This is a genomic window from Leifsonia sp. NPDC014704 (assembly GCF_043083605.1).
In the GTDB taxonomy this organism is placed as follows: domain Bacteria; phylum Actinomycetota; class Actinomycetes; order Actinomycetales; family Microbacteriaceae; genus Leifsonia.
Genome location: NZ_JBIBYW010000002.1, coordinates 504,653 through 562,323 on the forward strand (window position 1 = coordinate 504,653; position 57,671 = coordinate 562,323).

The 57,671-nt window shown below is 71.4% G+C and carries 51 protein-coding genes (2 of these 51 running past the window's edge); 29 read left to right on the forward strand and 22 right to left on the reverse strand.

From position 1 onward, the window contains the following. The 6 genes in view from ACF1AJ_RS13960 to ACF1AJ_RS13985 are tightly spaced (at most 21 nt apart) and all read left to right on the forward strand, a layout consistent with a single transcriptional unit that may run on beyond the window. Positions 1–48, forward strand: the 3' end of a protein-coding gene (locus ACF1AJ_RS13960; RefSeq protein WP_391507872.1) for an MFS transporter. 1,527 nt of this gene lie to the left of the window's left edge; the window shows 48 of its 1,575 coding nt (coding positions 1,528–1,575); its start codon lies beyond the left edge, outside the window; its stop codon occupies positions 46–48. A gap of 2 nt (positions 49–50) precedes the next feature. Further along, a complete protein-coding gene (locus tag ACF1AJ_RS13965; protein ID WP_391507873.1) occupies positions 51–1,064 on the forward strand; it encodes a sensor histidine kinase in 1,014 nt (337 codons plus the stop codon). Then, a complete protein-coding gene (locus ACF1AJ_RS13970) occupies positions 995–1,240 on the forward strand; it encodes a sensor histidine kinase (RefSeq protein ID WP_391507874.1) in 246 nt (81 codons plus the stop codon). The genes ACF1AJ_RS13965 and ACF1AJ_RS13970 overlap by 70 nt, the downstream gene beginning before the upstream one ends. Continuing rightward, positions 1,237–1,860: a response regulator gene (locus ACF1AJ_RS13975; RefSeq protein WP_391507875.1), complete on the forward strand. Its 624-nt coding sequence runs from the start codon at positions 1,237–1,239 to the stop codon at positions 1,858–1,860. Before ACF1AJ_RS13970 ends, ACF1AJ_RS13975 begins: the two co-directional genes overlap by 4 nt. Before the next feature lie 21 nt (positions 1,861–1,881). Continuing rightward, positions 1,882–2,511 (forward strand): TMEM175 family protein, encoded by a 630-nt coding sequence (locus ACF1AJ_RS13980; RefSeq protein WP_391507876.1) that lies wholly within the window; start codon positions 1,882–1,884, stop codon positions 2,509–2,511. 16 nt (positions 2,512–2,527) lie between these two features. Further along, positions 2,528–2,716, forward strand: a complete 189-nt coding sequence (locus ACF1AJ_RS13985) for a hypothetical protein (RefSeq protein ID WP_309855312.1) — start codon at positions 2,528–2,530, stop codon at positions 2,714–2,716. A 55-nt stretch (positions 2,717–2,771) separates the two neighbouring features. On the opposite strand, the gene ACF1AJ_RS13990 is transcribed toward ACF1AJ_RS13985, so the two are convergent. Next, positions 2,772–2,999 carry a hypothetical protein gene (locus ACF1AJ_RS13990; RefSeq protein ID WP_391507877.1) on the reverse strand — a complete coding sequence of 76 codons (228 nt, stop codon included), beginning with the start codon at positions 2,997–2,999 and terminating at the stop codon, positions 2,772–2,774. Between the two features lie 120 nt (positions 3,000–3,119). On the opposite strand from ACF1AJ_RS13990, the gene ACF1AJ_RS13995 reads away from it, so the two are divergent. The 3 genes from ACF1AJ_RS13995 to ACF1AJ_RS14005 all read left to right on the forward strand — a co-directional run bounded on the left by ACF1AJ_RS13995 (position 3,120) and on the right by ACF1AJ_RS14005 (position 6,759). After that, the gene (locus tag ACF1AJ_RS13995; protein ID WP_391507878.1) at positions 3,120–6,002 is read left to right on the forward strand and encodes a hypothetical protein; all 2,883 of its coding nucleotides are present in this window, start codon (positions 3,120–3,122) and stop codon (positions 6,000–6,002) included. 147 nt (positions 6,003–6,149) lie between these two features. After that, positions 6,150–6,362 carry a hypothetical protein gene (locus ACF1AJ_RS14000; protein WP_391507879.1) on the forward strand — a complete coding sequence of 71 codons (213 nt, stop codon included), beginning with the start codon at positions 6,150–6,152 and terminating at the stop codon, positions 6,360–6,362. Between the two features lie 22 nt (positions 6,363–6,384). After that, a complete protein-coding gene (locus ACF1AJ_RS14005) occupies positions 6,385–6,759 on the forward strand; it encodes a hypothetical protein (RefSeq protein WP_391507880.1) in 375 nt (124 codons plus the stop codon). A gap of 114 nt (positions 6,760–6,873) precedes the next feature. Here ACF1AJ_RS14005 and ACF1AJ_RS14010 read toward each other — a convergent pair whose 3' ends face one another. The 4 genes from ACF1AJ_RS14010 to ACF1AJ_RS14025 all read right to left on the reverse strand — a co-directional run bounded on the left by ACF1AJ_RS14010 (position 6,874) and on the right by ACF1AJ_RS14025 (position 8,527). Continuing rightward, a complete protein-coding gene (locus ACF1AJ_RS14010; protein ID WP_391507881.1) occupies positions 6,874–7,068 on the reverse strand; it encodes a hypothetical protein in 195 nt (64 codons plus the stop codon). A 27-nt stretch (positions 7,069–7,095) separates the two neighbouring features. Next, complete coding sequence (locus tag ACF1AJ_RS14015; protein WP_391507882.1) at positions 7,096–7,443, reverse strand: hypothetical protein; 348 nt, start codon at positions 7,441–7,443, stop codon at positions 7,096–7,098. Next, on the reverse strand, positions 7,440–7,739 hold the full coding sequence (locus ACF1AJ_RS14020) for a hypothetical protein (protein WP_089879216.1): 300 nt from the start codon (positions 7,737–7,739) through the stop codon (positions 7,440–7,442). The genes ACF1AJ_RS14015 and ACF1AJ_RS14020 overlap by 4 nt, the downstream gene beginning before the upstream one ends. Before the next feature lie 119 nt (positions 7,740–7,858). Then, positions 7,859–8,527 carry an HAD family hydrolase gene (locus tag ACF1AJ_RS14025; protein ID WP_391507883.1) on the reverse strand — a complete coding sequence of 223 codons (669 nt, stop codon included), beginning with the start codon at positions 8,525–8,527 and terminating at the stop codon, positions 7,859–7,861. A 56-nt stretch (positions 8,528–8,583) separates the two neighbouring features. On the opposite strand from ACF1AJ_RS14025, the gene ACF1AJ_RS14030 reads away from it, so the two are divergent. The 6 genes from ACF1AJ_RS14030 to ACF1AJ_RS14055 all read left to right on the forward strand — a co-directional run bounded on the left by ACF1AJ_RS14030 (position 8,584) and on the right by ACF1AJ_RS14055 (position 20,276). Further along, positions 8,584–9,402, forward strand: a complete 819-nt coding sequence (locus ACF1AJ_RS14030; RefSeq protein WP_391507884.1) for an SDR family oxidoreductase — start codon at positions 8,584–8,586, stop codon at positions 9,400–9,402. A 365-nt stretch (positions 9,403–9,767) separates the two neighbouring features. Further along, entirely contained in the window at positions 9,768–16,895 is a 7,128-nt protein-coding gene (locus tag ACF1AJ_RS14035) for a beta strand repeat-containing protein (protein WP_391507885.1), read from the forward strand. 40 nt (positions 16,896–16,935) lie between these two features. After that, positions 16,936–17,868 (forward strand): L,D-transpeptidase, encoded by a 933-nt coding sequence (locus ACF1AJ_RS14040; RefSeq protein ID WP_391507886.1) that lies wholly within the window; start codon positions 16,936–16,938, stop codon positions 17,866–17,868. A gap of 102 nt (positions 17,869–17,970) precedes the next feature. After that, positions 17,971–18,411 (forward strand): hypothetical protein, encoded by a 441-nt coding sequence (locus tag ACF1AJ_RS14045; protein ID WP_391507887.1) that lies wholly within the window; start codon positions 17,971–17,973, stop codon positions 18,409–18,411. Positions 18,412–18,579: 168 nt separating this feature from the next. Continuing rightward, a complete protein-coding gene (gene lepB / locus ACF1AJ_RS14050) occupies positions 18,580–19,944 on the forward strand; it encodes a signal peptidase I (protein ID WP_391507888.1) in 1,365 nt (454 codons plus the stop codon). A 2-nt stretch (positions 19,945–19,946) separates the two neighbouring features. After that, positions 19,947–20,276 (forward strand): hypothetical protein, encoded by a 330-nt coding sequence (locus tag ACF1AJ_RS14055; RefSeq protein ID WP_391508769.1) that lies wholly within the window; start codon positions 19,947–19,949, stop codon positions 20,274–20,276. A gap of 53 nt (positions 20,277–20,329) precedes the next feature. On the opposite strand, the gene ACF1AJ_RS14060 is transcribed toward ACF1AJ_RS14055, so the two are convergent. From ACF1AJ_RS14060 to ACF1AJ_RS14080, 5 genes are all read right to left on the reverse strand, one after another. Then, entirely contained in the window at positions 20,330–21,370 is a 1,041-nt protein-coding gene (locus tag ACF1AJ_RS14060; protein WP_391507889.1) for a hypothetical protein, read from the reverse strand. A 100-nt stretch (positions 21,371–21,470) separates the two neighbouring features. Continuing rightward, on the reverse strand, positions 21,471–22,166 hold the full coding sequence (locus tag ACF1AJ_RS14065) for a hypothetical protein (protein ID WP_391507890.1): 696 nt from the start codon (positions 22,164–22,166) through the stop codon (positions 21,471–21,473). 102 nt (positions 22,167–22,268) lie between these two features. Then, on the reverse strand, positions 22,269–22,517 hold the full coding sequence (locus ACF1AJ_RS14070; protein WP_020076270.1) for a hypothetical protein: 249 nt from the start codon (positions 22,515–22,517) through the stop codon (positions 22,269–22,271). A 71-nt stretch (positions 22,518–22,588) separates the two neighbouring features. Beyond that, positions 22,589–23,629: a Gfo/Idh/MocA family protein gene (locus tag ACF1AJ_RS14075; protein WP_391507891.1), complete on the reverse strand. Its 1,041-nt coding sequence runs from the start codon at positions 23,627–23,629 to the stop codon at positions 22,589–22,591. A gap of 79 nt (positions 23,630–23,708) precedes the next feature. Beyond that, entirely contained in the window at positions 23,709–24,719 is a 1,011-nt protein-coding gene (locus ACF1AJ_RS14080) for a Gfo/Idh/MocA family protein (protein WP_391507892.1), read from the reverse strand. 129 nt (positions 24,720–24,848) lie between these two features. Here ACF1AJ_RS14080 and ACF1AJ_RS14085 point away from each other — a divergent pair, with 129 nt between their 5' ends. Both ACF1AJ_RS14085 and ACF1AJ_RS14090 read left to right on the forward strand, forming a co-directional pair. Then, positions 24,849–27,467, forward strand: coding sequence for a glycoside hydrolase family 2 protein (locus ACF1AJ_RS14085; protein WP_391507893.1), 2,619 nt, complete (start codon positions 24,849–24,851; stop codon positions 27,465–27,467). A 67-nt stretch (positions 27,468–27,534) separates the two neighbouring features. Beyond that, the gene (locus ACF1AJ_RS14090) at positions 27,535–28,458 is read left to right on the forward strand and encodes a phosphodiesterase (protein WP_391507894.1); all 924 of its coding nucleotides are present in this window, start codon (positions 27,535–27,537) and stop codon (positions 28,456–28,458) included. A gap of 49 nt (positions 28,459–28,507) precedes the next feature. Here ACF1AJ_RS14090 and ACF1AJ_RS14095 read toward each other — a convergent pair whose 3' ends face one another. From ACF1AJ_RS14095 to ACF1AJ_RS14125, 7 genes are all read right to left on the reverse strand, one after another. Next, entirely contained in the window at positions 28,508–30,100 is a 1,593-nt protein-coding gene (locus ACF1AJ_RS14095; protein WP_391507895.1) for a stealth family protein, read from the reverse strand. Positions 30,101–30,225: 125 nt separating this feature from the next. Next, positions 30,226–32,103 carry a protein O-GlcNAcase gene (locus tag ACF1AJ_RS14100; RefSeq protein WP_391507896.1) on the reverse strand — a complete coding sequence of 626 codons (1,878 nt, stop codon included), beginning with the start codon at positions 32,101–32,103 and terminating at the stop codon, positions 30,226–30,228. Continuing rightward, positions 32,082–33,824 (reverse strand): ABC transporter ATP-binding protein, encoded by a 1,743-nt coding sequence (locus ACF1AJ_RS14105; protein WP_391507897.1) that lies wholly within the window; start codon positions 33,822–33,824, stop codon positions 32,082–32,084. Before ACF1AJ_RS14105 ends, ACF1AJ_RS14100 begins: the two co-directional genes overlap by 22 nt. Continuing rightward, complete coding sequence (locus ACF1AJ_RS14110) at positions 33,805–35,814, reverse strand: ABC transporter transmembrane domain-containing protein (protein ID WP_391507898.1); 2,010 nt, start codon at positions 35,812–35,814, stop codon at positions 33,805–33,807. The genes ACF1AJ_RS14105 and ACF1AJ_RS14110 overlap by 20 nt, the downstream gene beginning before the upstream one ends. A gap of 67 nt (positions 35,815–35,881) precedes the next feature. After that, complete coding sequence (locus ACF1AJ_RS14115; protein ID WP_391507899.1) at positions 35,882–36,547, reverse strand: class II aldolase/adducin family protein; 666 nt, start codon at positions 36,545–36,547, stop codon at positions 35,882–35,884. Further along, the gene (locus ACF1AJ_RS14120) at positions 36,544–37,905 is read right to left on the reverse strand and encodes a four-carbon acid sugar kinase family protein (RefSeq protein ID WP_391507900.1); all 1,362 of its coding nucleotides are present in this window, start codon (positions 37,903–37,905) and stop codon (positions 36,544–36,546) included. The genes ACF1AJ_RS14115 and ACF1AJ_RS14120 overlap by 4 nt, the downstream gene beginning before the upstream one ends. Then, the gene (locus tag ACF1AJ_RS14125; RefSeq protein ID WP_391507901.1) at positions 37,905–38,744 is read right to left on the reverse strand and encodes a DeoR/GlpR family DNA-binding transcription regulator; all 840 of its coding nucleotides are present in this window, start codon (positions 38,742–38,744) and stop codon (positions 37,905–37,907) included. The genes ACF1AJ_RS14120 and ACF1AJ_RS14125 overlap by 1 nt, the downstream gene beginning before the upstream one ends. An 86-nt stretch (positions 38,745–38,830) precedes the next feature. On the opposite strand from ACF1AJ_RS14125, the gene ACF1AJ_RS14130 reads away from it, so the two are divergent. Genes ACF1AJ_RS14130 through ACF1AJ_RS14160 form a run of 7 tightly spaced genes read left to right on the forward strand, consistent with a single transcriptional unit; the run spans position 38,831 to position 48,122 of the window. Beyond that, complete coding sequence (locus ACF1AJ_RS14130; protein ID WP_391507902.1) at positions 38,831–40,312, forward strand: L-fuculokinase; 1,482 nt, start codon at positions 38,831–38,833, stop codon at positions 40,310–40,312. Further along, positions 40,309–41,208, forward strand: a complete 900-nt coding sequence (locus ACF1AJ_RS14135; RefSeq protein ID WP_391507903.1) for a hypothetical protein — start codon at positions 40,309–40,311, stop codon at positions 41,206–41,208. Before ACF1AJ_RS14130 ends, ACF1AJ_RS14135 begins: the two co-directional genes overlap by 4 nt. Next, the gene (locus ACF1AJ_RS14140; protein WP_391507904.1) at positions 41,193–42,062 is read left to right on the forward strand and encodes a hypothetical protein; all 870 of its coding nucleotides are present in this window, start codon (positions 41,193–41,195) and stop codon (positions 42,060–42,062) included. The genes ACF1AJ_RS14135 and ACF1AJ_RS14140 overlap by 16 nt, the downstream gene beginning before the upstream one ends. Further along, positions 42,059–43,531 carry a sucrose phosphorylase gene (gene gtfA, locus ACF1AJ_RS14145; protein WP_391507905.1) on the forward strand — a complete coding sequence of 491 codons (1,473 nt, stop codon included), beginning with the start codon at positions 42,059–42,061 and terminating at the stop codon, positions 43,529–43,531. The genes ACF1AJ_RS14140 and gtfA overlap by 4 nt, the downstream gene beginning before the upstream one ends. A gap of 23 nt (positions 43,532–43,554) precedes the next feature. Next, a complete protein-coding gene (locus ACF1AJ_RS14150; protein ID WP_391507906.1) occupies positions 43,555–45,456 on the forward strand; it encodes a hypothetical protein in 1,902 nt (633 codons plus the stop codon). Continuing rightward, entirely contained in the window at positions 45,453–47,351 is a 1,899-nt protein-coding gene (locus ACF1AJ_RS14155) for an MBL fold metallo-hydrolase (protein ID WP_391507907.1), read from the forward strand. Before ACF1AJ_RS14150 ends, ACF1AJ_RS14155 begins: the two co-directional genes overlap by 4 nt. A 9-nt stretch (positions 47,352–47,360) precedes the next feature. Beyond that, a complete protein-coding gene (locus ACF1AJ_RS14160) occupies positions 47,361–48,122 on the forward strand; it encodes an alpha/beta fold hydrolase (protein ID WP_391507908.1) in 762 nt (253 codons plus the stop codon). 117 nt (positions 48,123–48,239) lie between these two features. Here the strand turns inward: ACF1AJ_RS14160 and ACF1AJ_RS14165 are convergent, their stop codons facing one another. Both ACF1AJ_RS14165 and ACF1AJ_RS14170 read right to left on the reverse strand, forming a co-directional pair. Next, complete coding sequence (locus ACF1AJ_RS14165; RefSeq protein WP_391507909.1) at positions 48,240–48,734, reverse strand: SRPBCC domain-containing protein; 495 nt, start codon at positions 48,732–48,734, stop codon at positions 48,240–48,242. Then, positions 48,731–49,108 (reverse strand): ArsR/SmtB family transcription factor, encoded by a 378-nt coding sequence (locus ACF1AJ_RS14170; protein ID WP_391507910.1) that lies wholly within the window; start codon positions 49,106–49,108, stop codon positions 48,731–48,733. Before ACF1AJ_RS14170 ends, ACF1AJ_RS14165 begins: the two co-directional genes overlap by 4 nt. Before the next feature lie 199 nt (positions 49,109–49,307). On the opposite strand from ACF1AJ_RS14170, the gene ACF1AJ_RS14175 reads away from it, so the two are divergent. The 4 genes from ACF1AJ_RS14175 to ACF1AJ_RS14190 are packed head-to-tail and all read left to right on the forward strand — an operon-like array spanning position 49,308 to position 55,483. Then, positions 49,308–50,309 (forward strand): ROK family protein, encoded by a 1,002-nt coding sequence (locus ACF1AJ_RS14175; RefSeq protein ID WP_391507911.1) that lies wholly within the window; start codon positions 49,308–49,310, stop codon positions 50,307–50,309. After that, positions 50,302–50,886 (forward strand): SIS domain-containing protein, encoded by a 585-nt coding sequence (locus ACF1AJ_RS14180; RefSeq protein WP_391507912.1) that lies wholly within the window; start codon positions 50,302–50,304, stop codon positions 50,884–50,886. The genes ACF1AJ_RS14175 and ACF1AJ_RS14180 overlap by 8 nt, the downstream gene beginning before the upstream one ends. Continuing rightward, complete coding sequence (locus tag ACF1AJ_RS14185) at positions 50,883–53,633, forward strand: alpha-mannosidase (RefSeq protein ID WP_391507913.1); 2,751 nt, start codon at positions 50,883–50,885, stop codon at positions 53,631–53,633. The genes ACF1AJ_RS14180 and ACF1AJ_RS14185 overlap by 4 nt, the downstream gene beginning before the upstream one ends. Then, positions 53,630–55,483 (forward strand): hypothetical protein, encoded by a 1,854-nt coding sequence (locus ACF1AJ_RS14190; protein WP_391507914.1) that lies wholly within the window; start codon positions 53,630–53,632, stop codon positions 55,481–55,483. Before ACF1AJ_RS14185 ends, ACF1AJ_RS14190 begins: the two co-directional genes overlap by 4 nt. 68 nt (positions 55,484–55,551) lie before the next feature. Here ACF1AJ_RS14190 and ACF1AJ_RS14195 read toward each other — a convergent pair whose 3' ends face one another. Continuing rightward, positions 55,552–55,737, reverse strand: a complete 186-nt coding sequence (locus ACF1AJ_RS14195; RefSeq protein WP_391507915.1) for a hypothetical protein — start codon at positions 55,735–55,737, stop codon at positions 55,552–55,554. An 89-nt stretch (positions 55,738–55,826) separates the two neighbouring features. Between ACF1AJ_RS14195 and ACF1AJ_RS14200 the strand changes: the two genes are divergently transcribed. After that, positions 55,827–56,414: a CGNR zinc finger domain-containing protein gene (locus ACF1AJ_RS14200; protein WP_391507916.1), complete on the forward strand. Its 588-nt coding sequence runs from the start codon at positions 55,827–55,829 to the stop codon at positions 56,412–56,414. A 9-nt stretch (positions 56,415–56,423) separates the two neighbouring features. On the opposite strand, the gene ACF1AJ_RS14205 is transcribed toward ACF1AJ_RS14200, so the two are convergent. Both ACF1AJ_RS14205 and ACF1AJ_RS14210 read right to left on the reverse strand, forming a co-directional pair. Further along, positions 56,424–56,999 carry a DUF2087 domain-containing protein gene (locus ACF1AJ_RS14205; protein ID WP_391507917.1) on the reverse strand — a complete coding sequence of 192 codons (576 nt, stop codon included), beginning with the start codon at positions 56,997–56,999 and terminating at the stop codon, positions 56,424–56,426. 35 nt (positions 57,000–57,034) lie between these two features. Further along, positions 57,035–57,671, reverse strand: partial view of a transporter gene (locus ACF1AJ_RS14210; RefSeq protein WP_391507918.1) — the 3' portion only. The gene runs 935 nt beyond the window's last position; the window shows 637 of its 1,572 coding nt (coding positions 936–1,572); the start codon falls outside the window, past its right edge; its stop codon occupies positions 57,035–57,037.

Sequence of the window (57,671 nt, forward strand, 5' to 3'; positions counted from 1 at the left end):
GAGTCGGACGCCCCGTCCGAGCCGGCCCAGCGAGCGGCTACAGTCTGATCGTGGCAGAGCGCGCGGACGACCGCTGGTTCGGGGACTGGATCGGGTATTCCGCCGCCGCCACGCTGGCGTCGGTGCTGCTGATCCTGGCGAATCCGATCACCGGCTGGCCGCGGACGATCACCTCGGCCGTCCTCGTCCTCGTGCTCTTCCCGGTCTACTGGTTCCTCGCGCGGCCGAGTCGCGCCGGAGTGCGCAGCGACAGCTGGCGAGCGTGGCTGTACGTCGGGCTCGCGATCGCGGTCTACTTCGTCGCCTACGGCCTCAACAACTGGGCCAACATCGCGCTGTTCATCGTCTCGCCGCAGTTCTTCCTCGTGCTCTCCGCCGTGCCAGCGGCCGTCGCCATCGTCGTCATCAACCTCGGCGGCGTGCTCGTCCGCTGGCTGGTGGGCGACCTGGAGCCGGGGGATGTGGCGGGCACGCTCGGCCTGACCGTGCTGGTGATCGCGGTGTCCGTGTACTTCAGCAACCGCATCACCGCCGTGACGAAGGAGAGCCGCGAACGCGGGCTCCTCATCCAGCGGCTGCGCGAGCAGCAGCGCGAGATCGCCGAGCTGTCGGAGCAGCAGGGAGCGGCGGCCGAGCGTGAGCGCATCGCCCGCGAGATGCACGACACGCTCGCGCAGGGCTTCACCAGCATCGTCACCCTGGGCCATGCGGTGCAGGGCGAGCTCGACTCCGACCCGGCGACCGCTCGGCGGCACATCGAGCTGATGACCGACACGGCGCAGGAGAACCTGCAGGAGTCGCGGCGCATCATCGCGGCTCTGACCCCGGGCCGGCTGGCCGAGTCGACGCTGGAGCAGGCGCTGGGGCGGGTGGCCGGCCGGTTCGAGGAGGAGGCCGGCGTTCCTGTCGCCTTCGGCGTGACCGGCGAACCCGGCTGGCCCCGCCCGCCGTCGAGGTCGTCGCGCTGCGCGTGTTTCAGGAGGCGCTGGCTAACGTGCGCAAGCACGCCGGCGCCCGCTCGGTGGATGCGTCCCTCGCCTATGAGCCCGACGCGCTCGTGCTGACCGTGCATGACGACGGGCGCGGGTTCGACGCGGCTGCTCCGCGCGACGGCTACGGCATCGACGGGATGCGGGCGCGCGTCCGAGAGGCCGGCGGCGCGTTCGCCTTGACGACGGCTCCCGGCGATGGGACGCTGCTCACCGTCCGGCTTCCCGCCCCGATCGAGGAGGTGCCGTGATCCGCATCCTGCTGGCCGACGACCACCCCGTGGTGCGCGAAGGCATCCGGGGGATGCTGCAGAGCTACGACGACATCGAGGTGGTCGGCCAGGCCGGGAGCGGCCCCGAGGCCGTCGACCTCGTGGCCGCCCTGAACCCGGACCTGGTGCTGATGGACCTGCGCATGCCCGGCGGCGATGGCGTCGCGGCGACGCGCGCGATCGCGTCCGCGCATCCCGCGACCCGGGTCGTCGTGCTGACGACCTACGAGACGGACCAGGACATCCTGCGCGCCATCGAGGCCGGCGCGAGCGGATACCTGCTGAAGGACATCGCCCCGGCGGAGCTGGCCCGCTCCGTGCGTTCCGCCGCGGCGGGCGAGACGGTGCTCGCGACCTCGGCCGCCACGGCGCTGCTGGGACGGGTGCAGGGCCGGCGGGCCGATCCGGCTCTGTCCGCCCAGGAGGTGAAGGTGCTGCGGTTCGCCGCCGACGGCCTCACCAACGCGGCGATCGGCGCGCAGCTCTTCATCGGCGAGGCGACCGTCAAGACCTACCTCAGCCGCGCGTACGAGAAGCTGGGCGTCTCCGACCGCACATCGGCCGTGCGCCGCGCCATCGAACTGGGCCTCCTCGACTGACCGCTGCGGCAGAATGTCCGCATGGCGGTGATCAGGACGGAGCGCGGGCTCGACCGGCTCGTGAACTTCTCCGACGCGACGGTCGCGATCGCGATCACGCTGCTGATCCTGCCGCTCGTCGATGAGGCGTCGCAACTGGGCGGCAAGTCGTTCGGCGAGTTCCTCTCCACGAACGGCTGGGAGATCTTCGCGTTCGTCATCTCGTTCGTCGTCATCGCGCGCTTCTGGGTGATCCATCACCGCATCTTCGAGAGCGTGCGCGACTACAACTCCTGGGTCGTCTGGTTCAACTTCCTCTGGCTGCTCGCCATCGTGGCGATTCCATTCAGCGCCAACGTGCTCGCAGAGTCCGAGGGTCAGCGCGCGGAGGTCTACGCGCTCTACATCGGCGACATGCTCGTCGCGACGGTGGCGAGCCGGCTGATCGCCGAGGCGCTCTACCGCAGCCCGGAGCTGCTCGTCGAGGAGGCGCGGAAGAACATCGACCGCACCAACGGCATCGCTGAGGCCAGCATCATGGCGCTCGCGCTGGTGCTCGCCGTGCTGTTTCCGAGCATCAACCTACTGTGGCTGTTCCTACTCTTCCTGTCGGGCCCCGTGCACGCCCTTCTCCACAGGCTGGTGTACGGCCCTTCCCAGACGACAGCCTGAGGGCTAGCGTCGGGACATGCGCCTGAAGACCCTTCTCATCCTCGTCGTCGTGGCCGTCGCCTACCTGCTCGGAGCCCGTGCCGGTCGCGAACGCTACGAGCAGATCACCGAGGCCGTCACGTCGTTCTGGAACGCGCCCGATGTGAAGAAGGCGCGCAAGAAGGCCGTGGCGCAGGCTCAGAAGACGCGCAAGCGCCTGTCCTGACCGCTCGAGTATTCGGCGGGTGAAGCCCGACCGGAGTCGGCGGGTTCAGCGCGGCTCAGGGCTCGTCGTAGTCCCCGCCGGTGTACTCGCCTTCGGGGGCGTCGGCAGGCTCGTCCGCGTCCGTGTACGTCCCCTCGACCGAGGGATCGGGGCCGGGGTTCTCCTCGGTCTCGGTGTACTGACCGTGGACGCTGCGCTCGTGCGGCGCCTCGCCGTCGACCTCGGTGTAGCTGCCCTCGAGGTTCTCGCGTGCGTCGCCGGTCGGCTGCTCTGGGTTGCTCATAGCAGGGACACTACGCCGTGCCGCCGCGCTCGGCTACAGGTGCGGGGTGCGACATCGCTGTAGCCGTCCGGGCGCGGCCGGGAGTAGTCTGCGCGCGTCACCCGGACGATCGGCGGAGGGATGAGCGACGAGGCGCGACCCCACGACTGGCCCCACCATGTGCTCGAGCTGCGCATCCACGGCATCAAGAACACCCCGCCGACGGAGATGCTGGGGCGCGAGCAGAGCGAGCTGCGGCAGACGCAGGGCGATGAGAACGGCGGATTCTGGTGGGCGCCGAAGCAGGATGAGCCCGACCGCGACCCGGACGACGCCCCCGGCACGATCGACCCGGCCGTTCCGCCGGACGGCGTGCGCACCGAGGCCTACTCGTGGGGGCGGCTGGCGCGGTACGGTGCGGGGCCCTTCCTGTTCATCGGGCAGCTGTTCGTCCAGCTCGCCTGGCTGCTGCTGGCCCCGTTCGGCCTGGCGAACGCGGCGTACTGGACCCGGCGCATCCCGACTCAGCGGCCGGGCGGCGAGTGGGATGCCGGGGTCGGCGGCGCGTCTCTCCGCATCTTCGCGCTCGGACTGACCCTGCTCTACGTCTGCGCCCTCGGGTCGGTGAGCCTCGATCTGGGCGTGCAGTGCGTCACGGGCACAGCGTGCACGGCGCTGCCGGAGGCGGTCACCGGCTTCTTCGCGAACGCGCCGCTGAGCTGGCGCGGGCCGCAGCTGTCGCTGCTCTCGCTCGTGCCGATCGCGGGCGTCCTGCTCTTGTTCCTGGTGTCGCGCCGGGCCCGGGCACGCTACGAGGCGGCGATCTTCGACGCCGCCGACCGGATGGGCGGGCGCGGTGTCCGCCGCAGCGGCCGGCTGCGTCCGCTCGCGTCGGAGGGCTTCTGGCGCACGGCGCGCGTCGGCTCCCCGACCGAGCGGCTTCACCTCGCCGCCGCCTTCCTGCTGGTCGCCCTCCTCCTCGCCTGGGACCGCATGTTCGCCGGCGCCGCAGCGTGTGTCAAACTCCAGACCTTCGTGTCCGGGGAGTGCCTCGGCGCGGCGTTCGGATCGCGTGACCTCCTCGCCCTCAGCGGCGGGCTCATCGCGGCGCTCGGCTTGACCATCGTGATCGTCCTGGTCGGGGTGTTCGCCGAGACGACCAACACCGGGGGCGCCGCCGACGCGTCGGTCGACGAGTTCCTGCGCGACCGCCTCCGCACGACCGGGACGGTCACGGCCTGGGTGCTGGTGGTGTCCATCCTCGTCTACCTGTACGTCGGCGCCTCGCTGTGGTTCGGCGGTGAGTATGCGTCGCCGCCGTCGGGGGCGTTCCTCGGGCTCGCGACCGCCCCATCCATCATCCTCGGCGTGCTGCTCGCCATCTGCATTTCGGCGCTGGGTTGGCGGCGCGGGGTGCCGCACTGGCTGTCGATCGCCCTGATGACCGGTGCCGGGCTGACCTTCCTCGCCGGGGTCGCGCAGAATCCGCCGACGCAGAACGCAGCGCCAGGCGCCCTGCGTCTGCCGTTGTTCGCCATCGCGGCCGTGCTGACCCTCGCGCAGCTGATCCTCGTCTGGCGGTGGCCGTACTTCCCGAGCGGCCGCCGGGCCGGGCCGCCGGATCGATTCCGGGCCGAAGGCTGGGCGGGGATGGGCCCGGGCGTCGTCATGCTGTGGTCGCTCGGTGCCGCGATGATCCTCTCCACCCTGCTCGTGCTCGGCGTGCAGGGCTGGCTCGTCAGCGGGTCGCCCCCGTGCGGCTGTGCGACCCCGCCGCACGCGGTGCTGAGACCGCCGATCGTGTATCACAACTTCGGCGACGTGCTCCCGTTCATCGCCATCGCGCTGGCCCTCGTCGGTGTCGGCGTCGCCGCCGCGGTCCTGCGCTGGGTGCCCCTGCTGACGACGCCCCGCACGCGCGACGGGCGCCGCCCGCTGCTGGAGCAGGTGGATGCGTACCGCGACGGCCGCATCGCGGCGAGCACCACGGCCGACCGCCTGGCGCTGAAAATCCTGCGTGCGCGGCGACTCGCCGCGCTTGTGCACCGAGGCGAGCCCATCCTCGGGATCCTCGCCGCACTGCTCGCCGCCGGCTTCGTCGTGGCGCTCGCCGTCTCGTACTCGGTCGTCTTCCGCTGGATCGACGCGCTCGTCGGTCCGGCCCTCGCGGTGATCGCCGCCGCCATCCTCGCCGTGGTGGTGGAGAACGCGCTGACCGCCAAGGAACGCCCGATCAGCATCATGTGGGACCTCATGTGCTTCCTCCCGCGGGCGGGCCATCCGTTCGGTCCGCCCTGCTACGCGGAGCGCGTCGTCCCCGAGCTGCGCGATCGCGTCGCCGACTGGTTAACACACGACCTGGAGCCGCCAGAAGGAATCACGCTGGCCGAACGGCTCCGCTGGCGCGATGAGCAGGAGGAGGCCGCCCTCGGCGAGAAGCGCCCGTTCAGCGTGGTCCTCTCAGCCCACAGCCTGGGGGCCGTGCTGGCGGTCTCGACGCTGTTCACCCTGCGGCCGGACGACGCCGACCGGCTGCGCAACGTCGCGCTGCTCACCTACGGGTCGCAACTGCGCGTCTATTTCGGCCGGTTCTTCCCCGAGCTGTTCGGGCCGGATGCGCTCGGCACCCTCGGCTCGCGGCGTCCGCTCCTCGGCAAGGCCGACCCCTGGTTCACCCAGGTGGAGCGGGATCAGGACGGCGACCCGGTCGTCGTCGGTGCGTCCGGCGCATCCGACCCGTCGCTCGTCCAGCTGCTGACGCAGGAGGACGGTTCGGTCGCCTGGATCAACCTGTGGCGCCGGACGGATTACCTCGGCTTCCCGGTCAACAGTTACCGCCTCGAAGACCGCCGCCCGGACGACATCGACCGGGGAGCCGACGAGTTCGGTCCGCCGCGCTACCTCGTCAAGGTGGCGACGCATCCCGACTACCAGTCCGCCCCGCAGTACCGCGTGGCGCTCCTCGACCTCATCGCCCGCCTCGACACCCCCGAGCCGCCCGCCACCCCATCCCGCAGCTCCTGAGTTTTTCGCCCTTTTCGACCGCGAAACGCGGAAAAACTCCGGAACCGTTGGCGGGGGGCGCGGGGGAGGGGGAGCCACGATACGCCGAGGCGCGACGACGGGGCACCCCCCTTGCGGGCGACGGGCGTGCGGCGTTTCGTGGGGCCCATGACCGATTCGCGAGACCCACAGGAGCCGATCACCGGCAACGACCCCACCAACGGTCTGGCCGGCGACCTCGAGGGCGACGACGGCGGTGCCGCCGAGCCCACCGCGGACAAGGACGTGATCCAGGAGGTCATCCCGGATCTCGACGACGCCCGCGCCGAACCGGGTGACGGGAACTCCGCTACCTCGTACAGCGAAGAGGGCAAGCCGTAAGGCGCCCGGGAAGGAGCGAAGCATGAGTGACACCAGCGGACTGCCGAACACGGACGCCGAGGGCGTTCCGGCCGAGGACAAGCCCGAGCGCTTCGAGCAGGGCCAGGGCGCCGTCGACACCTCCGATCAGGATGTCGCGGGCGCAGGGGAGGCCGGATCGGACACCGCCGCCGGCGCCGAACGCGACGCCCAGGCCGCCGAGCCCGCCGAGACGGAATCCGGCCAGTCCGGAGACGTCTCCGCACCGCACGAGACCGGGGTCGCTCCGGAGGGAGCGGAGGATGTGACGGCTGCCGAAGGGGGCACCGACCAGGCCGAGCCGCCGCCCGCCGACTTCGATCCGGCCGACCAGCCGTCCAACCCGGACCTCGTGGGGCACGTCGAGCCCCCGGACTGATCCACCGCATCCAGCCACCGGCGTCACGCCGGTACCCGACCGGCCCCGCCCTCCTCATCCCAGGGCGGGGCTGCTCGCTGTCCGGGCGTGGCCGTCAGCGAGCAGCGGCACAACTCAGACGTGCGGCCGCGCAGCCAGCCAGCAGCCGCCCGCGATGAGACCGACCACGCACATCCCCACGCCGACACCGAGAACCGGGGCGTCGCCACCCGTCCGCGGCAGCAGCAGACCGACGACGAAGAGCAACGCGCCGACGTTGAGCGTCACGGCGGAGACCCAGCCGAGTGTCGTGCGCAACGTCGCGTTCATCCGGGCAATCGTAGCCCGTCGCGCAGGCTACTCCCCGTCGATCAGGTCGAGCAGGCGCTTGGTCTCGCGGGCGATGTCGTCGTGGTCGTTCTGCGCGGCGCGGCTCTCCAGCGAGATCACCGCGCAGCGGTGCACTTTCGTGAAGTCGCCGTACGGGAAGCTGAAGCGGCCCTTCGTCTCCTCGCTCTTGTCCGGGTCCTCGCCGAGGTGCCAGAGGGCGTAGTCGTCCCAGCCGTTCTTGTCGATGTAGCGATTCTCCTCGTCGGCACTGGGGGCGTGTTCGCTCCAGTCGTCGCGCTCGTCGTGCACGACCTTGCCCTGCTCGACCAGCTTCCTGGCGTGCTCCAGCGCCTTCTTGTTGAGACGTACCGTCATGCCTCTCCCTGGTTGCCCGTCGCGGCCGTCTCCGCGTCCAGCGACTCGTTGATGAGGGATGCGACGAGCATCTTCCAGTCGGATCCTTCGTGCAACGTCTCCGTGTAGCCCGGGGGCACGGCGCCGAACACCGGCTCGTGCTCCTCCCCTTCGACGGCGACGCGGATCAGCGTCCCCAGTTCGGCGTGCGACTCGTCGAGGACGACCCACACCCCCGCCGTCTTCTTCTCCACGTGGAAGATGCGGCCCCGGTACGGGTACCGCACGCTGGACATCTCGAGCTCGCTCGCCGACATGGCGACTCCTCTCGTCGGACTCGTCGGCACCTATCGAACGCCCAGCGCCCGCGCTTGGCAAGAGGGATGTGGCGAGCGACCGCTGCGGAGCGCGTGCTCGCCGCAGGCCCAGCGGGCTCTCAGGCCGACCGTCGACCGCTGAGAACGCCGTCGATGCGGTCGAGCAGGTCGGCCGGGTCGTCGAACACCGACACCGCTCCGGCCTCGAGCAGCTCGGACGGACCGACCCCGCCCGACAGCACACCCGCCGACCGCACGTGCGCACGCGCCGCGGCCATCATGTCCCACGTCGAGTCGCCAATGAAGAGCGCGTCGGACGGCGCGCAACCGGCGCGTTCCAGCGCGACCTCGATGATCCCGGGCTCGGGCTTGGCCGTCGCCACATCGTCGGCGTTCGTCGTCGCGTGGATGGCGTCCTCCGCATCCAGAGCATCCATCAGCAGTTCCAGCTCATCCGTCGGTGCGGAGGTCGCCAGGACCACCCGGATCCCGCGCGACGACAGCTCACGCAGCAGGTCGCCCGCGTGCTCGAACGCCCGCAGCCGCCCGGCCTGCTCGCGGTAGTACTGCGAGTGCAGGTCCTTCGCCCGCGTGATCCAGTCGTCGTCGCGCTCGCCGACCAGCCCCTCCAACAGCCGGGCGGAGTCCTGCCCGATGGCCCGGTGGATGCGCCACGAGTCGACGGGCGTCCCCATGTCGGCGAACGCGCGGCTCCACGCGTCGACGTGAAGGAAGTTGGAGTCGACGAGGGTCCCGTCGACGTCGAAGAGCACTGCGGAGATCGTCATGGCTCCACGACTACCACCCCTTGCGCACGCCCGGCATGGGGTGCACCGTTCCGGGCATGGCTGATCACTCGTATCCGGAACTCACCGACCCGCGCACCGCCATCGTCACCGGCTCCGACTCCGGCATCGGCCGGGCGACCGCGGTCGCCCTCGCCCAGGCCGGCATGGACGTCGGCATCACCTGGCACTCCGACGAGGAGGGCGCGGAGGAGACCGCGCGCCTCGTCCGCGAGACCGGCCGCCGTGCCGTCGTCGCGCAACTCGACACCACCGACGCCCCCGCCTGCGGCGACGTCGTCGACCGCATGGCCGACGAGCTCGGCGGCTGCGACGTCTTCGTCAACAACGCCGGGCTCAACGGCGGCACCCCCTTCTTCGAGACCGACTGGGAGACCTGGCGGAAGACCGTCTGCGCCGACCTCGATGGCGCGTTCGTCTGCATCCAGCGCATGGCCCGACGGATGGTGGATGCGGGACGCGGCGGCCGCATCATCGGCGTCACCAGCGTCCACGAGCACCAGCCGCGCGTCGGTTCTGCCGCGTACGATGCCGCGAAGCACGGGCTCGGCGGCCTGCTGAAGACGCTCGCGCTGGAGCTCGGCGAGTACGGCATCACCGCGAACGCCGTCGCGCCCGGCGAGATCTCGACGCCGATGAACGACGCAGAGGATGAGGACCCGCGCGACGTCCACCGCCCCGGCATCCCGCTCGGACGTCCGGGAGATGCGCGCGAGATCGCCGCGGTCATCGCGTTCCTCGCCTCGCCTGCGGCCTCGTACGTCACCGGCGCATCCTGGGCGGTCGACGGCGGGATGCTGCAGATGGGCCCGCAGGCCGGGTCGCACCTGACCTCGGACGACTGGCGCCGCTTGTAGTCCGGCTTCGTACGTCTTGACGGCCGCGCCGTCGCACCTCGTCGTGCGGCGGCGCGGCCGTTCTGCGTGTCCGCTGTCTTTCGTCGCGGAGGGTGGTCTGTTGTGATCGAAGCGGACCATCCCCGCGTCGCGAACCCCCCATCGGGACGCGGGGATGCGGGCTGGCGGGCCCGCTCGGCTCGGGTACCGAGCGGACCCGTCGGTCGTTCCCCCGCTGATTCGAAGCGCTGTCTTTCGGTTCCGCGGCATCCCCGTAAAACTCCTCCCAGATGCGGCCGTCGTCGCCACAGCTGAGGAGAGTCGCCATGACCGTTCGTCCTGAAGGTGTCGCGCGGAGGAGTGCGCGAACACTTCTTCTCGCATGCGTGGCCATAGCCGCTCTGGTCGGGACGCTGATCCTTCCGCAGCACTATGCCGATGCAGCCACGACGACCGTCTCGACGCTGTACAAGACGGCCACGAACGCCTCGAACAATTCCATTGCTGCGTCATCGGATGCGCCGGGGGGTGCGAAGACCGGGACGGCGAAGCCCGGAGACACGCTCAAGTGGGTGGTGTCCTACCAGAACAACACGTCGGCGAACGCCTCGGTGAACATGAAGGATGTGATCGCGAACGCCGGTGCCTACGTGCCGGGGTCGCTGCAGCTGCCTCCGAACCCAAACGGTGAGGGCGCTCTGGCTCCGCAGTACAGTACCGACGGCGGGACGACGTGGACGAGCGGGACGCCGCCCGCCAACGCGAACGGCATCGGGTACGTGGGCACGGTGGTGCCGCAGGGCACGCAGCAGGTGTCCGTGAGGTTCCCGGCGCCCAGCTCGACGACGGTGCAGACCTCCGGTGGTGACGCATACAACGTCGTGGTGCGGGGAGACCTCGTGTACGGCGTCTATCACCACCGCACCGATGCCGTCGTGTACTGCGCCAAGTGGGCGGATGGGACCACGTGTCCGGGCTGGCCGACGAACGCGAACAACCAGTATTGGTCATCGGCCGTGGGAACGGCCATCGGCACCGGGACCGGGTACACCGGGTTCACTGCATGGCAGGGGGGCACCTGGATTTCGGGGAGCAAGCTGTTCTGGTTGCAGGGCACGGGGGGAGCGGGGTCCCAGGGTGCGCTCGGGGTGGCGTGCCTGGACCTGTCGCCCGCGACCCCGGTCAGTTGCGGTTTCTCCTCGCTGGGTCAGGTGGCGCGTGATGCCAACGGGAACATCGGTGCGACGTTCGGAGGCACGGGGCTGCCTGCTGCGAATGGGCGGTTGTATGTGACGGCGGAGACCCCGACGGGCAATGTCCTGCTCTGCGTGGACCCGGCGGCCGGAGGCCTGTGCGGAACGGTGCCGCTGACGTCCGGGGCTACAGCGAACAACGTCCGGATCTCGTCGGCGACCTTTGCCGACTACGTGTTCACCAGTGTCCCCACGACAGCGGGGAACGGTACCAGCGTCTGGCAGACCTACTGCTACAACACCGCCACGTCGGCGCTCTGCCCGGGGAGCTGGCCGGTCGCGTCGCCGACCCTGCCCACCGATGGCAGCACCAACTTCGCGCCGGTGCTCTCGACTGCCGGAGCGCTGACCGGGGTCTGCTCGATCCTGAACACGGGAGGCACGGGCGGCAGCATCTGCTGGGATCTGGCAGGTGTTCTGCAGAGCAACAACCCGTACACAGGGACCGGCGCCAACTACAACGTCAATAACTCGACGACCGCCGGTGATGCGCTCACCATCGGTTCGAAGGTGTACCTCGCTTCGGGCAACACCGTGATCTGCGTGGACTTCGGCGCCTACACCGGCAACGGCACCGTTCCGGCCTGCTCCGGGTTCACTCCGGTACCCAACCAGTTCAACTACACCGTCCGCACTGCCACCGATGTCGCCCCGAATTGCCTGGTCGCCAACGGCGACGCCGGGCGGATCATCCTGTTCAACGCCCTCACCGGCGGCGGCTGCCTGGCTGTGTCCGGACCCACCACGATGACGGTCAACCCGCCCGCATACTACTGCGGAGACGCCGCCGCCTTCCGGGCTTGGGACCTCCTCACCCTTCCCGGCCTGACTTCGGGGACCTACGCGAACTCCAGCGTGACCCTGCGTGATCAGAACAATGCGGTCATCACCGGCTTCGACAACGTGACGCTGCCCGCAGGCGGAAACCTGGACATCTCCAGCATCCCCACCACCGTCACATCGATCACTGCGAGCGTGACCGTCAACGGAATCAACGACATCTCCGGCGTCCAGACCGGTCAGCTGTCCATCACATGGCAGGGCGACCCGCCGCAGCTCTGCTTCCAGACCATCGCCCCGCCCGTCTCCTGCGACGCTGCCGCTCCGGTCACACTCTCGAACACGGCCAACGCGGTGACCACCTTCACGGCCGGAAACGACGCCCCCAACGGCAACACGACGGGGGAAGCGCGGTTCACGGTCCAGGCGGACCCGGCTCAGTGCTCGCTCGCGATCACGAAGACGCCATCGACTCCCTCCGCGAGACCAGGCGACACGGTGACGTACACGATCACTGTCAAGAACACCGGAAGCCAGGCCTACGACAACGCCTCCCTCACCGATGACCTGACCGACGTTCTGGGGGACGCGGCCTACAACGGCGATCCCGTCGCGTCATCGGGGAACGTCGCATACACGGCTCCGAACCTGACCTGGTCCGGTCCCCTCGCGGTGGGCGCGACGGCGACGATCACCTACTCGGCGACAGTCCTTAATCCCGATGCGGGTGACCACCGCATGATCAACACGGTCGTGTCCCCGACCGCCGGCAGTAACTGCGCGGCGGGGTCGGCCGACGCGAACTGCACCGCGGACGTCCTGGTATCCGATCTGACGGTGATCAAGACGGCCGACAACACCGCCGTGCAGAGCCCGGCCCGCGCCGGAGACATCGTCACCTACGACTTCAGTGCGACGAACACCGGCCAGACGACCCTCACGGGAGTCACCATCACCGACCCCCACCCGGGACTGAACCCGCTGACCTACACCTGGCCGGATCCGGCCTTCGCGGGCAGGCTGCTGCCCGGGCAGACCGCGACGGCGAGCGCGACCTACGCGCTCACCCAGACGGACATCGACAGCGGCCTCGTGCAGAACTCGGCGACAGCCGTGGGCAGTCCGCCCAACGGCCCACCGGTCACCACACCGGCAAGTCGGGCCGACGTGCCTTTGTCGCAGCAGCCGGACATGATCTTCACCAAGACCGCCAACGCCAACGCCGTTTCCGACCCGGCGGCGGTGGGCAACGTCATCCAGTACACCTTCACGGCGACGAACACCGGCAGCGTGACGCTGACGGGGGTCACCATCACGGATCCGCTCCCGGGCTTGTCGGCGCTCGTGTATCAGTGGCCGGGCGTCGCAGGGGTGCTGCTTCCGGGCGAAACGGTCACGGCCACGGCGATCTACACGCTCACGCAGGCCGACATCGACTCCGGGCATGTCGCCAACGTCGCGACCAGCTCCGCGACTCCGCCGGCAGGACCGGTGGTGACACCGCCCGCTTCCAGCACCGACACACCGCTGCCGAACGGTCCCGGAGCCAACTTCCAGAAGGCCGCCGACCTTTCGCAGGTGCATGTGCCGGCCGTCGTGGGCGACACGATCACCTACACCTTCTCGGCGACGAACACCGGCAACGTCACGCTGACCAACGTCGCCATCGACGACCTGCTGCCCGGGCTCTCCCCGCTCGTGTACACCTGGCCGGACCCGGCGGACCCGGGGGTCGTGCACCCGGGGGAGACCGTGACGGCCACGGCGACCTACCAGCTCCTGCAGAGCGACATCGACGCGGGCCACGTGGCGAACACGGCGACGGTGGCAGGGACGCCCCTCAGTGGTCCGCCCTACGTCTCTCCGCCCGCCAGCACGGACAGCCCGCTGATCGCGAACCCGGGAATCGCGCTGACCAAGACCGCCGACGCGGCGGGAGTGAACTCGCCGGCCAGAGTCGGTGACCCCGTCACCTATCACTTCGTGGTGACCAACACCGGCAACGTGCGGCTGGACGCCGTGACGATCGCCGACCAGCTCCCCGGGCTCGGCCCGATCGTGTACGGAGCCTGGCCGGCCGCCTCCGGCACCCTCCTTCCCGGTGAGTCCGTGACCGCGACCGCGACCTACGCCGTGACGCAACAGGACATCGACGCCGGCCAAGTGGTGAATCGAGCACAGGCGACGGGCACGCCACCCGGCGGGCCGAGCACCGGCAGCACGTTCGCATCGATACCGGTCCCCCTGACCCGGGGCCCGAACCTGGTCATCGTGAAGACGGCCGACGAGTCCGGCGTCCAGATCCCGGCTGCGGTCGGCGACGCGATCGTCTACACCATCACCGCAACCAACACGGGCAACGTCACCCTGACCGGGGTGACGATCGACGACGCCCTGTCGGGCATCGGGCAGCTGCAGTACACATGGCCGGGCACACCGGGGACCCTGCTGCCGGGCCAGGTGGTGACCGCGACGGCTTCGTACGCCGTGACACAACAGGACATCTCCGCCGGTCACGTGGAGAACTCCGCCACCACCAGGGGAACGCCGCCGACTGGTCCGGATGTGACACCGCCGCCGTCCGTCACCGATACGCCGCTGGTGGCGAACGCCGATCTGACTCTGGTCAAGAGCGCGGATGCGTCGGCGCTGAACTCGCCGACACGGGTGGGAGACCAGATCACCTACCGCTTCACCGCCGGCAACGCCGGCAACGTCCCGCTGACGGGCGTCTCCATCGCGGACGCCCTGCCGGGGCTGTCTCAGATCACGTACACCTGGCCGGATCCGGCCCAGCCCGGCACGCTCCTTCCGGGACAGACGGTCGCCGGCGTGGCCGTCTACACCGTGTCGCCCTCCGACCTGGACGCCGGCCACGTGGCCAACACGGCCATCGCGACGGGGGCACAGCCCAACGGCCCCGACGCGACGTCCCCCCAGGCTGTCACCGACACGCCTCTCGACGTCGCGCCGTCGCTCATCCTCTCGAAGACCGCAGACGGCTCCACTGTCGGCAGTCCCGCGGCGGTCGGGGACACCATCACTTACACGTTCACTGCAACGAACACGGGGAACGTCACCCTCAGCGGCGTGGCCGTGTCCGACCCGCTCCCGGGCCTGTCGGCACTGACGTACACCTGGCCGGACCCGGCTCAGCCGGGCATGCTGCCGGCCGGCGGGTCCGTCACCGCGACGGCGACGTATGCGCTGACACAGGCAGACATCGACGCCGGACATGTCGCGAACAGCGCCCGAGCGAGCGGGACACCGCCCAACGGCCCGGCGATCGACACTCCGCCCGCAGACACGGACACGCCTCTCGGTGTCAGTCCCTCCCTCGACCTGGTCAAGTCGGCGGCGTCCCTGGACCCGACGGACTTCACGGTCGGGAAGACGGTCACGTACTCCTTCGTGCTCACCAACACCGGCAACGTGACGCTGACATCCCCCACGGTCACGGAGACGCAGTTCACCGGCTCTGGCGCCGTGTCGCCGGTGAACTGCCCGCCGACGCCCGCGCTGGCCCCGGGCGCGCAGCTCACCTGCACGGCGAGCTATGTGCTGACGCAGGCCGACGTCGACAGCGGCCACGTGTTCAACGAGGCCACGGCATCCGGGACGCCGCCGAACGGACCGGATGTGGTCTCGCCTCCGTCCTCCGCCGACATCCCCGGCGTCCAGACGCCCGCGCTGTCCCTGGCGAAGAGGGCCGACGACTCCGCCGTCGGCACCCCGGCACGGGTGGGAGACACGATCAGCTACACCTTCACGTCGACGAACACCGGCAACGTGGCCCTGACCGCGGTGTCGATCGCCGACCCCCTCCCGGGTCTGTCGTCCCTGTCCTACAGTTGGCCGGACCCGGCCAACCCGGGGGTCCTCGTGCCGGGTCAGACGGTCACCGCAACGGCGACCTACAGGCTGACGCAGGCTGATGTCGACCTCGGGCGGGTGCAGAACGCAGCGAACGCATCGGGAACACCGCCGAACGGTCCGCCGACCACGTCGCCCACGGCAACCACCGAGACCCCGCTCGCCGGCGCCCCGGCCATCGACCTGGTGAAGACAGCGGGCGTGTCGGGTGTGCAGTCTCCGGCCGTGGTGGGCGACAGGATCGTCTACACCTTCGTCGCGACCAACTCCGGCAACGTGACCTTGAGGGCGGTGTCGATCGCCGACCCCCTGCCGGGTCTGTCGGCCCTGGCCTACACCTGGCCGGATCCGGCGGAGCCGGGGGTGCTGGCCCCGGGCGGATCGGTGACGGCGACAGCCACCTACGCCCTGACCCAGGCCGACATCGACGCCGGCCACGTGGCGAACACGGCCACGGCGGCGGGAACTCCGCCGAACGGCCCGGGCGTGACCGACTCGGGATCGGCGGACGTTCCTCTGGTCGCCGCCCCGGCGATCGACCTGGTGAAGACGGCCGACGTGTCCGCCGTGACTTCCCCCGCCGCGGTCGGCGACACGGTGACGTACACCTTCGTCGCGACGAACACGGGCAATGTCACGTTGACCGGGGTCGGCATCACGGACCCGCTTCCCGGACTCTCCGCCCTCAGCTTCACCTGGCCGGGGACGCCGGGGACACTCGCTCCCGGGCAGGGCGTGACCGCGACGGCGACCTACACCCTCACCCAGGCGGACATCGACGCCGGCCGGCTGTCGAACACTGCGGATGCCGTCGGCACTCCGCCGAGCGGTCCCGGCGTGACCGACCAGGCCACGGTGGAGATCCCGCAGGACCTGGTGCAGGCTCTCGCGCTGACGAAGACCGCGGACGCTTCGCAGGTGTCGTCGCCTCCGCGGGTCGGCGACCAGATCGCGTACGGGTTCACGGTGACGAACACCGGGAACGTCACGCTCGCGGGTGTCGACATCGGCGATCCGATGCCCGGGCTGTCCGCTCTCACCTACACCTGGCCGGGCGCGCCGGGCGTGCTCGCGCCGGGAGCCTCGGCGACAGCGACCGCGACCTATCGCCTGACTCAACGGGACATCGACGCGGGCCACGTCGACAACACCGCGACGGCAACCGGCGCACCGCCGCTCGGCCCCCCGATCTCGTCGACGCCGGCGTCGACCGACACGCCGCTCGTGTCGTCCCCGGGATTGCACCTCGTGAAGACCGCGGATGCCTCGCAGGTGCATGCTCCGGCGATGGTGGGCGACACCATCACCTACACCTTCACGGTCAGCAACGTGGGCAACGTCACCCTAACGGATGTGAACGTCGCCGACGCGATGACGGGCCTGTCGCCGCTGACGTACGCCTGGCCCGGGGCCGCGGGAGAGCTCCGTCCCGGTGAATCGGCGACGGCGACGGCGAGCTACCGCCTGACTCAGGCGGACCTTTCCGCCGGGCACGTCGCCAATACCGCCCGGGCCACCGGGACAGGCCCAGGCGGTGCGTCGATCACGACCCAGGCGGCGGTCGACACGCCGCTGACCCCGACGATCGCGCCCGTGGTCTCGGGGTGACAGCCGACCGGAACGCGAAGCCGGAGGAGAGGAGGTCGGGATGACTGGGGAGACAGGGCAGAAGCGCGACTCGGGCGTACCGCGAAGTCGAAGGCGGAGCTCGGCCGCCATCGCGGCGGGGGTCGTCGTGGCCGGCGTCGCGGCACTGGCCGCCGTCGTCCTGATCGAGCCGTCAGCCGGCATCCTGAGCGGTTCGGCCCAGCAGGCGAACGCAGGCACGGGCGCGGTCGTGAGCGCGGACTACACGGAGCCGACCCCGGATGAGATCGCCGCACTCCCCGAGGCCAGGTACGACGCGGTCATACCGGGACTGATGGCGTACACGAGCGCGAAGGTTCCCGCGGTCTCCCGTGACGTCTATGTGATCTCGACGGACACGGCGATCTTCGACAGCGCCAAGCGCCCCGTGGCGCGCTTCGCGTTCAGAAATTTCGCCGGACGGCCGACGGTCATCGTGCCCGTCGAGATCGACGGGCCGTGGGCGCTGGTCATGACTCCGGCCCGACAGCGGCTTCCCTCCCAGGCAGGTGGGTCCGCGCCAGCACAGACGGCCGGCTGGGTGCGCACGAGCTCACTGAAGAAGGCCGCCCCCGAACCGCTCGAGCGTCACGTCGTGATCGCGGCGAGCTCGCAGACGCTGGCGATCCAGGAGTTCGACGGAACGACCCTGCAGTCGTTCGGCGTCGCGGTCGGGGCGTCCGGGACGCCGACCCCGACCGGGGTGACGGGATACCTGCAAGAGCGCTACCTGGACCCCGAGCAGGGGCAGACCACGTATCCCATTGAGCTGACGTCGCTGCACTCATCGGCGCAGGACGAGCCCTTCCGCGGCGAGGATGGGGGCCTCATCGGCATGCACTATTTCCCGTCTCATGACGGGACCGTCTCCCATGGGTGCATCCGCCTCTCCGCGGAGGCCATCACCGCGGTGAACCGACTCCCGCTCGGTACGAGCGTCACCATCGTTCCATGAGAAAGGAAGACCGCATCGAGGGACCGGGCGGATGCACGAGATCCGCACCCCGCCCTCGCACCGTCCGCAGGAACCACAGTTCGTGAAGAAAGGGATTCCATCATGACCAAGGGAAAGCGCCTCGTCCTCCCCATCGCCGCTGCCGCGCTCGCGCTGAGCGGGCTCGTCGGCTGCACAGGTTCGCCGTCGTCTCCGTGGTCCGCCGGCTCGGGCTCGACGAACGCCAGGGCGAACGGCTCTACGCCTTTGCCCACCATCCCCGCCGGGACGGGGATCATCTCGGACACGAAGATGACCAGCTGCGATACGACGGGCTCGGAGGTGACCGCCACCGGGACGGTCACCATGCCGAAGGATCGGAAAGGGGACGTCGTCGTCTCCGTCAGCTGGGTCAACTCCACGAGCTCGTCCGTCTACGGGCGCGGCGTCACCACGCTGAAGGACGTGGGCAGCGGTGACAAGAAGGAGTGGGCAACGTCGGCGACCCTTCCTGCGGGCGCGGAATCGGTCTCCTGCGTCCTCGGCGCGGTCGTCCCGGAGTAAGGACAGACGGTTGGGCTCACCTTTCCTCGGTGAGTTTCCTCCGCTCGCGTCATAGGTTGCCGGCTCCCGCGTCTTCAGTAATTGAACCCGTGTGCGATCAGGTCGGGTGAAGCGAGGAGAGCAGGCGAGATGACGGTGACACCGCGCATTCCATCACGGAAATCCAAGATGCGTCGTTCGTCCTTCGTTGCGCCGACCGGCCGGGCGAGCAGTGTGCCGGACGCCCTTTCCTGGCGCACGGCGGTCGAGGGTGAGCTCGCGCCCAAAGGCCCGGCCGCCTGGTCTGCCGCCAGCTCTGTCCAGTCGGATCGCGCCGTCGTCGACGCCGGCCCGTACGGAGTCATCGACCTGGCTGTCGTGGAAGCGATCCCCGAAGCACCGGGACCCAAGCCTCAGCTCGGCGTCGTCTGGTGGGACAAAGGATCGTTGCGGGAGGAGGACTACGAAGACGGGACGATCCAGACCAGCTTCATTCCCGCATCTCTGACCGACCACGTCTCCCTCACCGACACGTACCGTTCGAGCGGTCCGGTGGCCGCTTCGTCCGCGCCGAGCCGCCCGGCGGTCGTGACCACGCCGGCGAGCGAGGCGGACCTGCGCCCACGTCAGGCGGGTGGGCACGCGTCCCTTGCCGAAGTGTCAGGCGGGCGGGCGCGCGCTTCCGGGTCGCGACGCCGCTCGCGCGGCTCCTCGGGGGCCGTCGGCCCCGTCGCATCTGTCGCACCCGCAGAAGTGGAGCCGGTCGCTCCTCCGGCGCCCCCTGTGTCTGCGAGGCGGCACCCGGAGCTCGACGAGTCCGACCACCGCAGGCACGCGCGCCGGGCCCGCCACGTCGAGCTGGTGCCGAAGGCTCGGGGGGGCCGCAACCTCGCGACCAGTCATCCGCGCCGCGCCAGGCTCCGACGCCGTCGCTCTCGACGCCGCCTGGTGCTCAGCATCATCCTGGTCATCGCCGCGTTCGTCGTGACGCTGGTCGTCCAGAGCCTTGTCGTGACACCGTTCACGGTGCCGTCGAGCTCGATGGAGAACACTCTCCACACCGGCGATCGGATCCTGGTCGACAAGCTCGCGTACGGCGCCGACTCCATCCACCGTGGCGATGTCGTCGTCTTCGAAGACCCGGGTGGGTGGCTCTCGGGCGCGCACGACGCGCGCTCTGGCGACGGGAAGAACTATCTCGTCAAACGCGTGGTGGGCACACCGGGTGATCGCGTGAGCTGCTGCAGCACCGGCGGCCGTCTCACGGTCAACGGCAGCGAGGTTTACGAGCCATACGCCGTGGCACCGGAGGGAGAGCCGGCCTCACACACGTTCGATGTCACCGTCCCCGCGGGGGCGCTCTGGGTGCTCGGGGACAACCGCTTCAACTCCCGGGATTCGACCCAGACACAGGATCAGCCGACGAAAGGCTTCGTCCCCATCGCCGGGGTGGTGGGAAGAGCGGTGCTCAAGCTGTGGCCTCTCGATCAGCTCGCGCCAGTCGCCTCCGCTGGCGAACTCGCCTCCATCCCCGCACAGACGTGTCCGACCTGAAGATGCGAACCGTGATCTACGACGAAGTGGACGGACTCGACGAGACTTCCGCGGGCGTGCCGATCCCGCACAGCGCCTCCGATCGCGCGGGCGACTTCGCCATGCCGACCGTCCTCCCCAAGCGCGTGCCCCCGCTTGCCGGGCTCGCGCTCGCGCTCGCGCTCGTCCTTCCGGTCGTCGCCGTCCCGCTGGGCTACCACGTCACCCGGAAACTTCACCGCGTCGGAGGCAAGGGAGTGGCCGTGGCCCAGGCGGCGATCATCGTCGGCTACCTCAACATCCTGCTGATCACGCTGGTGAGCCTGAACGTCGCCGTCGCCGTCTTGCTCTGACGACCGACCCGACAGGTCAGCGCACGGGTGCGGCCGCGATGTGCCGCGTCTTCTCAGCGCACCACCGACGGTGACCACGCGTGCTCCATCAGCAGCGTCTCCGGAGCGGAGCCGTCCGCCGGTGCTGAATACACGTTGAAGTCCCCGGACTTCCCCGCGACCGGCAAGCCGAACAGGACCGTCCGGTCGTCCAGCCACTCCGCCTGGTCGTCGACGCTTCCAGCGAGCGGCAGCACGGTCTCCTTCCCGGAGGCGAGGTCGAGGACGGCCAAGGTCCATCGCGGGGCGTCGGCAGTCCCCAGGTTCTTCTTGTATGCGACGCGCGTGCCGTCCGGCGACAGCGAGGGGCATTCGACGCCGTCCTGGAGGGCGACCACCGTGCGGCCGCGCAGGTTTCCGCGTACGAGCCACGTGTGTCCCGCGGACGCAGCGGTCGCGTAGAAGATGTTGCCGTCGTCGGCGAAGGTGACGCCCCAGAAGTTCAGGTCGACGGCGGTGTAGGGCTGCGCGTCGACGAGGAACGTGAACGCATCGAGCGGACCGTAGTGCGTCCCGTGGAGTGAGGTGATGGTCGTCAGGGTCGAGAACTTCACATTCGCGTAGGACTCGCCGTCGACGAACGCAGTCCAGGCGACCAGCCTGGAGTCGGGCGACAGCCGGGTGCGGCTCGGAGGCCCCGACAGCGGCCAGAAACGGATGACCGCGCCGGCGCCGTCGTAGAGGGTCTCGCGGTAACCGACCGGGCTGATGGAGTTGAGGCTCAGGCACGAGAGGGCCTCCCGGCTCGCATCGACGCGTTCGCAGGAGAGGCCGGAGACCGTACGCTTGCCCGACGGGGACGTGAGAGGCACCGTGGCCACCTTGCCGAAGCCGTCACCGGGTTCCGTGTTACGGAACACGATCTGCGGGCCGGCGGGCACGGTGAACCCGGAGGCCGTCGGTGCGCCCGGTGCGGGGGCCGGCGTGGCGGCCGGCGCCGAGGTGCCGGATGGCGTGGGCGTTCCGGCAGCGCATGAGCTCCCACCGAGCACGACGGCGGTAAGCATCCCGGTCGTCACCACCGCCCGACTGAATCGGCCTCTACTCGTGCTCATCATGCATCCCTTCAGATCGGTCCCGTTAACTAGGGACTCCGAAGCGCACGCACCATTACGGCGGCGACGAGAATCGGTCGGGCAGCACGGAACTGCGCGTTCAGCCGATCAGCGACACGGCTCGCGCGATCACCAGGGCGAGGAGCGTGAAACCGGCGAACGACTCCAGCGACATCAGCAGCTTCGCGCGGTGGGTCAGCGGCATGGTGTCGGTCGGGCTGAACGCCATCGAGTTCGACAGCGAGAAGTAGAAGTAGTCGATGTAATTCGGCACCCAGTCCGCTTGCTTGCTGGACCCGCGTGCCACCTCGTCCACCGCGTCGTGGTCCTCGTCCTGCGGGAACCGGAAGTCCGCCAGCGCCAGCTTCGGCCGCGGAACGGTCGCGCGAGCGACGGGACCTCCGCGGTCGAGGACCCAGAACACCAGGGCGAAGGCGATCACGTTGGTCAGCCACACCTGCAGCGAGGCGAGCAGCAGCTCGTACCCGTTGCCGTGCTTGTTGAGGAGGCGGACCACCGTCTCCGCGAACGCGATCTGGTTCGCCACCAGGATGAAGATCGCCAAGGCGATCTCGGCCCGGCGCGACCACCGCGACTCCCGGTTGAGCCGGTGGGGGTTGTAGAGAACCAGCGCGACCACCATGAGGATGCAGATCCCGACGACGGCGTAGCGCTCCAGCAGGGGGACGACGCTGGGCAGGAACGCGTACGCCGCGAGAGCGACGAGCGTGGCGATCACGGCGGGCCAGCGATGCTCCGGCTGGGCCGACCGCTTCCGGTTCTCGGTCTGGGTCACACGGGGAACAGTACCGCCGGGGCGCACGGTGGAGCGGGAGGCGGCGCGGGGCGGTGCCGCGACCTCTCCGCCGAGAGAGCCTTCGGCGGAGAGGTCGGAGCGTCAGTTGAAGATCGCCCACTCGGAGCGGTCGAGCTTGGCGCGGCTTCCGTTGATCACGAGGTACCACGACCCTTCATCACGATGGAGGTACTCCGCGAGGATTGTGGTGTACTTCCACTCGCCCGACACGAGGGACCAACGGATCAGGGAGATCAGCTGGCCCTGCCGCAGGTACGGGACGGCGACGAAATCATCTTGACGATGGGGCTCCAGTGACCGGTTGCGGGCCCCCGTCCGCTGCATGCTCATGCTGAACTGTAACTCCGCGCCCGACCCCCTGGATATACCTCAATTCACCCCAGGGTGAATTTTCTGCGAACTCAGCTCTCGGGCGCGGAGGCGGTCACCAGCTCGCGCAGCGAGCGGACCGGCGCGATCGTCCTGTTCTGCGTCGATTCGTAGGCGGCGAGGATGATGCCGAGCACCTCGATCCCTTCCTTCTGCGTGTGGAGGGGGCGCGTGCCGTCGAGGATGCTGCGAGCGAAGTGGCCCACCTCTTCCTGGAACTCGTGCACCGGCGCCAGCTCGAGCACCGTCGGCTCGGACTCGCCGCGCAGCCGATAGCTGAGCGAGGTGCCGTCGCTCGTCAGGCTGCCCAGCTCGCCGACCACGGAGAACTTCTCCGTGCCGTCCGCCGGCTGGTAGGCCCAGCTGGTGACCAGGCTGCCGATCACGCCGTTGTCGAAGCGCACAAGCACCTGCGCCGAGTCCTCGCCCTCCATGAACGAGAGGCGGTGCGTGGCGAGCATCGCGGTCACCTCCACGGGCGAGCCGCCCGCGAGGTGCAGCAGCAAATAGGTCGGGTGGTAGCCGGTGTCGATCAGCTCGCCGCCGCCGCTGGTGGAGGCGTGGGCCCGCCATCCCATGTTCGACGGGTCGAAGTCGTTGTAGAAGCTGTCGGTGGTGCGCACCTCGTAGACCCGGCCGAGCACGCCGGAGTCGATGAGCTCCTTGGCCGTGGCGACGGCGGGGAGGAACAGCTGGTTGTGCGCGCACATCAGGGTGACGCCGGCTTCGGCGACCGCGGCATCCACCTCGGCGGCCTCCTCCGGCGTGAGGCACAGCGGCTTCTCGCACAGGATGTGCTTGCCGGCGCGGGCGGCGGCGACGATCGCATCCTTGTGCAGGTGGTGGGGCAGGCAGATGTCGACGGCGTCGATGTCCGCCTCGGCGAGCATGGTCGCGTAGTCGGCGTAGACCTCGGCGCCGCTGTCGCCGGCCCGGCGCTCGGCGGCCTCGCGGACCGGGTCGGCGACGGCGGCGAACGTGACGGTCTCCGGGTTGCGGAGGTAGCCGGCGACGTGGGCTCCGGCGATGCCGCCGGCTCCGATGAGGCCGATGCGGACGGTGGTGCTGGGCATAGTGATGCTCCTTTGGAGACGTGGGTGGGCGTGCGGATGCACGGAATGAGAGGGGAGAGTGAAGGGATGCGGCGGCCGGTCAGGCGACCGGCGCCGCCTGTCCGGTCAGCGCGACGGCGCGGCCGGTCGCTGCGGACTCGTTGGCGGCGACGACCATGCGGGTCAGCTCGACGGCATGACGCAGGTTGTCGTCGGCGGTCGTTCCGTCGTGGATGTGCTGCACCCACTGCGCGAACGCACCGGGCCGCCGCTCCGGGAGGGGCAGCTCCTGCCACTCCTCGCCGAACGCGCCGCCCTTCGCGAGGAGGCGCTCGCCGCCGAACCCGAACATGACCGTCGCGGCGGTGCCGCGCAGCTCGATCGTGAACGCGCCCGGCGTGGTCACGACGCTCGCCTCGAAGACACCGATGCGGCCGCCGGGGAACTCGGCCGTGACGACCGCGTTGTCCTCAACCGCACGGTCGGTGACGTGGCCGTAGGCCGCCGAGATGGTGAGCGGCTCGGCGCGGTGGTACAGCCGCGTCAGGTACGCCGGGTGGCATCCCAGGTCGGTGAGGGCGCCGCCGATCGCGGCCGCCGGGTCGGCGAACTGCTCCGGCAGCCAGCCGGCGACCCAGCCGTCGTGCGCGAGGCGCACGCGGGAGTAAGTGAGTTCGCCGAGCGTGCCGTCGTCGAGGATGCGCTCAATGGCGACCGTGTAGTCGTCGGAGAGTCGGGGAAGCGACACCACGAGTGCGACGCCGGCCTCCCGGGCCAGGTCGACCAGCTCCTCCGCCTCGGTGACCGTCGGGGCGAGGATCTTCTCGGTGAAGACGTGCTTGCCGGCCGCGATGGCGCGTCCGATGACGTCGCGGTGCTGGTCGGTCGCCGTGGTGATGGTCACCGCGTCGAGTTCGGGGCGGGCGAGCAGCTCGTCGAGGTCGGCGACGAACTCCACGCCGAACTCGTCGGCGGCCGCACGGCCGCGCTGCTCGTCGTCGTCCCAGACGGCGACGAGGGTGGTGTCGGGATGCTGCTGGACGTTGCGCACGTAGTCGCCTGCGTGGACGTGCCAGAAGCCGATCGCTGCGACAGCGAGTGGGTGGGACATGCCTGTCAAGGCCTCCTTGCCTGGTATTCGATGCGCGCGAACCACGAAAGCGTACCTTCTGCTCGGGAGCAGTAGATAGTCCTGCGGCAGAATTTCTGGAATCGTTCCCAGATTCGGCATGATCGTGGGGTGAGCTCAACGACGATCACCCTCGACGGCGACGACTGGACCATCCGCGAAGCCCTCGGCGACACGGCCGAGTGGTACCTGGGCGCGCCTCTGCCCGACGCGGGGAACAACGTGGCCGAGGCGTCCGCAGCCATCGCGGCGGCGCCGGGATGGCTGCCAGCACGGGTACCGGGCGCGGTCGTCGACGACCTTCATCGCGCGGGCGAGCTACCCGACCCGCGGGTCGGCCGCAACTCGCGTGCCGCGGAGTGGGTGGCCGAGCGGTCGTGGGTGTACCGCCGGGCGGTGGAGCTGGATGCGCGCGCGGCCGACGGCGTGGCGGTGCTCGAGTTCGACGGCGTGGACCCGGGAGCGGACGTGTACTGGGACGGACAGCGCCTCGGCACGGTGCACGGGCTGTACCACCGTCTGCGGATGCCGCTGGATGCATCCCTCCGCTCGGCTGGGCGGCACAAGCTGGCCCTGCGCGTGCATCCCGCGCCGGACTCCGAGCCGCAGGTCGGACGGACCGAGCGGGTGCGGGTGCACACCCCGCGGCTCGGCTACGGCTGGGACTTCTCGCCGCGGCTGCGGCACCAGGGCGTCTGGAAGGGCGTTCGCCTGCGCGCCGGGCGTGCCCTCTTCAGCGACGTGACCGTCCGTGCGTCGGTCGCCGAGGCGCCGGGTGGCCAGTCGTTGCGCGACTTCGCGCCGGGTGGCGACGAGCTGTCGCAGCCGGGCAGGGCGGGCTCGGGCGTGGACGGCGTCGTCGCCGTCGCGTGGGACGCGCCACGGGCGAAGCGGTCGGACGCGGCGCTGACCGTCACGGTCACGGTCGAGCGCGACGGACGCACGGTGGCCGAGCGCAGCATCCCCGCGGCCGACGAATCGGCGGAACTGCGCATCCCGGACCCAGAGCGGTGGTGGCCGAATACGGTCGGCGGCCAGCCGCTGTACACGGTCACAGTCGTCCTCGCGGACGAGGAGGGCGAGACCGACCGCACCGAGCGCCCGGTCGGGTTCCGGACGGCAGCGCTGGCGCCGACCCCGGGCGCTCCGGCGGACGCCCTCCCGTACACGGCCGTCGTGAACGGCGTGACCGTCCCGCTGCTCGGCTGGAACTGGACGCCGGCCGACACCCTCTTCGGGTCGATCGACGAGCGGACGGTGGAGCACCTGCTCGGACTGGCTGCGGCCTCCGGCGCCCGGCTGATGCGCGTGTGGGGCGGCGGTCTGATCGAGACCGAGCACTTCTACGCGACGTGCGACCGTCTCGGCCTGCTGGTCTGGCAGGAGTTCTCGCAGTCCAGCTCCGGGATGCAGAGTACGCCGAGCACAGACCCGGAGTTCGTGGCGCTGCTTCGTGCGGAGGCCGAGGCGCTCATCCCGACTCGGGTGCACCATCCATCGCTGCTGCTCTGGGGCGGCGGGAACGAGCTCGACGACGGCGGGGTGCCGCTCTCCGACGACTGTTCGCCCGTGCTGGCCGCGCTCTCCGACGCGGTCGCGCGGTTCGATCCGGGTCGTAGCTGGCTGCCGACATCGCCGACGGGTCCGGAGTTCCACAACCGGCTCGACCGCATCGAGGCGAACCCCGACGGACAGCATGACGTCCACGGGCCGTGGGAGCACCAGGGCCTGGTCGGCCAGTACCGGCTCGCCAACGCCGGCACGAGCCTCGCGCACACGGAGTTCGGGGTCGAGGGGATGACGAACCTGCGCTCCCTCGAGGCGCTGGTGCCCGAGGCGGATCGCTGGCCCGCTGACCGCACGAACCCGGTGTACCGGCACCTCGGCGAGTGGTGGGACAACGCGGACCAGCTGGTCGAGCTGTTCGGGGGGCGTCCGGACAGCCTCGAGACGCTGAACCGCGCATCCCAGCTGTTGCAGGCCACCGGTCTGCAATACGCGGTGGAGGCCGACCGGCGGCGCTCGCCGCGCTGCAGCATGGTGCTGCCGTGGCAGTTGAACGAGAGCTATCCGAACACGTGGTGCACGGCCGCGGTCGACTTCCGGGGCGACCCGAAGCCCGCGTACTTCGCGGTCGCCCGCGCGTACGAGCGGCGGCGTGCGACGCTGCGCGTGACCCGCGCCGTGTGGGGCGGTGAGCCGGTCGCGTCGGTCCAGGCGTGGCTGTGGGCGGAGGATGCGGTGCCGTCCGGTTCCGACCTGACGTTGCGCGCTCGCGGTCTCGACGGCGCCGTGCTCGCCTCGCGGGAGGTGCGCGCGGACGCTGTGCGGCATCCCGAACCCGTCGGGACGCTGGAGGTCGCGACCGCCGACTTGCCAGAGGTCTTCCTGTGGGAGGCGGAGTGGCGGGATGCGGATGGCCGCGAGCTCGACCGCGAACGGATGCTCGCCACGACGACCGCGGACTGGGCGGCGCTCTTCGACGTGGCGGCGCCCGTGCTGACCGTCGTGCGCGATGCAACGGGAGCCGTGCGCGTCCGCAATGACGGCCGGCAGGCCGCCCTGACCGTACGGCTGACGGACCCGCGGCCGGTCGGTGCGCCGGGCATGCTGAGCGTCGGCGGCGACCCGCGGCCGCTGCTGCCCGGGGAGGAGCGGACGCTGGCCGCGACCCCCGGAATGCCCGTGCGGGTCGAGGCCTGGAACGCCGAACCGACGGAACCGGCATGAAAACAGATCCAGGCGGCACACCGCGAGCGTTCACGGTCCGTTCAGACGTAGGTGGTGTGATAGCCCCGTGAAGACGCGAATCGCGGAATACCCGCGGCCGGACCACTTCCTCCTCCACATCAGCGACACACATCTGCTGGCGGGAGGCGAACAGCTCTACGGCACCGTCGACAGCGAACAGCACCTCCGCGCCCTCCTCGCGGAGGTGGAATCGTCCGGTGGCAGGCCGGAGGCGATCGTCTTCACCGGCGATCTCGCCGACCGCGGCCAGCCCGACGCGTACGCGCGGCTGCGCGCCCTCGTCGACCCGGCTGCCGAGCGGATGGGCGCCCGCGTCATCTGGGTGATGGGCAACCACGACGATCGGGCGTCGTTCCGGCAGGGCCTCCGCGACGAGCTCGGCGACACGTCACCGATCGACGACGTGTACTGGCTCGGTGGACTGCGCGTCATCGTCCTCGACTCGACCGTGCCCGGACACCACTACGGCGACGTCAGCGAGTCGCAGCTGGACTGGCTGGCGGCCGAGTTGGCGATGCCGGCGCCGGAGGGCACCATCCTCGCGATGCACCACCCGCCCATCCCGAGCGTGCTCGACCTCGCCGTCTCGGTAGAGCTGCGCGACCAGTCGCAGCTGCGCGAGGTGCTGGAGGGCAGCGACGTGCGCAGCATCCTGGCCGGGCACCTGCACTACTCGTCGACGGCGACCTTCGCGGGCATCCCGGTGTCTGTGTCGTCGGCGAGCTGCTACACGCAGGACCTCAACGTGCCGGTGGGAGGGACGCGCGGGCGGGATGGGGCGCTCGCCTTCAACCTGGTGCACGTGTACCCGAACACGGTGCTGCACTCCGTGGTGCCGCTCGGCCGCTACCCGACGCTCGACTACGTGGACCCCGAGGAGTCGGCGCGGCGACTGGCCGCCGACGGCATCCGCATCCCCCCGGCGCCGCGCAACGAGACCCCCACGGAGCCCATCCGCGTCCTCGCTTGACCCGCGTCTCGCCCCCTCCGGGCCGAGATTTGGCGCAAATCGTGACGCGTCAGGTGCCGGGGCGCTCCCACGGGGCCGGGAACGGGAAGTAGCGCTCGAGGAAGTCGGTCACGATCCGCGTCCGCTCCTCGGGGCTGATCTCCGGCTTCGAGCCGTCGTTCAGGCAGAACATGTCCTGGTCGCGGCGCTTCAGGAGGCGCCGCATCATGTCGGGCGCCTGCCGCAGCGTCGTCTCGATGTAGAGCACCTTCGCCTGCGTCTGCGTCACCGCGCGCCCGGTCATCAGCGCGTAGTAGTGGTACAGCGAGTTGGTGACCGAGATGTCGGTCGCCGAGCGGAACGGGCTGGCCGCGGTGCGCCGGAAGTCCTCGGCGAATTCGCGCTCCATCTCCTGTAGAACGCTGATGCGCAGCGGGGCCGCGCAGTGCTCGAGGTGGCGCGTCGTGACCGCGCCGAACCGTTCCCAGAGCAGGCGGCGGTTCACGCGTGCCGCGTTCTCGAATCCGCTGCGCGCCGGGTCGGTCTCGCCGAGCCCGATGCGGGTGCCGGCCTCGACGAACTTGGTGATCCCGCCGGGCGAGAAGAACACGTCAGGCGACAGCGGGCGGCCGATGAACATGTCGTCGTTGCTGTACAGGAAGTGCTCCGACAGGCCCGGGATGTGGTGCAGCTGGCTCTCGACGGCGTGCGAGTTGTGCGTGGGGAGTGTGGAGGTGTCGGCGAAGAAGTCCTCGCTCCGCATGATGTGGATGCGCGGATGCTCCGGGTCCAGCCACGGCGGGACCGGGGAGTCGGTCGCGATGTAGATGTTCCGGATCCACGGCGCGAACATGTGTACGCTGCGGAGCGCGTACTTGAGCTCGTCGATCTGCCGGAAGCGGGCTTCGTTGTCGTCGCCCTCCCCGACGACGTAGGCCGCCATCCGCGCGGCCCGCTGCCGCTGGTATTCGGCGCTGGAGCCGTCGACCCACGAGAACACGATGTCGACGTCGAAGGCGATGTCGCTCGCGAGCGGGTCGAACATGTGCTGGAGGGTGCGCCAGCGCCGTCCGTACAGCTCCACTTCGGCCTCGACCGCCTCGCCGCGGGGCAGGCGCGGCCGCATGAGCGCGTTCTCCCGCGGTGCGGTGATCTCATCGTCGCCGAACCGCCAGAACTCGAGCTGGAACGCGGTCTCGGCGCCGTATCGCAGCCGGCCGATGGGCTCGAGCCGGGGGCGGTACAGGCGCAGGATGTCGGCCTTCCGGCGGGAGAGGCGGCCGTCGGCGATGAGCAGGTCTTCGCCGTGCTCGTCCTTCTCGGGGTCGATGCTGCGGGAGTAGAAGGGCTCGTCGGCGAACGCTTCGGCGAGGGCCGCCGAGACCTCTTTGCGGCGCCGGCGGTCGAGCGCCACGATCAGGCGGTTGTCGTCGTCGCGCACGAGCAGGTACTCGAGCCCGGCGGCGTCGAGGGCGTCGCGCACGGCGAGGAGGTCTTCGATCATGGACTCCCGCGGCGTGAAGGGGCCGGAGACCAGCGTGAAGAGCCCCTTGCGCTGCACGATGTCGTCGCGGGCGAACCGGGGCGCGCCGGAACCGGGGTCGCGGGTGACGACAACGGGCTCGGGCTGGTCGGAGAGGGATGCGGGAGGATGCTCAGCCATACACGCATTACTCTAAGCCGCTCGCGTGGCAGTGCGTTCCGCCGCCGACATGGCGACATTCGTGCCGAATGTGCGCTAACGGGTCGTCATACCGCACATTCGGCACGAATCTGCGGGGGACGGGGTCAGGGGAGGAGGGTGCGGACCGTTGCCAGCAGCAGGGCGCGAGCCTCGGGGGTGACCAGCCACGGTGCCAGGCCGTCTGCCGCCAGGAAGAACGTGGCCCGGGCCGCGGGAGCACGTGTGCCGTCCGCGAGAGGAGCGCCGGCCGGCGTGAAGCCGATGACCGCGCGACCCGATTCAGGGTCGCGCGCGACGACATCCGCCGCTGCGGGCAGATCGCCGACGGTCAGCTTGGTACGCCCGCGGAAGACGACCACCTCGCCGTCCAGACCGGCGGCCGCCGGGTGCTCGGCGGCGGTGATGTGGATGCGGTCCGCCGACAGCGGGACGGAGGACGCCGACGCGAGCCCGATGGCGACCAGATGCCCCCACGCGAGCAGCGGTACGGGGCGGAAGGCGGCGGCACGGGCGACCTCCTCGGACGCACGCCGGGTCACGATGATCAGGTCGGCGTCCGAGTCGTCGCCGAGCTGCGCGCGCATCCCGGACCGGCCGAGGAACTCGACGAGCTCGCGGTCGCCCGGCGACGGGTTCGGCCCGCTGAGCACGGCGACGAGCGCGCCGTCGCCATAGGTGCGGCGGGTTTCGACGCCCAGACGTTCGAGCGCAGTGTCGATGAGCGCGAGGACAGCGCCGCGGGCCACGTCGGCGAACTCCGCTTCCAGTTCGCGGCGGGCGGCAAGCAGCGCGGCGGCGTCGCCGGGCCCGTCGCCTCCTGCGCCCGTGCCGGAACCGCCCAGCACACGGCACGCGAGCACGCCCGCGGCCCCGGCGGCCCGCGCCGCGGCGATCCACGGCTCCAGCTGGGCCGCGAGATCGGCCGGGGTGGATGCCGGTGCGCGCGTCGCGGCGAGCCCGGAGAGCAGGCGGCCTGCCGCATCCCATCGTCCCGCGTCGACGGCGGCGTCGAGGTCGGGCCAGCGCGGGGCACCCGGAGGCCAGGCGCTGCACGCCCGCACCAGCATTCGGAGCCCGGGGTCGTCGCCGGCGACCGCGAGGTACGCGCGCTCGGCCGCGGCGGATGCGTCGTAACCGTCCGGGTCCGCCGCCCATTCGGCCACGGTCTCCAGCGCGAAGCGGGACGGCGCGGCCTCCACCATGGGGTTGGCGGCGATTCCGACGAGCCCGGGCGCGACATCGCGGCCGGTCAGCGGACCGAGGAACACGCGCGAGCGGTCGAAGTCGTTGACGGGGAAGTTGTCCCAGAGCACCAGGTCGCGGCCGAAGCTCGCGACCGCCCGGGTGATGTCGGCGGCCGTCACCTCCCCGACCACGATGTCGGAGCCCGTCCAGAGCAGGCGCGCGTCGGCCGGGAGCGTCTCGGCGAGTCCGACGCGGTACGGGGTCCGCTCGACGCCGGCATAGTCGGTCGGACAGAGCAGGACGGGTTCGCGGATGCCTGCGGGGCGGAGGAAGTCGCGCTCGAACCGCGCCGCCGCCTCGCCGTGGGCGCGGCCGAGGGCCTCGGGCTCGTCCATCGGCACATCGTCGAAGAGGAGGGCGAACGAGCGGACGCCCGCGCCGAGCAGCTGACGGCACTTCGCCGCGAGCGCTTCATGCTCGGCATCGTCGTCGAAGCGCATCGAGAGGCCGGGAGAGATCGCGTAGACGAACAGCACGCCCCGCTCGGCGGCCGCCCGGTTCAGCTCCGCGAGGGAGGCGAGCCGGTCGGCGGGATACGGCTCCCGCCACTCGTCGCGGTGCCATGGGTCGTCCTTGGGCGCGTACAGGTAGCGGTCGAGCCCGATCGCGCCGCCGCGCTCGAACCAGGCGAGCCGGTCGGAATGCGACCACGGCTCGCCGTAGAAACCCTCGACGACGCCGCGCCACGCGAGCGCGCCCGGCTCTCCGGCGGCGCTCACCGCTCGCCCCCGTGCCACGACGCCCACAGTTCCGCGTACGCTCCGCCGGCAGCCACCAGCTCCTCGTGGCTGCCCAGCTCGTCCACGCGACCGTCGCGCACCACGGCGATGCGGTCGGCGTCGTGGGCGGTGTGGAGGCGGTGGGCGATCGCGACGACGGTGCGGCCCTCGAGCACCCGGTTCATCGCGCGTTCCAGGTCGCGGGCGGCGGTGGGGTCGAGCAGGGAGGTCGCCTCGTCGAGGATGAGCGTGTGCGGGTCGAGCAGCACCAGCCGGGCGAGCGCGAGCTGCTGCGCCTGCGCCGGGGTGAGGACGACGCCGCCGGAGCCGACGACCGTGTCGAGGCCCTTCGGCATCGCGGCGACCCAGCGCAGCGCATCCACCACCCGGAGCGCCCGGGCGAGCTCGTCGCGACCGGCGCCGGGCTTCGCGAGCGACAGGTTCTCGGCGATGGTGCCGACGAAGACGTGGTGCTCCTGGGTGACGAGGGCGACGTGGCTGCGGAGGTCGTCGAGCGGGAGGTCGACCAGCCGGACACCGCCGACGGTGATGCGTCCGCCGGTCGGCTCGGTGATGCCGGCCATCAGGCGGCCGAGCGTCGACTTGCCCGACCCGGACGGCCCGACGATCGCGAGGCGCTCGCCGACGGCCAGGTCGAGGGTGACGCCGTGCAGCACCTCGGTGCCTTCGCGGTAGGAGAAACGCACGTCTTCGGCCAGCACGTGCTCGTCGACCGGCTGCTCGCCGGTCGCGTGGCGGTCCTCCGGCACGTCGGCGACGCCGATGATGCGCGAGAGCGCGGTGGTGCCGACCTGGATCTCGTCCAGCCAGCTGATCAGCTCGTCGACCGGCGACACCAGCTGCATCGCGTAGAGGGCGACGGCGGTCACGGCACCGATGCTCGCGGCGCCGCTGCCGACCAGGAACGCGCCCCAGGCGATGACGACGATCACCGGGAGGAGGAACGCGATGTCGGTGCTGGGGAAGAACCAGGAGCGCAGCCAGAGCGTGTACCACTCCGACTCGCGGCGCTCGCGGAGGGCGGCGTCGATCTTGGCGCGCTGGGCGGGGGCGAGGCTGAGCGCCTCGATGGTCCGCACGCCGTCCACGGTCTCGCTGATCGTGCCGCCGAGGGTCGCGTAGGACGCGAGCTGGCGCTGGTAGCCGGGGCCGGAGCGCCGGAGATACCACCGCGCTGCGATCACGAGGATCGGCACTCCCGCGAACATCGCGACCGCCACGGCCGGATTCACCAGGAATGCCGCGACGACCGTCAGGACCGCCGTGACGCTGGCGACCAGGATGCGCGGGACGCCGAACCGCACGGTCTGGGCGACCGACTGGATGTCGTTGGTGGTTCGCGCGAGCAGGTCGCCCGTCCCCGCCGCCTCGACGGTGGAGAGGGGGAGCCGCGCGACGGTCGCGAGGAACTCCTCCCGCAGCTGCGCGAAGACGCCCTCGCCGAGCACCATCGACTGCCGTTGGGCGAACCGGATCAGCACGGCCTGGCAGACGATGGCGACGAGCAGGATGAGCGCGATCGTGTCGATCCCGCTCGTGACGAGAGTGTGGCCGGTGACGCCGTCGATGATGACGCCGATGAGGGCCGGTCCGGCGAGACCGGCGACCGCGGCGAGGGTGTGCAGGACCAGCACGACGGAGAGGCCGCCGCGGTGCTGGCGGATGAGACGCGCGCCGGTCTCCCGGACCGTCCTGGTGCTAGCGATCGGCAGCAGCATCGCCCGTTCCCTTCTTCCGCTTGTCCTTCTTCTTCGCCTTCTTGGCCGTGCGGCCGCCCTCCGGACGCTGCGCGGTCACGGGATGCGTCGCCGTCCAGAGCGCGTCGATCGACCCGGTCCAGGCGGCGTCGAGGTCTTCGCCCTCGGCCGGCTCGGCGGCGGAGATGGTGCGCGAGACGATCGCGCGGTACAGGTCGCCGAGGTCGTCCTCCTGGCGCAGCAGCTGCTGGTGCGTCCCGGTGCCGACGACCCGGCCCTTCCGCACTACCGCGATGGTGTCCATCCGGTCGAGGAGCAGCGGGCTGGCGGTGACGACGACGGTCGTGCGCCCGTCGCGGGCCTCGCGGAGACGCTCGGCGATCTGCGACTCGGTGTGCGCATCCACCGCGCTCGTCGGCTCGATGAGAACGAGCACCTCCGCGTCGGTGAGCAGCGCGCGGGCGAGGCTGAGGCGCTGTCGTTGGCCGCCGGAGAAGGTGCGGCCGCGCTCGGCGACGCGCTCGTGCACCCCCTCGGGGAGGGCGTCGACGGTCTCGGTCGCCGCCGCCGCGTCGAGCGCGGCGGAGACCCGTCGCATGCGCCCGGTGGAAATGTCGTCCTCGCGCCGGCGGCCCGTCTCCTCGTCGCGCACGGGCAGCGTGTCGAGGCCGTCCAGCAGCCGTCCGCCGAACAGGTGCGGGTTCGCGTCGTTCACGACGATGCGCTGGCGCACGTCACGGACGGGGACGCGCGTGTGATCGACTCCGCCCCACAGCACCGGCGCCTCGCGGTGCACGGCGTCGTCGAAGCGGCCGATGCGGGTCGCGATGGCGGCGGCCTCGTCGGGGTTCGCATCCACGATCGCGGTGAACCGGCCGGGCGGGATGACGACACCGGAGGCGAGGTCTTCGATCGCGGATCCCCACGCCGGCGCCTCCGCGGTCTCGTCGGCGTCCTGCGCGGCCGGCCGCGTCCGGAGCACGGAGAGCACGCGCCGAGCGGAGACGACCCCGGCGGTGAAGGTCTGCGCGGCCTCGACCGCGGTGCGCAGCGGGAGCACGAGGAAGGTCGCGTAGCCGTAGAACGCGGTCAGCTGGCCGGGCGTGATCGTGCCGTCGACGGCGAGGTGGGCTCCGAACCAGACGATGAAGACCAGGAAGACGCCGGGCAGCAGCACCTGCAGGCCGTCGAGCCAGCTCTGTGTCTTGGCCACGCCGACCCCGGCGGCACGGACCCGCTGCGACTGGATGGCATACCGCTCGACGAACTCGTGCTCGCCGCCGATGCCGCGCAGCACGCGAAGGCCGACGACCGTGTCCGCGCCGAGGGTGGTGAGCCCGCCGGACTCCTCGCGCCACACGGCCTGCCGTGAGCGGAGGGATCGGAGCAGCAGGGCGAGGACGGCAGCAACGGCCGGCACGCCGATGACGACGGCGAGGCCGAGAGGAACGCTCGCCGACAGCATGATGACCGATACGACGACGAACGCGACGACACCGCCGCCGAGCCGGGCGGTGACCTCGTACATAGCGCCCAGCCGGAGGGAGTCGGTGCTCACGGTCGCCACGATCTCGCCGGACGAGGTTGTCGCGGTGATGGCCGGACCGGTCTCGGCGGAGTGGTAGCCGATCAGCCGGGCGACGCCCAGCGACGAGCGGAGCCAGTTGGAGATCGCCATCCGGTGGCGCAGCATCCCGGCGATCGCCTGCACGACGGCGACGATCAGCAGGGCGCCGCACCAGGTCCACAGGCGGCCGGAGTCGCCGGACACGCCCTCGTCCACCGCGCGGCCGAGCAGGTAGGGCCAGACGGCCTGGCACAGCATCCACACGACGCCGAACAGCATGCCGGCGCCGAGGCTGGCGGGCTGTCGCGCGGCCTGCCACAGCAGGAACCGCGGCACCGACGACAGGTGCCGTTCGGTGGGCCGGGCCGCGGGGATGCGGGCGCCGCGCGGCGTGCGCGACGGCGGACGGGAGGCGGACGGACGAGCAGCGCGGACGCTGGACACGAGTGCTCCTGAGGGGGATCGAGCGGGTGTGGGATGTGGGGGAGGGTGGGTGGGGCGGGACGGCGGTTCAGCGGCCCGGCGGGGTGAGCGCGGCGATCGCCGCCGCGTCGAGCGGGACGGCCGGAGCCTGCTTCAGCAGGAGCGTCAGCTGGGCGGCCGTCTCGAGCTCTTCGACCAGATCGATCGCCCCGTCGAGGGTCGCGGCGGCGACCACGGGGCCGTGATTGGCGAGCAGCAGAGCAGGATGCCCGGGGGCGGCCGCCGCGACGCCCGCCGCGAGTTCAGCGCTTCCCGGAGGCGCGTACGCGACCAGCGGAACGTCCCCGAGCCGCATTACGCGATACGGCGTCAGCGGGGGCAGCTGGGCGAACCCGGTCTCCGTGGCCGGGAGGCAGGCGATCGCCGTGGCGTACGGGGAGTGGAGGTGGACCACAGCGGTGGCGTCGGGATGCGCGGCGTACATCGCGGCGTGCAGCGGCAGTTCCTTGGTGGGTCGAGGCGCGCCCTCCTGATCGGCGGGGGTCGCGGCCAGCTGTTCCTCCGTCACAGAGCGCAGGGAGGAGCCGGTCGGCGTCGCGATGATGCGGGAACCGACCCGCACGCTGACGTTGCCCGAGCTTCCGGGCGACAGACCGGCCGCCGAGAGGTGGCGGCAGGCGCGGACGACCGCCGCGCGGGCCTCGGCCTCGCGCGCATCCCTCTCCCGCAGGCCCGTGCCGTCGGAGCGCGTCACGGTGCCACCTCCCACGCGTCGGTGAACAGGGTCGGGCGGCCGAAGTTGCCCGACTTGAGCAGCACGGCGACGGTGCGGCCCGAGCCGGTGGAGGCGACGGCCCACGGAACACCGGGGGCGGCCTGCACGCCGATCTGCAGCCGCTCGATGCCCAGGCGGGTGGTCACGGCGCCGGAAGTCTCGCCCCCGGCGACGAGCAGATGACTGATGTTCAGCTCGTCGACGGCCCAGGCCGCGAGTTCGGAGAGGGCGTCCTCCAGCAGCGCGGCTGCGCGCTCGGCGCCCAACTCGCGCTGCGCTGTCGCCACATCCGGCGACGCACGCACCAGGACGGGCGCGAGCCGGTCGGTGCGATTCGCGAGGGCATCGCGGAGCCGGTCGAGCGTGCCGGGGTCGTGCGCGAGGTCGAGCGGGTCCAGCTCGTGGCGCTCGCCGGTGAAGGCCGCGATCTGACCGCGGGTGGCGGCGGAGGCGCTCCCGGCCAGGATGAGTCTTCCGGTCACGGGGACGCCCGGAAGGGAGGCAGCGGCTCCCGTCGAACGCGGTGCGCCGCTCGCGGTGAAGACCGACGCATCCGGGCCCGTCGCGGCGTCGCCCTCAGTGGTCTCGGTCGCGCGGACCGCGACACGCGCCAGCGCCGTGCCCACCCCGGCCCCGCCGCCCGCGACGACGGGACGCTCGGCGGCCACGCGGAGGACGGCCTCCGCGACGGTGTCGATGTCGTCTTCGGTGAGGGCGTCCACGAGGGTGTGTCCGTCGCCGATGAGATCGACGACCGCGTCGGCCCCGCGCCGCACGTCCTGCCAGCGCACCAGGGAGACGGGCGCGGAGGTCTGCGGGGCGAGCAGCCGGACGACGTTCGAGTCGCGCATGGGCGTCAGCGGGTGGTCGCGCATGGGGGACTCGGCGAGCGGCACGCCGCCGACGAAGAGCACGCCCTGGTACTGGGTGCGGGCGGCGTCCGGGGTGGCAGGCGTGCCGATGGTCACGGGCGACGGCGCATCAGGTGCGGCGCTCTCCGCGGCGACGGCCGCGAGCGCGTCCGCGATCGGCCCGATGTTGCCCTCCGGCGTCGAATCGAAGGTCGAGCAGTACTTCTGGTACAGCAGCGTCGCGCCCGCGCCCACGAGGAAATGCGCGGCCTCCGACGAGGCGGCGACCGCGTGCGCCACAGGCGCGGTCCGCGCCTTCAGGGCCACGACCGCGCACGACGAACCGGCAAGAGCGAAGACGTCATCACGGGATGCGTCGGTGCGCGGGATGCCGAGCAGCACGCTCGCGGGAAGCCCCGCTTCGGCGACGCGTCCCGCTAGGTCGCAGGCTCCGGTGACGTCGTCGGCGACAGCGCCGAGCCGCATCACGAGACACCGACCCCCGGTGCGTCGGCGGGGGCGCTGGTGGCGGTGGTGGCGGTCAGAGCGCTCGGCGCGACGTGCTCGCCGGCGACGACCACGGTGGCACCGGCGTCGCGCAGCGCCTGCAGGTCCGCGGGATCGGCGCCGGGGTCCGTGAGGATCACATCCACCAGGTCCAGACCGCCGACGCGGATGGGGGCGCGCGCCCCGAGCTTGGAGTGGTCGACCAGCAGGATGGTGGTGCGGGCTGCGCGGGCGAGCTCCTGCTTGAGTTCGGCGTCGAGCGCGTTGGCGCAGAGGATGCCGGTGGTGTCGACCGCCGTCGCCGAGAGGACGGCGATGTCGACGGAGTAGTCGGCGATGGTCCGGCGTGCGGTGGCGCCGGCGAAGGACCGGGTCTCGCTCTGGTAGACGCCGCCGACGGCGACCAATTCGACGTCGTCGCGCTCGATGGCCGCCTGGATGACGGGCGCGGAGTGGCTCACGATCGTGGTCCCGGGCCGCAGCATCCCGGTGAGCGGTGCGACGGTGGTGCCCGCGTCGAGGGCGACCGTGACGGCCCCGTCGAGCAGGTCGAGGCAGGCCTCGGCGATGGCGCGCTTCTCGCCGCTACCGGTGACGGCGCGCTCGTCGAAGGGGCGCCCGTGGCCGAGGTTCGGGAGGCTGGCGCCGCCGATCACCCGCCGGGCGAGACCATCGCCTTCGAGCTGGCGGAGGTCGCGGCGGATGGTCATCTCCGAGACGCCGAGCTCCTCCGCGACGCGCGACGACGACACGTAGCCCTCGGCGGAGAGCCGTCGGAGCAGCTCCTCGCGGCGGGCGGGGGCATCGGTGTAACGCACGCGTCCATCCAAGCGGCTGCCCCGAACGCTTGTCAACAAACGCACAAATCTTGACGCGAATGTTCAGAAGTGAACAGAATGGAGCAGTGACCTCCGCTTCTCTCGCCGCCCTCGGCGTGGACGTCGGCACCACCAATACCAAGGTGGTCCTGACGCTGCTGGGCGATTCCGTGCGGGAAGAGCGGACGCTGACCGTCCCGACGCCCGGAAACGGCGCGGGCCTCCAGGCGGTCGTGCTGGGCGCGATCCGGGAGATCGCCGTCGACAGCCCCTACCCGATCGCCGCGCTCGGTGTGGCCTCGATGGGCGAGACCGGCTGCCTGGTCGCCCCGGACGGACGCCCACTGGGCGACCTCTTACGCTGGGCCGACGGAGACACGGCGACCGCCGACCGCCTGGTCGCGGCCGCCGGTGCCGAAGCGCTGTACGCGGCGACCGGCGTACCTGCCCCGGCCAAGTCGCCGCTGACCCACTGGCTCCGGCTCGCGGCAGACGGGGATGCGCGGCTCGCCGATGCGCGCTGGCTCGGCGCCGACGCGCTGATCGTCGAGGCGCTGACGGACGAGGCGGCGACGGACCACACGCTCGCCGCCCGCACCATGGCGTATCGACTGCCCGGACCCGGGGAGGGCCTCGCCGCATCCTTCGATCCCGAACTGCTCGCGCTCGCCGGCGTGACCCCTGAGCGCTTCCCGCGCGTCGTCGAGCCGGGAGGCATCGCCGGGACTGTGACGGCCTCGGCCGCTGCCGCGCTGGGCCTGCCAGTCGGGCTGCCCGTGGTCGTCGCCGGCCACGACCACGCTGTCGGCGCCTGGGCGGCGGGAGTCCGCGAACCCGGCCAGGCCGCTGACTCGGTCGGCACTGCCGAGGCGCTGCTGCGGGTCGCCGACGGCGTGTCCCGGGAGGGCGCGCGCCGCCACGGGATGAGCCTCGCGCGCACCGTCGACGGCGCCCACGAGACGTTGCTCGCGGGCAACCCCACCGCCGGGGCGCTCGTGGAATGGGCGTTCGCCGAACTGCTGCCCGGGGCCGATCGCCACGACGTTCAGGAGCAGGCGCTCGGGCGCGCGGGCGGCCCGGTCGAGGCCGTCCTGGTCCCGTACCTCCGCGGGCGTCAGTCGCCGGCGCCGGACCCCGCCGCGACGCTGCGCCTCGTGGAGCTCGCGTCCGCGGGGGACGCGGGTACCGTATCCACCGGGCTGGCCGACCCCGCCGCAACGCTGACCGCGGTGCTCGCCGGGCTCGCGCTGCAGCTGGCGTGGATGGATGCGGCCCAGACCGACCTCGCCGGCCCGCGTTCCGCCGACCTCGCCGTGCTCGGCGGTCCGGGTGCGGCGAACGGGGCGTGGTGGCGGCTCAAGCAGCGTTTCGTCCCGGGCGCCTTGCGTCGCGTGGACGCCGCGGAGCCGGTCGCCACCGGCGCCGCGATGCTGGCCGCGCACCGCGTCGCCGGCCCCACGACCTCGCTGCCGCTGCGCAGCGCCGACAGCGCCGCGTCCGCGGGCGATCCAGCACTGCTGGACGCCTTCGTGCGCGCGGCCACGCTCCACGACAAGGAACACGCATGACCGACACCACCTCCCGTCCGGCGCTCGACCTCGACGCCATCGCCCGCCCCAGCGGCGGCCTCGCGATGGTCGCGATGGATCAGCGCGAGAGCCTCCGCCACATGTTCGACCTGGCGGGCGCCGGACGCCCGGCCGATGACGTGCTCATCCGGTTCAAGCTCGACGTCGCCGAGGCGCTCGGCCCGCTGGCGTCCGGCTTCCTGATCGACCGGCACTACGGGTTCGAGGCCGTGCGCGACGTGCTGCCCGCAGAGACGGGCCTCATCCTCGCCGCCGACGCGCTCACGCAGGAGGACGGCGGGCCGGTCGAGGAGACCGCGCTCGACGAGGTCGTCCTCGACCAGACCGACCTCGGCGGCGTCTCGGCGCTGAAGCTGCTCGTGATCTGGCGGCGCGACGCCAAGCGCGAGCAGCGCGTCCGGCTGGTCGAGCGGTTCGTCGCCGAGTGCCGCACGCGCGGCGTGCTCTCCGTGCTGGAGCCGGTCGTCCGGGCCACCCCTGAAGAGCTCGACGCGGGCACCTGGGATCTGGATGTCGCCATCCGCGAGGCGGCGGAGGAGCTGTCGCCGCTCGGCCAGAGCCTGTACAAGGTGCAGGTGCCGATGTCGGGCACCGGTGATGAAGCCGCGCAGCGCGACGCGAGCGAGAAGCTCAACGCCTCGATCACCGGGCCGTGGGTCGTGCTCTCGCAGGGTGTCGACCGGCCCGCGTTCCTGCCCGCGGTCGAGGCGGCGTGCCGGGCCGGTGCGAGCGGCTTCCTCGCCGGGCGTGCGCTGTGGAGCGACGTCGTCGGCCGCGACGACGTGCCGTCGGCTCTGCGCGAGCTGTCGGTCCCGCGCCTCGAAGCGCTCATCGAGGTCGTCGACCGCGAGGCCCGGCCGTGGCGGGAGGCGTGATGATCGCGGGGCTGCTGCACACCGTCCCGGCGCTCGCGCCGACGTTCGACGCGCTCGTCGCCGATGCCGTTCCCGGTGCCTCCCGTGAGCATGTCGTCGACGCGTGGATGCTCGAGACGGCCATCGCCGAGGGCGTCACCCCCGCGGTGCGCGAGCGCGTCGCCGGGCACCTCCGTCATCTCGCCGAGTCGGGCGCCGACGCCGTGCTCGTGACCTGCTCGTCGATCGGCGAGGCCGCGGAGGAGGCGGCCGCCGCTCTCCGCATCCCCGTCATCCGCGTCGACGCCGCCATGGCCGCCGAGTCCGTCCGCCTCGCCGCCGCATCCGCCGCCGCCCAAGCCAACAGCTCCGGAGTTTTTCGCCCCGAAACGCCCTCCGAGAGCGGAAAAACTCAGGAGCTGGCGGCTGGGGGGATCGCGGTGCTCGCGACGAACACCGCGACGCTCGGGCCGACCACCCGGCTGATCGAGCGGGAGGCGACGGCGCGCGGCGTCGCGGTCGACGTCACCGCGACGGTCGTGGAGGGCGCAGCGGCCGCACGGGCTGCCGGCGACCAGGCGACCCACGACCGGCTCATCGCCGAGGAGGTGCGCCGGCTCGCGGAGAGCGGCACGGCCTCCGTCCTCGTCCTCGCCCAGGCCTCGATGGCCCCTGCCGCCGAATCGGCCGGCGTCGATCTCCCCGTGCTCACCTCCCCCGCCGGCGGCGTCGCCGGCCTGCGGGAGGCCCTGACCCCGTCGGACCCGGGAACGCCGGACGCCAGCGCGAACCGGCCGGCGCCTCCCGGGTCCGGCGGTACCTCCGCCGCGGCGGGCCCGGCGGGCCGCACCCAAGCGGGCGGAGCCCGCGCATGACCGGCGTCGACCTGCTCGCCTACGCCGACCGCCTCGGCGGCGACCTGCCCCGCCTGCGGGCCCTGCTCGAGGGCCCGCTGCGCGACTTCGCCGGGGTCCACATCCTGCCGTTCTTCGTGCCCTTCGACGGCGCCGACGCGGGCTTCGACCCGATCGACCACGGCGCGGTCGACCCGCGACTGGGCACCTGGGACGACGTCCGTGCCCTCGCGGCCGAGCGCGAGGTGACCGCCGACCTGATCGTCAACCACGTGTCGAGCGACTCCGCCGAGTTCGTGGATTGGCTGGCGAACGGCGACGAGTCCCCGCACGACGGGATGTTCCTCACCTTCGACACGGTCTTCCCCGACGGCGCGACCGAGGACGGCATCACGGCGTTCTACCGCCCGCGGCCCGGTCTGCCGTTCACGGCCTACCGGATGGCGGACGGCCGCCGCCGGCTGGTGTGGACCACCTTCATGCCGACACAGGTCGACCTGGATGTGGCCAACGACCGCGCCCGCGCGTACCTGCGCCGCATCCTCGCGACCCTGCGGTCCGGCGGCGTCACCACGGTCCGTCTCGACGCTGTCGGCTACGCCGTCAAGACGCCCGGCACCGACAGCTTCATGACGCCCGAGACGCTGGAGTTCGTCCGCGAGATCGTCGCGATGGCGCGCGACGAGGGGCTGCGGGTGCTCGTCGAGGTGCACGCCCACTACACGCAGCAGCTCGCCATCGCCCCGCTCGTCGACTACGTCTACGACTTCGCGCTCGCCCCGCTCCTGCTCCACAGCCTGGGCACGGGCACCTCGGACCGCCTCGTCGAGTGGATGCCCATCCGCCCGCAGAACGCGATCACCGTGCTCGACACCCACGACGGCATCGGCATCATCGACGCCGGACCCTCCGGCGACCGGCCGGGGCTCATCGACCAGGGCGAGATGGCCGCCATCTTCGAGCGTGCCGCTGTCGCGACCGGCGGGCACTCGACCGTCGCATCCGTCATCCCCGCCTGGATGAGCCTTCCGCACCAGATCAACGCGACCTTCTTCTCCGCGCTCGGCGCCGACGCGCGCAGCTACCTGCTCGCCCGGGCGGTCCAGCTGTGGCTGCCCGGCAAGCCGCAGCTGTACTACGTCGGGCTGTTCGGCGGTCTGGATGACGTGGCGCTCTTCCAGCGCACCGGCCAGGGCCGCGACGTCAACCGTCACGTGTACACGCCCGACGAGCTGGAGGCGTCACTCGCGAGCGAGGTGACGCGCGCGCAGCTCGCGCTCGTCCGCCTGCGCTCGACGCATCCGGCTTTCACGGGCGAGTTCCGCTACCGTGTGGTTTCGGACGGCTCGCTCGACCTCGAGTGGGCGCTCGGCGACGAGCGCGCGACCCTCACCGTCTCGTTCGCCCCCGAACCCGAATTCCGCATCCGCATCGCGGGTGCCGGCGGCCAGCTCACCGCCGACTCCGTGCCCGCGCTCGCTTCTCTCTGACCCCTCTTCCCCCACCGAGGACCATGCAGACCACCCAGGACATCACCGTCACCCGCAGCGCGACCGAGGTCGTCCTCGTCGCGCCCGCGTACACGCTCGGCGTCGCGCTGACCCGCCCGCGCGCGACCATCGCCGGCCCGGACGGCGAGCTCTGGAGCGATCTGTCGCTGCTCGCGAGCGTCGATCGCGTCGGCCTCCCCGACGAGTCGTCCGGGCCGACCGCGGTCACGGTGGAGGAGCAGGAGGACGGCACGGTCCGCATCACGGTGCTCACCGACTCCAGCGCCTGGGCGACCAAAGCCGTCGTCCTGCACTGCACGCCGCGTGAGGTGCGCGCCCGCGTCGAAGTGACGACGGAGGACGACGACGCGCGGATCGCCGACCTGACGATCTTCGGCGGCCAGGCGGCCCTGCCGTCGGGTGCGGCCGGCACCTTCCGCTCGGGCATCCGTTTCCCGTCCGTCTTCGTGCCGACGCCGACCGAGCCCATCCAGGTCGTCCGCGCCTCCAACACCCAGGCGCAGCTCGGCGTCGTGGGCGACGCGGAGCCGGGACGTCTGCACGGGATCTTCTCGCCGCCCCCGCTGGTGTTCGGCCTCGGCCGGCCGTCGATCGCACCGGACGCTCCGCACGGTCCGACCGACATGCCGGTCGGCGACTGGCTCGGCGTCTCGGTCGTCGCGCCGATCGCACAGCTGGGCTTCACGACGTTCCGCTACGACGCCATCGACGGCGGCTTCCTCTTCCGGCTCACGTACGAGGGCCACACGCGGGTCCGCGCGGGCGGATGGGTGTCGCCCGACTTCGTGCTGCGGCCCGGGGGCGCGCCGCTGAGCCTGATCCGCGACTACCGCGACGACCTGCTCGGACGCGGCTGGGCCGAGGAGCCGAGCGTCGGTGCCGAGTGGTGGCACGAGCCGATCTTCTGCGGCTGGGGTGCGCAGTGCGCCCTCGCCGTCCGGATGAGCCACGAGGGAGAGGCGCTCGCGACCGACAACGCGGACGGATTCGTGCTCCCGGCGGGCGCCGCCTTCGCCCCCGACCTCGCCCGCCAGTACCTCTACGACCGCTGGCTGAACCGCCTCGCCGAGCGCGACATCCGTCCGGGCACCGTCGTCATCGACGACCGCTGGCAGGCCGACTACGGCACCAACACGGTCGACACCGAGAAGTGGCCGGACCTCCGCGGCTGGATCGACGCGCGCCACGCCGCCGGTCAGCGCGTCCTGCTGTGGTTCAAGGCGTGGGACCCGGCGGGGCTGCCGCCGGAGCTGACGGTGCGCGACGCGTTCGGGCGCCCGGTGGCCGTCGACCCGTCGAACCCGGCCTACCTCGACGCGCTGCGCGAGCAGGTCACGGGGATGCTCTCCGCCGACGGACTCGACGCCGACGGCTTCAAAGTCGACTTCACCCAGCGCGCGCCGTCCGGTGTCACCCTCCGCACGCACGGTGACGACGTGTGGGGCATCAGCGCCCTGCACACGATCATCGCGACCATCCACGAAGCGGCCAAGGCGGCCAAGCCGGATGCGCTGGTCGTGACGCACACCGTGCATCCCTCGTTCTCCGGTGTCACCGACATGGTGCGCCTCAACGACGTTCTCGAGGACTCCGTCCACGGCGACCCGGTGCCCGTCGGCGACCAGCTGCGCTACCGCCACGACATCGCCGCGGCCGCCCTCCCCGGCCACCCGATCGACACCGACCAGTGGCCGATGCCGAACCGCGACGAGTGGCTCGCCTATTCCCGCATTCAGCCGGAGCTCGGTGTTCCGGCGCTGTACTACGTGGAGTCCATCGACAACAGCCGCGAGGCCGTGACCGACGCCGACCTGGATGAGATCGCCGGCCTCTGGAGCGCCTACCGGGCGACGCGCGCGAGCCGTGCGGACGAGCCCGCCGAGAAGGAGCCGTCCGCCGTATGAGCGCGTTCACCGAGGTCGCCCCGGGCGTCCACCGGTTCACGGACACGTGCAACGTGTACGTGGTGATCCCGCCGGCCGCTTCGGCCGGCGGTGCGCGTTCCGGCGCCGAGAGTTCCGGCGCCATCGCGATCGACTTCGGCTCCGGCGACGTGCTCGACCACCTCGGCGAACTCGGCCTCGAGACGCTCGATGCCGTGCTCATGACGCACCACCACCGCGACCAGGGGCAGGGCCTTCCGCGCGCGGTGGAGGCCGGCATCCCGATCTTCGTGCCCCCGGTCGAGCAGGACCTCTTCGCCCGCGTGGACGAGATGTGGTCCGCCCGTGCGCTGTACAACGACTACAACCTGCGCCAGGACCGCTTCTCGCTGCTCGACCCCGTGCCGATCGCTGGGACGGTGCCCGAGTACCGCACTGCGCGGTTCGGCGGCGTCGACGTGAAGACCATCCCGACGCCCGGCCACACCATGGGGTCGGTCACCTACCTGGTCGACAGCGGGGATGCGCGCGTCGCCTTCACGGGCGACCTCATTTACGCGCCGGGCAAGGTGTGGTCGCTGGCCGCGACGCAGTGGTCGTACACCGAGAGCGAGGGCCCGGCGATGAACGTGCTCTCGTGCCTGCTGCTGCAGGAGGAGGAGCCGACCATCCTGCTGCCGTCGCACGGCGAGCCCATGCCCGAGGCCGTCGACGCGCTCGACCAGTTGGCCACCCGCATGAGCGGCTACGTCGACTCGCGGCGCACGCACCCGTGGGATCTGCGCGACTGGCTGGAGCGTCCCTTCGTCCGCCTCACCGACCACCTGCTGCTGAATCGCACTGCCAACTCGTGCGTCTACGTGCTGCTCAGCGACTCCGGCGCCGCGCTGTTCATCGACTACGGCTACGACATGTCCACCGGCTGGCCCGCAGGCACCGACCGTGCCGCCCGGCGGCCCTGGCTGGCGTCGATCCCGGCGCTCAAGCGCGACTTCGGGGTCACCTCGGTCGAGGTGGTGCTCGGCACCCACTACCACGACGACCACATCGCCGGGCTGAACCTGCTGCGCGACGTCGAGGGCACCAAGGTGTGGCTGCCCGAGAACGTCGCGCCGATCATGGCCGACCCGATGCGCACCGACCTTCCGTGCCAGTGGTTCGAGCCCATCCCGGCCGACCGGGTGCTCGGGCTCGGCGAGACGGTGCGCTGGCAGGAGTACGAGATCGTCACGCACGAGCTGCCCGGCCATACCCTCTACGCCGCCGCCTTCGAGTTCGAGGTGGACGGCCTGCGGGTGCTCGCCACCGGCGACCAGCAGACGGCGGAGGGGCGGCTCGGGGTGCAGCGCGAGATCCTCAACTACCAGTACCGCAACCGGTTCCGGCGTGACGACTTCATCCAGAGCGCAGCCCTCTACCGCCGTGTCGCCCCCGGTCTCATGATCACCGGGCACTGGCAGGGCCGCGAAGTGGACGAGGACTACCTGCAGCTGCTGACCGAGCAGGGCGACGAGCTGGCCGCCATCCACGACGGGCTGCTGCCGGACGACGGGATGCTGCCCCCCGCCGACGGCAACCTGGTGCTGGTGGAGCCGTTCTATCAGCGTGTGGCCCCGGGCGCGGAGCTCGACTACGAGGTCGTCGTCGTGAACGCCTACGACGAGCCGCGCGAGGTGGTGGCGCGGCTGGTGACGCCCGCGGGCTGGAGCGATCCGGAGGCCTCGTCGGTCGTGGCGGGAGCGGGCGAGACCGTGCGGCTGCGGTTCTCGGTCCGGGCGACGGCCGAGGTTCGCAAGCGCCAGAGGATCGCGGCGGACGTCACGATCGGCGCCGCGCGCTACGGTCAGGCGGGGGACGCGGTGGTCGACACGGTGGCACCGCTCTCCGCTCTCGACACCCCGACGGCCCTCCGCTAGCCTGCGGGCGTGGACCGCATCCCCCTGTATCGCGAATGGCACGGCGACCCGGACTCGCCGCATCCACCGCTGCTGCTGCTCCACGGCGGCGGGTCCACGATCGAGTCGAACTGGGGGATGCTGCTGCCGCTGCTCGCGCCGACCCGGTCGGTGCTCGCGGTCGAGCTGCAGGGGCACGGCCGGACGACCTCCGGTGACCGTCCGGCGAGCTTCGAAGGCTCGGCGGATGACGTCGTGGCCGTGCTGGACGAGCTCCGGCTGGGCCCGGTGGATGTGCTGGGCTTCAGCAACGGTGGCCAGGTCGCTCTGCAGCTGGCGGCGCGGCATCCGTCCGCGGTGCGGCGGCTGATCGCGGCTTCGGCCCCGGTGCGTCGAGCCGGGATGGTGGACGGCTTCTGGGACGGGCTCGCCGCCGGGACGTTCGACGACCTGCCCGCGCCGTACCGGGAGGCCGACCTCGCGGTGAGCCATGACCCGGAGCACGCGCGGCGGATGTTCGACCTCGACCGCGAGCTGATGCTCGGGTTCCAGGACTTCCCCGACGACCTGCTCGCCTCCGTGTCGGCGCCCACGCTCGTGGTCGGCGCGGATCGTGACGTGGTGCGGGCGGAGCATTTCGTCGAGTTGGCGTCCCTGCTGCCGGACGCACGCCTCCTCATCGTCCCCGGCATCCACGGCGACTACCTGGGCGAGCGTCTCGCGGCCGCGGGCGACCCCGCCGCACTCCGCCGCACGCTCCCGCACCTGCTCGCCTTCCTCGACGCCCCCTGACCTCGCGGGGCGTTCCGTCTCTCGCCCCTCTCCGCCCCCCGTCGAGTACGCACAAACTGCACGCCCGCGGTGCTCTGGGCGTGCAGTTTGCGCGTACTCGACGGTGGATGGGATGCGTCAGCGGGTGACGTCGGCGGCGAGGAGGTCGTCGATCTGGGAGACGGCCTCGCGCATACCCTCCTCCATGCCCATGGCGACCATCTCGTCGAGCTGCTGGGTGCTCGCGAATCGGGCGAGCTGCGTCATGCGGGTGCGCCCGTCGCGCTGCTCGAGCGTGGTCGTCATGCGCACGGGCTCACCGGGCGCCGGATTGCCGTCGTCGTCGGCGAAGCCGTCGTCGAGCGAAAGGCGCACCGGCGGCTCGATCTCGACGAACCGCCACCAGCCGCGGGCCTTCGTGCCGTCCGGTCCGGTCATGTAGTAGGTCGCCCGTCCCGCCGGCTCGAACTCGAACACCTCGAACGTGGCCGGCCAGGTCGGCGGTCCCCACCACCGCTCCAGCTGGCGCGGGTCGGACCACAGCTGCCACACGCGCTCCGGCGGGGCGTCGTACTCGGTGACGAACGTGAGCGTCAGCGCATCCACGTCCTTGTTCGACTCGATGAAGGTCATCGCTCGTTCCTCTCTGGTTCGGTGGTGCTCAGCCTGGTTCGGGCCTCCTCGGCGAGGATGCCGTCGATGGCGCGATCGCGACGACGCCAGATCTCCTCGTAGGCGCCGAGCAGCCGAGACGCCCGGCGGATGGTCTCCGGGTCGCCCGAGACGACGCGCTCGCGGCCGCGGGTCCGCTTGCGGACGAGTCCCGCCCGATCGAGCACGGCGACGTGCTTCTGCACGGCGGCAAAGCTCATGTCGTACCGCCGGGCGAGCTCGGTCACCGAGTGCTCCCCCTGCAGCGACCGCGCGACGATATCCCGCCGGGTCGCATCCGCCAGTGCCTGGAAGATGCGATCGACCTCTGCATCCGTCAACTCATCTACAACCATTTGGTTGTACGTTAGCGCGACGCAGTGCGATGCGCAATCCCCGAATCTCGCGAGGTGCTCGGGCGGTGAGCGACGGCCGCGGACGCGCTCCACGAACGTGCCGTGTTGACCCGCCTGCCCGCGGCGTCCTAGTATCTGTGGGAACGATCCCACACGATCCACCGACGCTGGCGCGGTCGTGCACCCTCGGAAGGACATGATGGCAAACGGCCTCCGCGCCGTCCTCTCGCTCGACATCGGCGGCACGAAGCTCGCCGTCGGTGTTGTCACGGAAGACGGACGAACCCATGCACTGATCGTCGAACCCACCCGTCGCGAGGAGGGCCCGGGTGCGATCGTTCCCAGGCTGTTCGACATGGGTCATCGCGCGATCGCCGAATCCGGCCTCGAGGTGGAGGCGGTCGGCATCTCCTGCGGCGGCCCGCTCGACGCCAAGACCGGCGTCCTGACCGGGCCGCTGCACCTCCCCGGGTGGATCGACCTGCCGATCGTCGAGCTCGCCGAGCGCGAGTTCGGCATCACGGCCGTGCTCGAGAACGACGCGACCGCCGGCGCCCTCGGCGAGTTCCGCTACGGCGCAGCGCGCGACGCCGACACTATGGTCTACCTGACGATCTCCACCGGCATCGGCGGCGGCGCGGTCATCGACGGCCGCCTGCACCGCGGCGCGGCCGGCAACGGCGGCGAGTTCGGCCACGTGATGGTCCGCACCGGCGGGCGCCCGTGCCTGTGCGGGCGGCGCGGGTGCCTCGAGGGATACGCCTCCGGCACGTCCATCGCCCAGCGCGCCCGCGAGGCCGTCGCCGAGCGCGGCGCCGGCTCTGCGCTCAGCCAGCTGCCTGTCGTCCGGGCGGAGGACGTGGTCGCGGCCGCCGCGGAGGGCGACGCCCTCGCCACCGAGCTCTGGGACGAGACGGTCGACGTGCTCTCCGTCGCCCTCACCGACCTCGTCAACGTCTTCGAGCCCGACCTCGTCGTGCTCGGCGGCGGGGTGACCCGCTCCGGCGACGCCCTGCTCGTGCCCGTGCGCGAGCGCGTCGCCGCCGACGCCATGCCGCCCGCAGCGGCCGCATCCACCGTCGTGCTCGCCGCCCTGGGCGACGTCGTCTGCGTCGTCGGCGCCGGTGCGGTCGCGTTCGACCGCCTCGACCAGCTCGCGGGCGCAGGCGCGGGCACCCCGAAGGGAGACCACCGTGGCTGAGTGGATGCGACAGCAGCTGGAGGCGCACATCCAGGTCGCCGAGCAGGGTGAGGCACTGCTGCCCGCCCTGCGTGAGGTCGGGAAGGTGCTTTGCGACGCGTTCGCCGAGCGCGGCATCCTCTACACGTTCGGCAACGGCGGCAGCGCGGCGGACGCGCAGCACTTCACCGGTGAGATCATCGGCCACTACAAGCGCGACCGCCGGCCGCTCGGCGCGGTCACGCTCAGCACCGACCCCACGACGATGACGTGCATCGCCAACGACTACTCGTACGACGACGTCTTCTCGCGCCAGGTGCTCGGCCTCGCGCGCCCGGGCGACGTCGTCGCGGCCTTCACGACGAGCGGCCGGAGTGCGAACATCGTCTCAGCGCTCGAAGCGGCGAAGTCGGTCGGCGCCACGACGGTGCTGTTCGGCGGAGGCGACGGCGGCCCGGCGAAGGAGTTCGCCGACTACGCGCTGCTGAGCCCGTCCACGACCACACCGAGGATTCAGGAATTCCACACGTTCATGCTCCACGTGCTCTCCGAGATCGTGGATGCGTGGGCCGACGGCGACGAGGAGTACGCACTGTGACCACCCCCGAGCGGGCAGCCGTCGATTCCGGACTTTCTCCGGCCGACACGCCGCGTGTCGGCGGAGAAACTCCGGAACAGATCGCGGTGGATGCGGCGCAGCAGCCGCGCGAGAGCGCATCCGGGAACGAGGTTGGCGGCGAGACGGGCGCCCCCGACGCGAACGGCAAAGCCCCCGTCGCGAACGCCCCCGCCGGCACCCAGCCGCGCGACCTCCCGCCCGCGAAGCGCCCGACGGCGACGCCGCAGCGCACCCTCCACATGATCGGCAACGCGCACCTCGACCCGGTGTGGCTGTGGCCGTGGCAGGAGGGCTACCAGGAGGCGCGCGCCACCTTCTGGTCGGCCATCCACCGCATGGAGGAGTACCCCGACTTCGTCTTCACCTGCGACCAGATCGTGCTGCTCAGCTGGGTGGAGGAGTCCGACCCCGAGCTGTTCGAGCAGATCAAGCGCCGCGTCGCCGAGGGCCGCTGGGTCAACGTCGGCGGCTGGTGGGTCGAGCCGGACAACAACATGCCGATGGGCGAGAGCTTCGTGCGCCAGGGCCTGTACGGCCAGCGCTACCTCGAGTCGCGCTTCGGGAAGCCGTCGACCGTCGGGATGAACGTCGACCCGTTCGGCCACAATGCGATGCTCCCGCAGATCCTGCGCGGCCAGGGGATGGACTCGTACACGTTCCTGCGGCCCGGCCCGCACGAGTCGGACCTGGCTCCGAGCATGTTCTGGTGGGAGGCGCCGGACGGCTCCCGCGTGCTGGCCTACCGCATCCCGTTCGAGTACTGCAGCCCGCCCGGGTCGGTCGACGGCCAGACCGAGAAGGCGCTCGCCTCGCTCGACCGCACCGTCGGCTTCGGCGAGAACGCGACCGCGATGGTGTTCTACGGCGTGGGAAATCACGGCGGCGGCCCCACGATCGCGAACATCGAGTCGATCCACCGCTACGACCGCATGGGCTCTTTCGGAAGGATGACGATGTCGTCACCGCGCACGTACTTCGACGAGGTGCTCGGCCGGGGCGAGGCGTTCCTCGACACCCTCCCGGTGCGCCGCGACGACCTGCAGCACCATGCGCCCGGCTGCTATTCGGCGCACTCGGGCATCAAGGCGTGGCAGCGTCGCGCGCAGTTCGCCGTGCTGAACGCCGAGCGCTGGGCGGCGGTGGTCGCCGCGACCAACGGCGTCGACTACCCGCGCGAGCAGCTGGAGACCGCCTGGAAGCAGGTGCTGTTCAACCAGTTCCACGACATCCTGCCCGGTTCGGCGATCGAGCCGTCGTACGACGACGCACGTGACCAGCTCGGCGAGGCCGTCGCGATCTCGAAGCGCATCATCACGCGGGCGCACAACGTCCTCGCTCGCCAGGTGCAGGTCGACCGGGAGGACGGCACGCAGCCGGTCCTGGTCTTCAACCCGCATCCCTGGCCGGTGTCGGTGGATGTGGACTTCCAGTACGGCGCGCAGCGCGCCGGCGTGCACGTGGTCGACGAGAACGGCGAGCCCGTCGTCTTCCAGAACTCGCAATCGACCGCGACGACGGACGACGTCTCGCGTGGCGCGGTGGTCTTCCGCGCCGACGTCCCGGCTCTCGGCTACCGCCTCTACCGCCTGCGACCCGGCGCCGGCCCGGGTGCGGCATCCGACGCCCTCACCGTGACCGCCGACATCCTCGAGAACGAGCACGTCCGCATCCGCATCGACCAGGAGACCGGCTGGATCTCGTCCTACCTGGTCAAGGCGACCGGCGTGGATGTGATGGCCGGCGTCGACGGCGCCCAGCACACCCAGATCAACGACGACCCGACCGATACGTGGGGTCACCGGGTGATCTCGTACGCCTGGCCGGGCGCGTCGATGGAGCTGAAGCGCATCGTGGTCCGCGAGACCGGTCCGCTCCGCTCGCGCGTGCGGGTCGAGCGGGCGTGGGGCGCATCCACCCTGGTGGAGGAGCTCATCCTCGACCACGACTCGCCCGTGCTGCGGGTCAACGTGACGCTCGACTGGCGCGAGCAGGCGCACCTGCTGAAGCTGCGCTTCCCGACCGTGCTCGACGACCCGACGGCGACCTACGAGATCCCGTTCGGTCACCTGGAGCGCCCGGTCGACGGCGCCGAGGAGCCCGCGCAGTCGTGGGTGGATCTGACCGGCACGATCGACGGCGCCGCCGCCGGTCTCACGGTGATCACGACCAACAAGCACGCCTACGACGTGTCGCCGGGAACCGCCGACAACGGCGAGCAGCCGAGCATCGGCGTGACTGCCGTCCGCAGCCCGGTCTACTCGTGGCACGACCCGCGCCTGCTCGACCCGGAGGGCATCTACTCCTTCCAGGATCAGGGCGTCCAGCGGTTCAGCTACGAGCTGGTGCCGCACGCGGGCGACTGGCGGGAGGCCGACCCGATCCGTCGCGCGCTCGTGCTGGGCAACCCGGTGCGGGCGATGCAGGAGTCGTTCCACGACGGCGTTCTGCCTCCGGCGAACTCGTTCGCGAGCGACGGCGGCGACGCCGTCATGGTGACCGCGCTCAAGGGCACCGAGGACGAGACAAGCGCCCCCGGCGGCGCGGATGTGGTGGTGCGGGCCGTCGAGACGCGCGGCGAGGGCGGGCGCTCGCGCATCGAGCTCCCGCTGCTCGGGCGGACCATCGAGGAGGACTTCGGCCCGTCGCAGCTGCGCACCTTCGTGGTGCCGGCCGACCCAGGCCAGCCGGTCCGCGAGGTCGACCTGATCGAGCGCCCACTGCCGTGAGCGCGCGCCCCGAGGTCCGGGCGACCGTCGCCGGTCCCGCTTCCGCGGCGGCCGAGGTGCAGCTGGAGTGGAGCGAGGCCGAGCCCGGCTGGCGGCTCGCGGTGCGCGTGACGTACAGCGGCGCGAAGCCGGCCGACGGGTCCGTGCTGGTGGAGGCGCCGGTGCACGGCGCCGACGATCCGTGGTGGCTCATCCCGGGCGCCTTCTACGGCGAGAACCGGCCGGCCGAGAACACCCGGGCGTTCCCGCGCTTCGAGATCGGGGCGAGCACGCTCGAGCAGCACGCCGCCCTGGTGAGCGAGGCCTGGGAGTTCCGCGCCGACCGTGCGGCGACACCGGCGGTGTTCGCCTGGGCGGGGCCGGACCGCGGAGGAGTGGCGCTCGCCGCGGCCGAGACCTCCCCGCTCGGACTCACCGGGCTCGGGCTCGCGCACGACCCGGAGTGGGGAGACGCGACGGTGAGCCTGCGCTTCCCATACCGCGAGTACCCGGTCACGTACTACGGCGACGACCGCCCGCGGCCGGCCGACGTGGCGACGCACCGCTTCGTGCCTGGCGAGACCGTGGAGCTCGCGGTGCGCGTGTTCGCGCTGGACGCATCCCGCCACGCCTACGCCCCGATCCTGCGCGCGCTGCACGCCGAAGCGGCTGAGCACACGACCGAGAATCCGTGGGTGGATGTGGCCACCGCCGCCGACCTCACCGCCGCGGGCCTGCTCGACTGGCACTACGACCCCGACCCCGGTGTGCTGCTGGAGACCGTCGGCTTCGACCGCGAGGTCAGCGGCCGGGACGGGCTCAGCGTCGACCGGCAGGCCATGCACGTCGGCTGGGTCAGCGGCATCCCGTGGGCGTACGCGCTCCTCGCGCACGGGCTGCGGACCGACCGGTCGCCCGAGGCGGACGCGGCGCGTCACGTCATCGACTTCATCACCGCATCCTTGTCGCCCTCCGGAACCTTCTGGGGCGTCTGGTACCGCGACCACGGCTGGACGCAGAGCTGGACCGAGCTGAAACGCGGGCTGCACTCGCGCACCCTGGCCGAGGCGACGCTGTTCCTCGTCCGTGCGCAGGCGCTCGAACCGCACGAGCAATGGGAGCACGCCATCCGCTCGAACCTCGATGTCGTCGTCGGCCGTCAGCGCGACGACGGCAACCTCGGGTCCGTCCACCACGCCGAGACCGGCGAGGTGCTGTCGTGGTCGGGCGCCTCGGGCCTGACGTGGATCGCCGCCCTGGTGGAGGCCGCCGAACGCGACGAGCGCTACCTGCCCGCCGCGCTCGCCGCCGGGAGGTATTACGAGCAGTTCGTCGACCGGGAGTTCCTCCACGGCGCCCCGGAGGACGTGGACCTCGCGCCGACGTCGGAGGACGGCTACGCGGCCGTGATGGCCTACGTCGCCCTGCACCGCGCGACCGGCGATCGGCACTGGCTCGATGTGGCTCGGCGCGCAGCCGACTGGATGCTGACCTTCCGCTACACCTACGACGTCACGTTCCCGGAGCACACCCTTCTCGGGGCGTACGGCTTCCGCACTCGCGGCGCCGACAACGCATCGCCGTCGAACCAGCACCTGCATGCCTACGGGCTCGTCTGCACGGCCGAGCTGCGCGAGCTGTCGGCGGCCCTGGGCGACCCGCACTACGCGGAGCGCGCCGACGAGACGCTGGCGTGCTTCCGGCAGTTCATCGCCCGGGAGGACGGCGACTTCAACGCCTACCGCGGCATGGTCAGCGAGCGGTACTACCAGACGGCGTGCTTCCAGCCGAAGGGGATGCTGCTGACGCTCTCGCACGCCTGGAGCGTCGGAGTGACCCTTTTGGCCTGCGAGCAGACGCTCGCGGGCTGAGCGCCGAGGTGCACGTCGTGGTCGCTATCCCGCCCGAATAAGCGCCACTAGTCGCACCTCGATGGCTTTCAGCGGTGGAGACCCCAGAACGCCCAGGGGGAGACGTGGTCGATCCACGGGTCGCGAACGGCTCGCGGTCGTCGGCGCCCCACCCGCATCGCCCGGTAATGGATGCGCACCCACCGCCCGATCCGCTCGGCCGGGATCGCCGGCCGATGTCCGACCGCGATGATCTGCTGTGCTGTCTGATCCACGATGACCTCCTACACCGGCTAAGCGTTAATGCCGGTGTCACTAACCATGCCCACTGTATGGACACCTGTCAAGGGCGTATGCTGGTGTCATGGGTCGGCAAACAGATCTCGCGTTCGAACGCGAGAACGAGATGATCCCCGAGCAGCTGCGGCTGGTGCGGGACTTCGTCAACACCGTCGAGTACCAGGAGGACGAGGAGGGCTGGGAGAGCCCGCACGACCTCGCCGCGTGGCTGAAGGGTCGCGGCCTGCTCGGGGAGGGCGTCGCCGCCACCGCTGATGACCTGATGCTCGCGAAGACCGTGCGCGAAGGTCTCCGCTCCGTGCTCGCCACGCACGCCGGCCACGACGCCGACCCCGCCGCGCTCCGCCGCCTCGACGACGCGCTCGACGAGCTGCCGCTCCGGCTGTCCTTCGGCGGTTCGTCGTCGTTCGCTCTGGCACCCGCGACCGATCGCGGCGCCCGCGCCGCTCTGGCGGGAGTGCTGGATGCGGTGCGCGCCTCCCGCGAGGACGGCAGCTGGTCGCGGCTCAAGGTCTGCGATCGCGTCACGTGCCGGTGGGCGTACTACGACTACTCGAAGAACCGCTCCAGCCGGTGGTGCACCATGGCGGGCTGCGGAAACGCGGTCAAGATGCAGAAGGCGCACGCGCGTCGCGCATCCAGCTCGGCCTGAGCAGTCCGGTCAGGAGTCCGCGGGAGCCTGCATGCGGGTGTACTCCGACCCCGAGCGCGTGCGCAGCAGGATGCCCGCGTCGACCAGGTAGCGCCGCAACGTCACCGGGTCGTCGCCGAATCGTGCCAGGCGGTCGGTGAGTTCGCGTTCCGTGACGGTCTCGCCGTCGGCGAGCACGCGGTCTCCGATGTGGGTGAGCAGCGCGGAGCGGTCGTCGGCTGCCGCGGGGAAGCGGTCGATCCGGCCGTCCGGGCGCAGGAACCGCTCGATGCCCTCGCGGCGCGGCTGCAGTGACGCCGACGCGGCCAGGAGTTCGCGGAATGCGGTGTCGACCGGCTCGTACGAGTCGTCGTCCGCGCGGCGCACCAGGCCGACGCCCTCGAGCAGCGCCAGGGCGCGTCGCTGCCTCGCCGGGCTCATCCCGGCGACCGGTCCGCCGTCCGCGATGAGCTGCGCCCAGACCGCACGCGCGTCCCGGTTGGCCAGCGCGGCGACCACGGGCCGCCAGTCCACGAGGCGCCACTCCACGAGCCGCTGCCCGTCGGCCGGCGTGCCATCGGCGCTCGCGCTGTCGTCCTGCTCCACGTCCCCAGTCTCCCGCACGCGGTCGGGATGCGTCCTCAGGCGTCCTTCCGCAGCTGCAGCAGCAGCTCCGGCGCCCGGGAGTCCAGCACCCGGCCGCCGACGCGCACGCCGACGACGAGCAGAATCGCACCGAGCACGACGCCGACGATCAGGCCGATCCATCCCCAGACCGCTTCGCGGGTCACCAGAGAGACGATCAGCAGCACGATCTCGGGCAGGCACAGCACGGCGATGACGCCCCAGGCCGCGAACGTGGGCCCGAGCAGCGAGATGTTGCTGCCCGGCCGCGACCGGAACGGGTTGTCGCCGGGCTCCGGCACCGGGAAGACGAACCGCGCCGAGGTCACCGAGCAGACGGCGGCGCCGCTGAGCAGCATCCCGAGCGACAGCCCGAGCAGACCGGGTGCGGGCAGCCAGTCGCCCTCGAAGGCCGTGGCGCCGAGGGAGATGATGACCACCGCGGGGACCGCGAACGTCAGCAGGGCGGATGCGCGACCCCAGCGGTCGGCGCGACCGGGAACGGCCTTCGAAACGTGGAGCGCGAACGCGGTCGAGTCGTACGAGACGTCGGCGATCATCCCGATCCCGAGCGTGAACGCCACCACCGGGCCGGCGGCGAAGAAGTAGCCGGTCGAGTGGTTGATGCTCGAGTAGAACCACATGATCGCCGGG

Coding starts and splice junctions, on each gene's coding strand:
- ACF1AJ_RS13980 (WP_391507876.1), top strand. CDS start 1,882: ATGGCGGTGATCAGGACGGAGCGCGGGCTCGACCGGCTCGTGAACTTC.
- ACF1AJ_RS13985 (WP_309855312.1), top strand. CDS start 2,528: ATGCGCCTGAAGACCCTTCTCATCCTCGTCGTCGTGGCCGTCGCCTAC.
- ACF1AJ_RS13990 (WP_391507877.1), bottom strand. CDS start 2,999: ATGAGCAACCCAGAGCAGCCGACCGGCGACGCACGCGAGAACCTCGAG.
- ACF1AJ_RS13995 (WP_391507878.1), top strand. CDS start 3,120: ATGAGCGACGAGGCGCGACCCCACGACTGGCCCCACCATGTGCTCGAG.
- ACF1AJ_RS14000 (WP_391507879.1), top strand. CDS start 6,150: ATGACCGATTCGCGAGACCCACAGGAGCCGATCACCGGCAACGACCCC.
- ACF1AJ_RS14005 (WP_391507880.1), top strand. CDS start 6,385: ATGAGTGACACCAGCGGACTGCCGAACACGGACGCCGAGGGCGTTCCG.
- ACF1AJ_RS14010 (WP_391507881.1), bottom strand. CDS start 7,068: ATGAACGCGACGTTGCGCACGACACTCGGCTGGGTCTCCGCCGTGACG.
- ACF1AJ_RS14015 (WP_391507882.1), bottom strand. CDS start 7,443: ATGACGGTACGTCTCAACAAGAAGGCGCTGGAGCACGCCAGGAAGCTG.
- ACF1AJ_RS14020 (WP_089879216.1), bottom strand. CDS start 7,739: ATGTCGGCGAGCGAGCTCGAGATGTCCAGCGTGCGGTACCCGTACCGG.
- ACF1AJ_RS14025 (WP_391507883.1), bottom strand. CDS start 8,527: ATGACGATCTCCGCAGTGCTCTTCGACGTCGACGGGACCCTCGTCGAC.
- ACF1AJ_RS14030 (WP_391507884.1), top strand. CDS start 8,584: ATGGCTGATCACTCGTATCCGGAACTCACCGACCCGCGCACCGCCATC.
- ACF1AJ_RS14040 (WP_391507886.1), top strand. CDS start 16,936: ATGACTGGGGAGACAGGGCAGAAGCGCGACTCGGGCGTACCGCGAAGT.
- ACF1AJ_RS14045 (WP_391507887.1), top strand. CDS start 17,971: ATGACCAAGGGAAAGCGCCTCGTCCTCCCCATCGCCGCTGCCGCGCTC.
- lepB (WP_391507888.1), top strand. CDS start 18,580: ATGCGTCGTTCGTCCTTCGTTGCGCCGACCGGCCGGGCGAGCAGTGTG.
- ACF1AJ_RS14055 (WP_391508769.1), top strand. CDS start 19,947: ATGCGAACCGTGATCTACGACGAAGTGGACGGACTCGACGAGACTTCC.
- ACF1AJ_RS14060 (WP_391507889.1), bottom strand. CDS start 21,370: ATGAGCACGAGTAGAGGCCGATTCAGTCGGGCGGTGGTGACGACCGGG.
- ACF1AJ_RS14070 (WP_020076270.1), bottom strand. CDS start 22,517: ATGAGCATGCAGCGGACGGGGGCCCGCAACCGGTCACTGGAGCCCCAT.
- ACF1AJ_RS14075 (WP_391507891.1), bottom strand. CDS start 23,629: ATGCCCAGCACCACCGTCCGCATCGGCCTCATCGGAGCCGGCGGCATC.
- ACF1AJ_RS14080 (WP_391507892.1), bottom strand. CDS start 24,719: ATGTCCCACCCACTCGCTGTCGCAGCGATCGGCTTCTGGCACGTCCAC.
- ACF1AJ_RS14095 (WP_391507895.1), bottom strand. CDS start 30,100: ATGGCTGAGCATCCTCCCGCATCCCTCTCCGACCAGCCCGAGCCCGTT.
- ACF1AJ_RS14105 (WP_391507897.1), bottom strand. CDS start 33,824: ATGCTGCTGCCGATCGCTAGCACCAGGACGGTCCGGGAGACCGGCGCG.
- ACF1AJ_RS14120 (WP_391507900.1), bottom strand. CDS start 37,905: ATGCGGCTCGGCGCTGTCGCCGACGACGTCACCGGAGCCTGCGACCTA.
- ACF1AJ_RS14135 (WP_391507903.1), top strand. CDS start 40,309: ATGACCGACACCACCTCCCGTCCGGCGCTCGACCTCGACGCCATCGCC.
- gtfA (WP_391507905.1), top strand. CDS start 42,059: ATGACCGGCGTCGACCTGCTCGCCTACGCCGACCGCCTCGGCGGCGAC.
- ACF1AJ_RS14150 (WP_391507906.1), top strand. CDS start 43,555: ATGCAGACCACCCAGGACATCACCGTCACCCGCAGCGCGACCGAGGTC.
- ACF1AJ_RS14155 (WP_391507907.1), top strand. CDS start 45,453: ATGAGCGCGTTCACCGAGGTCGCCCCGGGCGTCCACCGGTTCACGGAC.
- ACF1AJ_RS14165 (WP_391507909.1), bottom strand. CDS start 48,734: ATGACCTTCATCGAGTCGAACAAGGACGTGGATGCGCTGACGCTCACG.
- ACF1AJ_RS14170 (WP_391507910.1), bottom strand. CDS start 49,108: ATGGTTGTAGATGAGTTGACGGATGCAGAGGTCGATCGCATCTTCCAG.
- ACF1AJ_RS14175 (WP_391507911.1), top strand. CDS start 49,308: ATGGCAAACGGCCTCCGCGCCGTCCTCTCGCTCGACATCGGCGGCACG.
- ACF1AJ_RS14200 (WP_391507916.1), top strand. CDS start 55,827: ATGGGTCGGCAAACAGATCTCGCGTTCGAACGCGAGAACGAGATGATC.